Raw genomic sequence first — 56,047 nt, forward strand, 5'->3', positions numbered from 1 at the left:
CCGGAAGTGGGGCGAATTATAGACACCTGAGATCTGCCGTCAACCGTTAATTTCGTTTTTCTATCGAAACACCTGAAATGTCCCTTTCTATATAGATGCAGCCGAGGATCTCAATGAAATCCAATGACAAGCCGACAGGCATGGAGATCGCGCAAATGCAACGCGCAGCAAACACTCAGCAAACGCTTATCGATCTGAAGCGGGTGAGTAGTAAAAAAGAGGAACAAACAATAGATGGTGTCCCAGGGCAGGTTCGAACTGCCAACCTTCCCCTTAGGAGGGGGATGCTCTATCCAATTGAGCTACTGAGACACACGGTTGTCGCGGACAAGGAATGCCGTACGACGGACGGCGTGCATGTTAACGGGCGAGCCCTGATTTGTCATGTCATCCACCGGGCTTTTTAAGTGTAGGCAGGCATCCCACAGCACTGAAGGAAGTTTTACCGTGCATTTTGCACTCCTCCCAAAAAGCCATCATTGCAGATTGCAATTCAATCCACCCGAGATAACAACGCAAACGCTTGTTTTTAAAGAGTTTAACAGCGGATAGACTGTTGGCATGGGGACTGCTTTGCTTGCTCTTATAAAAGAACAACCGGAGCCTCAGCCCATGAACCGCATTCTCTTGCTCGCAAATGCGATTGCTCTAGCAGTTTTAGCGGGATCCCACCTCCTCCCCGAGGAAAGAGCTTCAGACACTGTTGCTCAGCGCATGCCGCACTACTTGCAGGTGCAGAGAACGCCTCAATGGGCAGTATTGAGCGATCAGAGCAATGTGACACGTCAAATGGTCAGCGAGCCCGAACAAGCTCAGGCACTGGCAACCGAACGCTTAGTTTTTTGAAATATCTTCAGGAGCACAACATGTCCAAGGCAGCTGCCGGATTTCTGATCCTCGCCCTACTGAGTGGCGTTATACATTTTTCACTGTTTGGCGAAACCGAAGTGACACTCCCCCTTGTTTCCTGCGGCGTATTTGCAGTTTTGTTCATGCTGGCGCTGGTAGCCGGACGCAGGATCAAGTTTGATCCGGTGCTGCGCTGAGTCGAACCAAACCCAGTAGATTGTTGACCGCATCGACGATCGCACCGGAATTGTCGATTACATGGACCGCTACATCACTTGAACGCCTGTCTCGGAACAACGCATTGCGAGCGATCCTATCCTCGATCTGCTCAAGCGTCTCTCTGCCCCGTACAAGCAGTCGCTTACGCAACACTTCGTCTTTAACGGTCAAAAGAACCGCTGTGAGCGTCGGATAGCGCTCAACCGCGTGACGCAGATTGGCGCGAGATCCGTTAACGAGTACATCTCGCCCATCTTCCAGCCACTGGTCAATTTGTACGGGTATTCCGTAGGACAAACCATTGGCTCGCCAAGCCAAGGCAAAATCACCAGCGCGCTCAAGTCGCTCGAACTCTTCAGGCGACACGCCCCTGGCGTCCTCCCCCACCGACTCTGCCGATCTTGTGATAACCCGGCGCACGATTTCGCAATTCATCGCCTGCAATGGAAGTCGCGCAGCCTCGATCAGACTGTCCTTTCCGGAGCCTGACGGCCCCATCAGATAAATAAGTCTGCCACCCATCCTGAAAACCTCTCTGGCGCGCGCCTGCCTCTAGCAAATCGGCAATTTGCCACTATCCTGTACAAGACAAGTAACGAGAATAGAAAGCCACATAGCATGCACGTTCTGATGCCCTCGGGCATCAACTGATATGGATTGGGAATGCGTAAGCCGATGCGTGCCTGGATGAAGTTTTCAAACCAGTCCGCATTTCTGACAATTGGTGCTGGCATTACGCCTTTACCCGGCTCAATATTTGTCACAGAATTGACGCCAATGATCTGGCAATTTTGAGGCATGATGCGCGCCTCTTAACAATTCAGGTTGAACCATTTGGCGCGGATGCTTGTCCTACCACACATCCTGCGGCCAATCCCGAGAACCGCTCCCCTGAACTAACCGGTTAAATATATGCGCCCATTGAAACAGGCAATTTATTCCAGCCGTACGGCTGACAAGTTCGTCGTACGTCTGCCAGACGGAATGCGTGAACGCATTGCCGAGGTGGCTCGCAATCATCATCGCAGCATGAACTCCGAGATCATTGCGCGCCTTGAGCAGAGTCTTATTCAGGAAGGTGCATTGGGCGAAGAGCTGAGCATGCGCCTGGACAGCCCCGAGCTGTCGCTGCACGAACGCGAGCTGTTGCAACGTTTCCGCCAACTGTCTCACCGCCAGCAGAACGCCTTGGTCTCCTTGATCGCCCACGATGCCGAAATGGCAGCAGACGCGTCCTGAGCCATACCGAACATCTCAAGCCAGCTTAACCGCTGGCTTTTTTTTGCCCGGATTCTGAGTTTTCAGAGCCATAAAAAAGCCCGCCGATTGGCGGGCTGTTTCGATACGGCAGTATCAGAGCAGGAAGATTGTCGCCAACCCCAGGAAAATGAAGAAGCCACCGCTGTCGGTCATTGCAGTAATCATCACACTCGCCCCCATCGCTGGGTCGCGGCCCATTTTCGCCAGGGTCATCGGAATCAACACCCCCATCAATGCCGCCAGCAGCAGATTAAGCGTCATTGCCGCGGTCATGACCACGCCCAGTGACCAACTGCCGTAAAGCAGATAGGCAACCACGCCAATCACACCGCCCCAGACCAAGCCATTGATCAGGCCCACCGCCAGCTCCTTGCGCATCAAGCGAGAGGTGTTGCCAGTGCTGACCTGGTCCAGCGCCATGGCGCGGACGATCATGGTGATCGTCTGGTTGCCAGAGTTACCACCGATACCCGCCACAATAGGCATCAGTGCCGCGAGTGCTACCAGCTTCTCGATCGAACCTTCGAACAGGCCGATTACCCGCGAAGCCACAAATGCGGTGATCAAGTTGATCGCCAGCCACGCCCAACGGTTGCGCAGCGACTTCCAGACCGAAGCAAAGATATCTTCCTCTTCACGCAGACCCGCCATGTTGAGGACTTCGGTCTCACTCTCTTCACGAATCAGGTCGACCATTTCGTCGATGGTCAAACGGCCAATCAGTTTGCCGTTCTTGTCGACTACCGGGGCGGAGATCAAGTCGTAACGCTCGAATGCCTGCGCGGCGTCGTAAGCGTCCTCGTCCGGATGGAAACTCACCGGATCGCTGGCCATCACCTCGGCAACCTGTTTGTCCGGATCATTGACCAGCAAACGCTTGATCGGCAACACACCCTTGAGCACGCCGTCATAATCGACCACGAACAGTTTGTCGGTGTGACCAGGAAGCTCTTTGAGCCGACGCAGGTAGCGCAGAACCACTTCGAGACTGACATCCTCACGAATGGTCACCATCTCGAAGTCCATCAGTGCGCCAACCTGCTCCTCGTCATAGGACAGGGCCGAACGCACGCGCTCACGCTGCTGATTATCCAGACTCTCCATCAACTCATGGACGACGTCTCGCGGCAGCTCGGAAGCCAGGTCAGCAAGCTCGTCGGCGTCCATGTCCTTGGCCGCAGCCAAGAGCTCGTGATCGTCCATGTCGGCGATCAGCGTTTCACGGACGGAGTCGGATACTTCGAGAAGAATGTCGCCGTCGCGATCGGCCTTGACCAATTGCCAGAGCGCCAGACGGTCGTCCAGCGGCAAGGCTTCAAGGATGTAGGCGACGTCGGCGGAGTGCAAATCATCGAGCTTGCGTTGCAGCTCGACAAGATTTTGCCGGTGGACCAGGTTTTCGACCCGGTCGTGATGCGCGCCTTCCTGGCGATGAGTGAGGTCTTCGACGACCCGTTGACGCTGCAGCAACTCGACGACTTGCGCCAGGCGATCCTGCAGGCTGTCCTGTGTTTTCTTTACTTCGATTTCAGACATAGGCGAACTCCACTCCCAGCAGCGGGGCACGCCGGAAGGATCAATCAGTCAATTCATGATTGGAAAAACGGGGTACTGAGTAACTACTGGGTAAGTCCATGGAGGTTTTCCATAAGCCCCGGCGGGGCTGACGGGCGCAATGATACACCGCCTGACGGTTTAAAACGTTAAAAAATCGCGGCGGAAACAAGCGCTTGCAGAACAAACCTGAGCGCCGTCCTGATCCGTGCAAATGCGACGACTCATCCTGAAAAGAAAACACACCGGCAGTGGAAAATGTAGCGACTATCCTTGAGCGTAGATCGTCATGGAGGACATCGAGTGCCATTGAAATCCAATCATTTACTACTCACCTGCCTGCTTTTTCTACCGCTTAGCGGTTTCGCGGCAAGCCTGCATCGCTGCGAAGCGGCGGACGGCAGCATCACATTCACTTCAATGAGTTGTGCCCACGGTGAAAGCTTTTCAGAGCAAGAGGTTCACCCCTACTTGCCCGGATCCGTCATAGCAGTGATGCCGGAGGCCCATCACGAAAAAACATCCGGTACACGCACTAAAGGTCGAGAGCCCGGCGTCGCCGGCGGTGCACAACATCTATGCGGTAACGTCATAGATGCGAGGCAGCGCCGCGAAGCCATCATCAATCGGCGAGTGATTGCCGGGATGAGTGCACAGGATGTCGAAAGCGCTTTAGGCAAACCGGACAAGATAAATATCAGAACGTCGACAACAACCTATCGCTATGACCTCAAGCGAGGCCGTTCTGCACAAGTCGATTTTGATCAGAGGGGATGCGTGAAGGAAAAAGCCAAAACCCGGACAGCAAAAAGCCCGCGTTAAACGCGGGCTTTTCGGTATATGGTGCACTCGACAGGATTCGAACCTGTGACCGCTCGGTTCGTAGCCGAGTACTCTATCCAGCTGAGCTACGAGTGCATTTTGTGTTTTTAGCCCAGACCACAACTGGATGAAGCCAAGTTATCTGCATTGCTGCAACTAACTCTTAAATGGTGCACTCGACAGGATTCGAACCTGTGACCGCTCGGTTCGTAGCCGAGTACTCTATCCAGCTGAGCTACGAGTGCATTTGTGTTTTTAGACCAGATCACATCTGGTTGAAGCCAAGTCATCTACATCGCTGTAACTGACTCTTAAATGGTGCACTCGACAGGATTCGAACCTGTGACCGCTCGGTTCGTAGCCGAGTACTCTATCCAGCTGAGCTACGAGTGCATTTGTTGCGCCGCATTATAGCCCGTCTAATCTCTATTCCAACCACTTTTTCTATTAATTTCAACAACTTACAGAAAAAGCCAGATTACGACGTACTAAGCAAATAATGGCGGAGAACGGGGGATTCGAACCCCCGACACCCTTTTGAGGTGTACTCCCTTAGCAGGGGAGCGCCTTCGGCCACTCGGCCAGCTCTCCGCAACACGGGGCGTATCTTAACCAACCTTTTCCCCGTTTGCAAACATAAAAATCGATAAAAATTAATGGCTTGGTTCTTCGTCCTTCTCTTTCTTTATACGCAGGTAAATTTCCTCACGGTGCACGGCAACCTCTTTCGGTGCGTTCACACCGATACGCACTTGGTTTCCTTTAACGCCGAGCACGGTTACGGTGATTTCGCCATCACCGATAATCAGGCTTTCTGCGCACCGACGAGTCAGAATCAGCATACCTTTCTCCTCACGCAATTCAGTTCAGGGACAACAGTCTGCAAAAAAAAGGCACCCGACCTACAACCGGAGCGATCGTAGCCCTACATGCCTGAGTATTGACCAGCGCGAGCAAAAGAACAGTTCAGGGGCTCGCGCCATTCAAAAAATAAAGGGCGCGGTCAGACCGCGCCCTTCAAGAAATGGAATTACTCGCCTTGACGGGCCGGAGCATCCAGTTCGAAAGCCGTGTGCAGGGCGCGCACGGCCAGTTCCAGGTACTTCTCTTCAATCACCACGGAAACCTTGATTTCCGAGGTCGAGATCATCTGGATGTTGATGCTTTCTTTCGCCAGGGATTCGAACATGCGGCTGGCCACGCCAGCGTGGGAACGCATGCCGACGCCAACGATCGAGACCTTGGCAATCTTGGTGTCGCCAACCACTTCACGGGCACCGATCTCGCGAGCGGTGTTTTCCAGCACGGTCTGTGCGCCCTGGTAGTCGTTGCGATGCACGGTGAACGTGAAGTCGGTGGTGTTATCGTGAGCGACGTTCTGCACGATCATGTCGACTTCGATGTTCGCGGCACTGATCGGGCCGAGAATCTTGAACGCCACGCCCGGGGTGTCTGGCACGCCACGGATGGTCAGCTTGGCTTCATCGCGGTTGAAAGCGATGCCGGAAATGATCGGCTGTTCCATGGTTTCCTCTTCATCAATAGTAATGAGGGTGCCCGGACCCTCCTTGAAGCTGTGCAGTACGCGCAGCGGAACGTTGTACTTGCCGGCGAATTCCACCGCACGGATCTGCAACACCTTGGAACCGAGGCTGGCCATTTCCAGCATCTCTTCAAAGGTAATCTTGTCCAGGCGCTGAGCGACCGACACCACACGCGGATCAGTGGTGTAGACACCATCGACGTCGGTGTAGATCTGGCACTCGTCAGCCTTCAACGCAGCAGCCAGTGCCACGCCGGTAGTGTCGGAACCGCCACGACCGAGGGTGGTGATGTTGCCGTGCTCGTCGACGCCCTGGAAACCGGCGACAACCACCACGCGACCTGCTTTCAGATCACCACGAATCTTCTGGTCATCAATCTGCAAGATACGCGCTTTGTTGTGCGCACTGTCCGTCAGGATCCGCACCTGATTACCGGTGTACGACACCGCCGGCACACCGCGCTTGATCAGCGCCATGGCCAGCAGGGCAATCGTCACCTGCTCACCGGTGGAAACGATCACGTCCAGTTCACGCGGAACCGGTTGGCCGTCGCCACTGATTTGCTTGGCCAGATCGATCAGACGGTTGGTTTCGCCGCTCATTGCAGACAGCACAACCACCAGGTCATCGCCGGCATCGCGGAATTTCTTAACCTTGTCGGCGACCTGCTCGATTCTCTCGACAGTACCGACCGAGGTGCCTCCAAATTTCTGTACGATCAAAGCCATTTCAAAGCCGCCTCTGCCCATGAAGGGCGCCCAATAATCACTCGAACAGCCGCCGGGCCCGCCACTAGACTGCGGGCCCGACGGGCCGTCTTATAAACCCTGCTCGACGAATGGAACGGTCAGCGCCAGTGCGCCATCCAGCGCGCCGGCGTCGACACCGCCGCCCTGCGCCATGTCCGGACGACCACCGCCCTTCCCGCCCACTGCCGCAGCAGCCTGTTTCATCAAATCACCGGCTTTGAGTTGGCCAGTCAGGTCTTTGGTTACGCCTGCAACCAGAACGACCTTTTCCTCATGGACACCGCCGAGCAGGATCACTGCGCGGCCGAGTTTGTTCTTCAACTGATCAACCAGCGCCAGCAGCGCCTTGCCGTCCTGACCATCCAGACGTGCGGCCAAAACCTTCACGCCTTTGACGTCCAGTGCCGAGCTCGACAGATCGTCGCCCGCCGCGCTCGCCGCCTTGGCTTGCAACTGCTCGAGTTGCTTCTCCAGTTGGCGATTGCGCTCGAGCACAGCCGACAGCTTGTCGATCAGGTTGTCGCGGCTGCCCTTGACCAGGCTGGCCGCTTCCTTGAGTTGTTCTTCTGCAGCATTCAAGTAAGCCAGTGCCGCAGCACCGGTGACTGCTTCGATACGACGCACACCTGAAGCCACACCGCCCTCGCTGATGATTTTCAGCAGGCCGATGTCGCCGGTACGGTTGGCGTGGATACCGCCGCACAGTTCGACGGAGAAATCGCCGCCCATGCTCAGCACGCGCACGTTGTCGCCGTACTTCTCGCCGAACAGCGCCATCGCGCCTTTGTTCTTCGCGGTTTCGATATCGGTTTCTTCGGTTTCAACGGCGGAGTTCTTGCGAATCTCGGCGTTGACGATGTCTTCCAGCGCTTTGATTTGCTCAGGCTTGATCGCTTCAAAGTGGCTGAAGTCGAAACGCAGGCGCTGACTATCGACCAACGAACCTTTCTGCTGAACGTGCTCTCCGAGCACCTGGCGCAGTGCAGCGTGCAGCAAGTGCGTGGCCGAGTGGTTCAACGAAGTGGCATGACGCACTTCGGCATCAACGTGAGTTTCAACTGGCGCGCCGATGGTCAGGCTGCCCGAGTCCAGCACACCGTGGTGCAGGAACGCGCCGCCGGTCTTGGTGGTGTCACGCACGTCGAAACGGCTGCTGCCGGCCTGCAGATAACCGCAGTCGCCGATCTGGCCGCCGGATTCAGCGTAGAACGGCGTCTGATTCAGAACAATCACCGCCTCTTCGCCTTCATTCAAGACGTCGACCGACTGGCCATCTTTATAGATAGCGACGATTTTTGCCGAACCGCTGGTGTCTTTGTAACCGGTGAACTCGGTGGCCACATCAACCTTGACCAAAGTGTTGTAGTCCAGGCCGAACGAGCTGGCCGAACGCGCACGAACACGCTGGGCTTCCATCTCGCGCTCGAAGCCAGCTTCGTCGACAGTCAGGCTGCGCTCACGGGCGATGTCGGCGGTCAGGTCCATCGGGAAACCGTAGGTGTCGTAGAGTTTGAACACTACGTCGCCCGGCACCACGGTGCCTTTGAGTTCCAGCAGATCCTGCTCAAGAATCTTCAGGCCGTGCTCCAAAGTCTTGGAGAACTGCTCTTCTTCGGCCTTGAGGACGCGCTCGATGTTGCTTTGCTGCTTCTTCAGTTCCGGGAAGGCTTCGCCCATCTCGGCAACCAGTGCGGCAACGATCTTGTAGAAGAAGCTGCCAGTGGCGCCCAGCTTGTTACCGTGACGGCAGGCGCGACGGATGATCCGGCGCAGCACATAACCGCGACCTTCGTTGGACGGCAGCACGCCGTCGGCGATCAGGAAACCGCAAGAACGAATGTGGTCGGAAACAACCTTGAGCGACGACTGGTCGCCGTTTTCGCAACCGATGGCTTCAGCCGAGGCCTTCAGCAGGTTTTTGAACAGGTCGATGTCGTAGTTGGAATTGACGTGCTGCATCACCGCACTGATCCGCTCCAGGCCCATGCCGGTGTCGACCGACGGCGCTGGCAGCGGATGCAACACGCCATCGGCGGTGCGGTTGAACTGCATGAACACGTTGTTCCAGATCTCGATGTAACGGTCGCCGTCTTCTTCCGGCGAGCCTGGCGGGCCGCCCCAGATGTGGTCGCCGTGATCGTAGAAAATCTCGGTGCATGGGCCGCACGGGCCGGTATCGCCCATGGTCCAGAAGTTGTCGGAGGCGTATGGCGCGCCTTTGTTGTCGCCGATGCGGATCATTCGCTCGACCGGCACACCGATTTCTTTGGTCCAGATGTCATACGCTTCGTCGTCGGAGGCGTAGACGGTGACCCAGAGTTTTTCCTTCGGCAGTTGCAGCACGCCGGTCAGGAAGGTCCACGCGTAGGTAATCGCGTCCTTCTTGAAATAGTCACCGAAGCTGAAGTTACCGAGCATTTCAAAGAACGTGTGGTGACGAGCGGTATAACCGACGTTTTCCAGGTCGCTGTTCTTGCCACCGGCACGCACGCATTTCTGGCTGCTGGTCGCACGGGTGTACGCACGTTTTTCTTGGCCCAGGAAGCAGTCTTTGAACTGGTTCATCCCCGCGTTAGTGAACAGCAGGGTTGGGTCGTTGCCCGGAATCAAAGAGCTGGAGGCTACACGGGTGTGGCCTTGCTCTTCGAAGAAGCGAAGGAAGGCTTCACGGATTTCTGCGCTTTTCATTAGGTTCTTCCACGGAGGCTGCGGCCAAAGGCCTGTTCGAAACGTCAACAGACGAAGCGACGGCAAAGGGCCGCATTATATCGGCCCTGCGCGCGGGGTACAGCGTGTTTATACGATAGAAACGGTCAATTGGACGGCTAACGCTGTCACTTGCGCGAAAACTCGACGAATGTCGCGATCACTTGCTCGATTTGCGAGCGATTGACGTCCATGTGCGTGACCATACGCAGACGCGCAGCGGCGCTCAACTTGATCCCGCGTTCGGCGGCAAACGCCTTGATCGCCTCGGCTTTGTCGCCCATTTGCACATAAACCATGTTGGTTTGCACCGGTTCGACGATGAAACCTGCTTCACGCAGACCATCGGCCAAAAAATCTGCGTTGGCGTGGTCGTCCGCCAGACGCTCGACGTTGTGATCCAGCGCATACAACCCCGCCGCCGCCAGCAGTCCGGCCTGACGCATCCCGCCACCGACCATTTTGCGCAAACGGCGGGCCTTGCCGATCAGTTGCTCGGAGCCGCACAACACCGAACCCACCGGCGCGCCGAGGCCTTTGGACAGGCACACCGACACCGAATCGAAATGCTGGGTGATTTCCCGCGCATCGACACCCAGCTTGACCGCCGCGTTGTAAAGGCGCGCGCCGTCGAGGTGCAATTGCAGGCCGTTGTCCTGGGTGAAGCGTCGAGCGCGCGCCAGATACTCCAGCGGCAGCACTTTGCCTTGCATGGTGTTTTCCAGCGCCAGCAAACGCGTACGGGCAAAATGAAAGTCGTCAGGTTTGATCGAAGCCGCGACCTGATCCAGATCCAGCGAACCGTCCGCCTGCACTTCCAGCGGCTGCGGCTGGATCGAACCGAGCACCGCCGCGCCGCCACCCTCGTACTTGTAGGTGTGCGCCTGCTGACCAACGATGTATTCGTCGCCGCGCTCGCAGTGCGCCATCAACCCCAGCAGATTACTCATGGTGCCAGTCGGCACGAACAGCGCGGCGGCGAATCCCAGGCGTTTGGCCAGCTCGGCCTCCAGACGATTGACCGTAGGATCTTCGCCGTAAACGTCATCACCGGTGTCTGCCGCAGTCATCGCGTCCAGCATGGCGGGAGTCGGTTGGGTGACGGTGTCGCTGCGAAGATCGATAACGCTCATGAACCTGGCCTCAAGTCAGCAGGGGAAATCCCTTTACGAAGTGAGATTACTGCGGTCATTGCGTGGATTAATCAACCCTTGCGCAAGGAAAAGTCGTTTCGAACCGCCAGAAAATTCGATGGCAATCATCAGAAAGGCGCAATGCACAGATACACAATCTGTGTTAAAAACGCTGCGCCGCCCGAGAAAGGGCGGCAAAAACGTTCTCAGGGCGGGGTGCAATTCCCCACCGGCGGTAATTGCGCGCAATGCGCATAGCCCGCGAGCGCTTGGCGGCGAACACGACTTCGGTTGTGATCGACGGCAAGGTCAGCAGACCCGGTGTGATTCCGGGGCCGACGGTCATAGTCCGGATGAAGAGAGAACGGGATTAACGCCAAAGGGCCGTCCGCGCAATGTTGTGCGTGTGCGCACCCTTGAATCCCTTTCGATTCATAACGCCCTGTTTTTCACACAAACAGGAGTCAGAACATGCAACCCACCGCTATCGACAGCAAAAGCAAACACCCACACGGCGAACGCGTTGCGTTCATCCAGGCCTGCTGGCACAAGGAAATCGTCGACCAGAGCCGTAAAGGCTTCGTCGCCGAAATGATTGCTTTGGGTTATCAGGAATCGGACATCGATATCTTCGAAGTCGGCGGCGCCTTTGAAATGCCTCTACACGCCAAATTGCTGGCCAAGACCGGTCGGTATGCCGGCATCGTTGCGGCTGCCCTGGTTGTCGACGGTGGCATCTACCGTCACGAATTCGTTGCCCAGTCGGTGGTCAGCGGCCTGATGCAGGTTCAGCTGGAAACCGAAGTGCCGGTGTTCTCGGTATCGCTGACCCCGCATCACTTCCATGCTGGCGACGAGCATCAGAAGTTCTTCTTCGAACACTTCGTGCATAAAGGTCAGGAAGCGGCGCGCACTTGCGCGGATACGCTGCAGAAGGTTCGTGCGTTGCGTCGTACAGAGCCGCGTGCGGTAGCCGTGTAAACACCGGACAAAACTGTGGGAGCCAGCCCTGCTGGCGATGGCGGTGTATCAGTCGACACTTAGGGTGACTGATACATGCCAATCGCTAGCAGGGCTAGCTCCCACAATGATTTTGTGTAGATTTTAAAGATCGCTATCAGGCGAGGTTTTCGTCAGTGGTCGGGACGATCAGGATGCCTGCGCGCAGGCCGTTTTTGACCTTGGGATTAGGGAAAATGATTCGCGCGCCCTCTTCCTCGATGACCCAGCGGGTATTGGCCAGATCTTCGGCCAGCACATAACCCATTTCCAATTCTGAAAAGTTTTCGATGTCCTGCGGCAGGTTCAGGCGGAACGCATCGCTGTGCTTGATGATTTCCCGGGCGACGCTGAACAGCTGCAAACCGTCCAGCTCTGGCTCAGCCATTTCCGGCTCGCTGCCTTCGATGATCTGTTGCAAGCGGGTTTCCAGCAGCGAGACGTTCACCCCGTCGTTCTGACCGAACGGTCGGGCCTTGCCCAGTTCCAGGGTGAAAGCTTCGGCACCCAATTTGTCGTAAGTGTACGAGCTGAACACGATCGACGGTTTGTTCTGCAACAGCACCGCTTCCATGCCCGCCGCGCGCAAACGCGCAAGCTCAACACGGGAATGCTGGCGACCTTCCTTCCACGGATACAGCGCAAACTGCTCGATCTTCGAACCGCGAATCGCCGTGTGCAGGTCGTAATGCAGACGCTGGCGATCCGGCAGGCTGAAGAAACTCGCCGCCAATCGCTCCAGCTCACAGGCTCGCAGCGCTTCCGAGCCACTGCTTTGTTCATGACGGCCATTGAACAGCCGATTGACGTCCTGCTCGACGAAACGTTCGCCTTTGCGAATCGCCTCGGGATTACCGAACAGGAACAGAATGCGTGCGCGCGGCTTCAGATCGCCGCGAGCGATGTCGTGCAGCAGCCGATCGAGCAATTCGATCGGCGCTGTTTCGTTGCCGTGGATGCCCGCCGACAGCAGCAGGTCCAAGCCATTGTCGCGTGCTTCCGGTGGCCGAACCTCCAGCGCACCTTCGCTCAACCAGCGCATACGCACGCCTTCGACAGTCAGTTGAGTCTTCTCCGCCGGTTCGCGGCCGGCGAGGGTCAGTTCAAGCAGTTTGCCGAGGGCGAGCATAGAGCGGTTTCCTTAGTGGTCGTGGTTGCAATCCGGGCCGTGCACGTGGTCTTCGTCGTCGCCGACGTCAGCCGGTTCCATTTCCAGTTGCAGACTTACCAGATTAGTCGCCAATGGGCGCAGCAGCAGGTTGGCGTATTCGGCATCACCTTCTTCAACGTCCACGCCGATCAGCAGCTGGCCACGGCCGTCCTGCTGGATCCACAGCTCTTTGCCTTGCCACATGACCGCGACGCGGGTGCAGGAAGTCTCCAGTTGCGTGCCGTCGGTGTCTTCAAGGATCAGCTGCAGGGAATCGCTCATGTTTTTACTCTCTTGGTGAGACAAGCCGCGCGCCGCGTTCAGGCGACGCGCCGGCCATCAATTGATCTGGAATGGATAAACCGCGCCCAGTTTAAGGATTTGCGTCAGTTCATCCAGTGCCGTCCGGCATTCAAGCAGCAATTGCGGATCCGCCAGATCGGTTTCGCTCAGGCGGTCGCGGTAGTGCTTTTCAACCCATGCGGTCAACGAACCGTACAACGGTGGCGTCATGATAACCCCTGGGTTGACGGCCGCCAGTTCGGTTTCGTTGAGGGCGACGCGCAGTCGCAGGCACGCCGGGCCACCACCGTTCTGCATGCTTTGCTTGAGATCGAAGACTTTCACTTCGCGGATCAGACCGCCAGAGCTGGTCAGGCTTTGCAGGTAAGCCCACACGCGCTCGTTGGCCTGGCACTCTTGCGGCACGATCAGCAGCATCGAGCCGTCAGGACGCGACAACAACTGGCTATTGAACAAGTAGGAACGCACCGCGTCATCCACGGTGACCGCCGAACGCGGCACACACACGGACTGGAAGTTGCCGCCGACCTTGGCCAGTTTGCCTTGCAGTTCGGCCAGCATCGACTCGGTGTCGAGGAACGCGTCCTCGTGATAGAACAGCACCTCGCCATTGCCCACGGCGATCACGTCGTTGTGGAACACGCCCTGATCGATCACGTTCGGGTTCTGCTGCGCGTAGACCACGCCTTCGTCACGCAGACCGTGCAGACGGGCAACGGCTTGCGAGGCTTCAAGGGTCTGGCGCGCCGGGTATTTCTGCGGCGCCGGGTAACGGTTGTCAAAGGCACTGCGGCCGAACACGAAGAACTCGACACCCGCCTCGCCATACTCACGGCAGAAACGCGTGTGGTTGGCCGCGCCTTCGTCGCCGAACTGCGCCACGGCCGGCAATGCGGCGTGATGGGCGAAGTGCTGCTGATTGGCGAACATCGCGCCGAGCACGCGGCTGGTGGTCGGGTGCTCGATGCTGCGGTGATATTTGCAGTTGAGGTTGGCGGCGGTGAAGTGCACGCGACCGTCAGCGGTGTCGGCACTCGGGCTGACCGTCGCGGCGTTGGCCACCCACATGCTCGACGCCGAGCAACTGGCAACCAGCAGCGGCATGGCTTCTTTGGCGGCGCGCTCGATTACTTGCGCGTCGGTGCCGCTGAAACCCAAACGGCGCAGAGCGGCCACGTCCGGACGTTCCTGCGGCGCGAGTACGCCTTGCTGAAAGCCCATTTCCATCAGCGCTTTCATCTTCGCCAGACCTTGCAGCGCCGCTTCCTTCGGGTTCGAAGACTGCTGGCTGTTGCTCTGGGAGGCAACGTTGCCGTAGGACAGACCACCGTAGTTATGGGTCGGCCCCACTAGACCGTCAAAATTGACTTCATAGGATTTCATCAGCGAGGCTCCACGAGAATCTGTTGTTATAGGCTTCAGTAACTATTCTTTAAGACCGCGGTGCGGCCATCGCTGGCAAGCCAGCTCCCACAGTGACCGCGTCGCACACAAAATGTGTGGACGCCTCCGCCCCTGTGGGAGCTGGCTTGCCAGCGATTGGGCATCACGCCATTTTCACGCCGGGCGTCAGGGCCGATGGCAACACCAGGCTCGGGGTTTCCAGCGACGCCACCGGGTACGCGCAATAATCCGCTGCGTAATAGGCGCTGGCGCGATGGTTGCCCGAGGCGCCGACGCCACCGAACGGCGCGCTGCTCGCAGCACCGGTCAGTTGTTTGTTCCAGTTGACGATGCCGGCGCGGCTTTCCAGCCAGAACTGCTGATAACGCGCTTCGGAATCCGACAGCAAACCAGCAGCAAGGCCATAAGCGGTGTTGTTGGCTTCAACGATCGCCGCTTCGAAATCAACGTAGCGGATCACTTGCAGCAGCGGGCCGAACAGTTCTTCGTCCGGACGCTCAACAACGGCAGTCACATCAACAATGCCCGGCGTCAGCAACGCGGCTTGCGCCTGCGGCTGAGTCATCGCCAGCAACGACACCGCGCCGTTGGCCAACAGATGTTCTTGAGCGTCCATCAGCGCTTTCGCCGCGCCGAGGGAAATCACCGAGCCCATAAACGGCGCCGGTTGTTGATCGAATGCGCCAACTTCAATGGTCGCGCTGACTTCAACCAGACGCTTGAGCAGGCTGTCGCCCCATGCGCCTTGCGGCACCAACAGACGACGCGCGCAAGTGCAGCGCTGACCGGCAGAAATGAAGGCCGACTGAATAATTGTGTAAACCGCCGCGTCAAGATCGGCGACTTGATCGACCACTAGCGGGTTGTTGCCGCCCATTTCCAACGCGAGGATCTTGTCCGGGCGCCCGGCGAACTGCTGGTGCAGATGATTGCCCGTGCGGCTCGAACCGGTGAAGAACAGGCCGTCGATGCCAGGATTCGCCGCCAGCGCGATGCCGGTTTCGCGAGCACCTTGCAGCAGGTTCAAAACCCCTGCCGGCAGACCGGCTTCGATCCAGCATTTGACCGTCAGCTCGGCGACTTTCGGGGTCAGCTCGCTTGGCTTGAACAGCACGCTGTTACCGGCCAGCAACGCCGGCACGATGTGGCCGTTCGGCAAGTGCCCAGGGAAGTTGTAAGGGCCGAACACCGCGACCACACCGTGCGGCTTGTGGCGCAACACAGCGGTGGCGTCGCCCAACGGGCCGCTCTTCTCGCCGGTACGCTCACGGTAGCTTTGCACCGAGATGGCGATCTTGTTGACCATGCTGGTCACTTCGGTCGCGGATTCCCACAGCGGTTTGCCAGTCTCTTCACCGATGGTGCGAGCCAGTTCGTCGGCGTGGTTTTTCAGCGACGCGGCAAAGGCCTCAAGCACGCTGATGCGCTCATCCAGCGTGCGACGTGCCCACTCCGGAAATGCCTGACGCGCCGCTTGCACAGCCGATTCAACCTGAGCAGTGGTGGCGCCCTCCCCCGACCACAGCACCTGCTGGGTCACCGGGTTCAGCGATTGAAAGGTTTCGCCCTGACCGGCCAGCCACTCACCTGCGATGTATAGCGAATTCATTATTTCGACTCCCGTGCAGCGGACAACGCCACGGCGCGCACTTGATCGCCAGCGTTGAGTTGAAGACGTTTGGCGGTCTGCGGATCAACCACCAGCGTGCCGGCAGCGAGACGCGCCGGCGCAGCGGTGATGCGGCAGTCTTCGCGCTTGCGGTTGTGGATGATGAACGGCGTGGCGTCATCGCCCGGCGTCCCCACGGCCAACACCAGCGCTTCACTGTCACGCACCGCGCGGATCTTGCCGGTCTCGCACTCGATGGCCGGGCCCGCATCGAAAATGTCGACGTAGCCCTGATAGCTGAAACCTTCACCCTTGAGCATCGACAGTGCCGGCTCGGTGTCCGGGTGAACCTGGCCGATCACACTGCGTGCGTCCGGCGACAGGAAGCAGGTGTACAGCGGGAATTTCGGCATCAGTTCGGCGATGAAGGCCTTGTTGCCGACACCGGTGAGGTAATCGGCCTGGCTGAATTCCATTTTGAAGAAGTGACGACCCAGGCTTTCCCAGAACGGCGAACGGCCGGCGTCATCGGAGACACCGCGCATTTCGGCGATGATCTTGTTGCCGAACAATTCAGGGAATTCAGCGATGAACAACATCCGCGCCTTCGACAGCATGCGGCCGTTGAGCCCGCTGCGATAATCGGCGTGCAGGAACAGCGAGCACAGCTCGGAATTACCGGTCAGGTCGTTGGCGAGGAACAGCGTCGGAATTTCGCGATAGATGTTCAGTTCTTGCGAAGCGCTGACCGTCAGGCCAACACGGAAGTTGTACCAGGGCTCACGCATGCCGACCGCACCTGCGATGGCGGAAATCCCCACCACGCGACCGTCGTCGTCTTCGAGCACGAACAGATAGTCCGCATCACCGCGACCGGCTTCGCCGCGAAAGGTCTTCTCGGCCCAGCCGACCCGATGGGCCAGACGTTCTTCGTTGGCCGGCAACGTGGTCAGGCCGGTGCCGGTGCTGCGGGCCAGGTCGATCAGAGCGGATAAATCGCTGCTGCGTACGGGACGAACAATCATGCTATCTCCTCAAACGGGCCGCCTTCGCCACCCGTGAAACTCGCTAAGGCGTTAAACCGCCACCAGGCGCACGCTGGCACCTTCACCGACGCCCAGGGCTTCGGCCGCTTCCAGATCCAGAGTCACCGGTTTACCCGGCGCGTAATCCAGTTCCAGCAGTACCGCGCGGTAATCCTGCAACTGCGCGTTGGCCACCAGATACTGGCGCCCGGCACCTTTCACCGTCTCGCCGATCTTCACCGGCACCACGCGGCTCTGGGCGATCGAACGGATCCCCGAAACGCGTGCATGCAGGGTCGGGCCACCGTCGAAAATGTCGATGTAGTGATCGGTCTCGAAGCCTTCGCGCATCAGGATGTCGAAGGTGATCTGCGCACGCGGGTGCACCTGGCCCATCGCCTCTTGGGCGGAGTCCGGCAGCAGCGGCACGTAGATCGGGTAATGCGGCATCAGCTCGGCGAGGAACGTACGGCTTTTCAGCCCGCACAGGCGCTCGGCTTCGGCGTAGTTGAGGTCGAAGAAATTGCGACCGATCGCATCCCAGAATGGCGAATCACCGTTTTCGTCGCTGTAACCAACGATCTCGGTCACCACCGAATCAGCGAAACGCTCCGGGTGGCTGGCAACGAACAACAGGCGACCACGGGAGTTGAGCTCGGACCATGGCGAACCGACCAACTCGCGCTGCACATAAAAACTGGTGAGCAAGCTGTTGCCGGTCAGGTCGTGGCACTGCGAGAGCACGTGGATCTTGTTGTGGATCTTCAGCTCGCGGGAGGCATGCACGAAGGTCTCGTTGCGGAAGCTGTAGAACGGCTCCGAGTAACCGGCCGAGGCGACAATTGCCGAGCAGCCGACCAATTTGCCGGTGGCGGAATCTTCGAGGACGAAGAAGTAACTCTCTTCACCGTTGAAGCTCACTTCGGCAGCAAACGAGGCTTCGCTCGCGGCAATCTTGTCGCTCAGACGTTCCACGTCATCCGGCAAGGAAGTGACACCAATCGGGCTGTCCGCAGCCAGACGCTGTACCTCGCCCAGATCAGCCATTTGCGCGGGGCGCATCACCAGCATGGTGTCACTCCTTTCTCTTATAAAATCACAGAAGTAAAAATATTCCGGGCCGTCTCTGATTCAACTCAGAGTCAACTGTGGGAGCTAGCCTGCTAGCGATGGCGTCCGATCAGACAACATTGATGTTGGCTGCCAGGCCCTCATCGCTAGCAGGGCTAGCTCCCACATTTTTAATCCAGCCCGAAACAAAAAATTGGGATCGACGCCTGAAAAACTCCAGGCGCCGAAGGGTCTATCAGGCTTGCGTCAATGCTGCAGCAGCGCGCTCGAAACGATCCAGACCGGCATCGATATCGGCGTCTTCCACCACCAGGCTCGGAGCGAAGCGGATCACGTCCGGGCCGGCTTGCAGAATCATCAGGCCTTCTTTTTCAGCGGCGTTGAAGATGTCTTTGGCCTTGCCTTTCCAGGCCTCATTCAGCACGCAACCAATCAGCAGACCGAGGCCGCGTACCTGAGTGAACAGGCCGTATTTCTCGCCGATCTGCTCAAGGCGCGCTTTGAACTTGTCATGCTTGCTGTTAACGCCGGCGAGCACTTCTGGCGTATTGATCACGTCGATCACCGCTTCTGCGACCGCGCACGCCAGCGGGTTGCCGCCGTACGTGGTGCCGTGAGTGCCGACGACCAGATGCTTGGCCAGCGCCTCGGTGGTCAACATCGCCGCGATCGGGAAACCGCCGCCCAGGCTCTTGGCGCTGGTGAGGATGTCCGGGGTCACGCCGTAATGCTGGTAGGCGAAGAGCTTGCCGCTGCGGCCCATGCCGGTTTGCACTTCGTCGAACACCAGCAGCGCGTTGTTCGCGTCGCACAGTTCACGGGCACCTTGCAGGTAAGCCAGTTCGGCCGGCAGCACGCCGCCCTCGCCCTGGATCGGTTCCAGCACGACCGCACAGGTCTTGTCGGAAACGGCGGCTTTCAGCGCCGCCAGGTCGTTGTAAGGCACGTGGGTAATGCCGGTGATTTTTGGGCCGAAACCGTCGGAGTACTTCGACTGGCCACCGACGTTAACGGTGAACAGGGTGCGGCCGTGGAAGCTGTTCAGCGCGGCGATGATTTCGTACTTCTCAGTGCCGAAACGGTCGAACGCCACACGGCGGGCCAGCTTGAACGCGGCCTCGTTGGCTTCGGCGCCGGAGTTGCAGAAGAACACGCGCTCGGCGAACGTGGCGTCGATCAGCTTGTGCGCCAGGCGCAGGGCCGGTTCATTGGTGAACACGTTGGACACGTGCCACAGCTTGTTCGCCTGTTCGGTCAATGCACCGACCAGCGCCGGGTGCGCGTGGCCCAATACGTTAACGGCAATCCCGCCGGCGAAGTCGATCAGCTCGCGGCCGGCCTGATCCCAGACGCGGGAACCGGCGCCACGCACCGGAATGAAAGCGGCAGGCGCGTAGTTGGGAACCATTACCTGGTCGAAATCGGCGCGTTGTACCGCAGCGTGCTCAACGGACATCGGAGTCTCCTGATGAGGAACGCTCGCCTGAAACTGGCGAGCGATGGGGGGATTGTAAGGACAGTTTTCAGCCCGGCCTTGCCGCCAAGCGACAACTTCTTATAGCGCAAACCCCGGATTTTCCCGGGTTTACGGCAATGCGACATATAGCGTCGCAAAGGCGCAGTTTAACTGGCCGCGCCCGTTTACGGCAGGCTTGCGGGTTTGTAGCCGATCAGGAATTTTCATGTGCGGTATATATGTATCGCACATCGTTCTGAATAACGGTTTTTACTGGGCGGACGTTTCCAGCGCAGATGACCGCTCATGGCCAAAAACACACCGGCGATTCAATGCAAGTACGAAGAGGAAGTCGTCGACTTTAGCGAGGGGCAAAGTCGACGCAGGACAACGCGCGGGTCAACCGCGCTCGGGCGGCACCGACGACAATTCGAACGGGCTGCTGCTGCGCCGCTGGTTGCGATCTTCTCGCGGCGTGGCACCGAAGAAGTTGCGATAGGCGCTGGAGAAATGCGGCCCCGAAGAGAAGCCACAGGACAAACCGATCTGGATGATCGACTTGCTGGTCTGCATCAACATTTGCCGGGCCTTGTTCAGGCGCAATTCCAGGTAGTACTGGCTCGGCACACGGTTGAGGTATTGCTTGAAGATCCGCTCCAGCTGACGACGGGATACGCAGACGTGCTGGGCGATTTCGTCGGTGGTCAGCGGTTCTTCGATGTTGGCTTCCATCAACAGCACCGCTTGGGTGAGTTTCGGATGACTGGAGCCGAGACGATTCTGCAACGGAATGCGCTGACGCTCGCCACCCTCACGAATGCGCTCTACCACCAATTCTTCCGAGACAGCACCGGCCAGCTCGGCACCGTGATCACGGGCCAGCACTGCCAGCAGCAGATCGAGAACCGACATGCCGCCGCACGCGGTCAGGCGATCGCGATCCCAGTCGAACAGATGGCTGGTGGCGATGACTTTCGGGAAACGTTCAGCGAAATCGTCCTGCCAACGCCAGTGCACGGCAGCGCGATAACCGTCGAGCAAACCGAGTTGCGCCAGCGGATACACGCCAGCCGAAAGACCGCCAATGACCGTACCGGCGCGCACCAATTGCTTGAGCGCACTGCTCAGAGCCGGCGCCAACGTGGTCGGTGGCTCGTCGGCCAGGAGGAACAGCTTCTGAAAGTTTTCGAGTTTGCCGGTCCAGGCCTCACCGGGCAGCTGCCAGGCACCTTCAACCGGCGGTTCGGCTTGCAGGAACGACAGTTCGTAGACCACGTCCGGGTGCACACGCTGAGCGACACGCAAGGCTTCCTCCGCCAGCGCCAGCGTCAACGCTTTAGTGCTGGGCCAAATCAGGAAACCAATTCGATGGGCAGTCATGGGCGGGCAATCCGAAGCGAAAAACAGTGATGAAGGCGTGGGCCAATGCTAGCCCGTAAATGAACACAAATCTTGAGACCAACATCAATCAACTGTGGGAGCTGGCTTGCCAGCGATTGCGATATGTCTGTGCCAGATATGCAATCTGTTTCACCGCTATCGCTGGCAACCCAGCTCCCACAGGGAATGGTGCCGGTTTTCAGGTCGCGAAGCATGACCTAATTTGGTGCATAACGGCAGCGATTACTTGAGGCTGCCCGAGAGGAATTGTTGCAAACGTTCTGATTGCGGATTGACCAGCACTTCACGCGGGTTGCCGCTCTCTTCAACCACGCCTTTGTGCAGGAACACCAGTTGATTCGACACTTCACGGGCAAAGCCCATTTCGTGCGTCACCACAACCATGGTGCGACCTTCCTGAGCCAGCGCTTGCATGACTTTCAGCACGTCGCCTACCAGTTCAGGGTCAAGCGCCGAGGTCGGCTCGTCGAACAGCATCACCTCAGGCTCCATCGCCAGCGCACGGGCGATCGCCACGCGCTGCTGCTCGCCACCGGACATGTGGCCCGGGAACGCATCTTTACGATGGGCCACGCCGACCTTGTTCAGGTAGTACTCGGCTTTTTCGCGCGCTTCGTATTTGGGTACGCCGAGCACGTGAACCGGCGCTTCCATGATGTTTTCAATCGCGGTCATGTGCGACCACAGATTGAAATGCTGGAACACCATCGACAGACGCGAACGCATGCGTTGCAGCTGCTTCGGATCAGCGGCTTTCAGCGCGCCGTCCTTGTTCGCCACCAGCTTCAGCTCTTCGTTGTTGAGCAGAATCTTGCCCGCGTGCGGCTGCTCGAGCAGGTTGATGCAGCGCAGGAAAGTACTTTTGCCGGAGCCACTGGAGCCGATGATGCTGATCACATCGCCGGCTGCCGCTTTCAGGGACACGCCCTTGAGCACTTCGTGACTGCCATAGCGTTTATGCAGGTCTTGGACTTCAAGTTTGTACATGCGGTCGGTTCTCACAAAAACAGTCAGTCAGTCGTTGAGCAAGCGCCCGTGACGCAGCGCTTCGCGCCCCGCCACCTTGGCCAGCCAGAAACCGGGTTGGGCATAGCGCAGCCGTTCAATGGCAAACAGCACCCCGGAGGTACCAGCACATACCGTGCTGACCCGATCGGACACAGGATCAATCACTTCAAAAATCTCGTCGCCCGCCTCGACCCACTCGCCGGGCTTGCGCAGAAAACTTACGACGCCCGGATGGGGTGCGAGCAGCAATTCGGTACCCTCGAACGGCATGCCTTCACAGGCTTCATGGGCCGGATTCGGCCACTCGCCGGTGATCAAACCTTGCTCGGCGAGGAATGCGAGAATGCCTTCAGCGTAGGCTTCGGCTTCAGCGCGGCCGGTGTCGGCCTGCCCGCCCAATTCGATGGTTGTGGCCAAGCATGCCAGCGGAATTTGCGCCTCGGGGAACTGCCGCGACAGACGCAACCAAGGCAGCGAGCACGCCTCGTCAAAAGAGCTGCCGCCGGAATCTTCCGCGAGCAAACCCACGCGCACATTCAGGTGCGCCGCCAGCGAACGCCACTGCGGCCAATGCTGCGGCAACGCGTACATGTGCAGCGCGGCCTCGGCATCGCAATGCAGATCAAGCACCACATCGGCGGTGCAAGCATGACTGAGCAATACGCGCTGCATGCCTTGCAACTGGCTGCTCGCTTCCGGCAATGCCGCCAGATGATCAGCCATCGCCTGACGAATCAAACGCACATTGGCGTGCGGGTCATCACCGAGGCTTTCAGCCAAAACGGTCGCAACCGGCGCGCTCAGCTCAACGAAATCACGGTTGAAATTCTTGCCGCTGCCCGCCTCGAAACGGCCCTGGTGATTGCCTTGCAGCAACTGCCCAAGACCCAGCGGGTTGGCGACGGGCACCAGCTCGATGACACCGTTGAGCAAACCTTTGGCTTCAAGTTCGCCGAGGCGCTTTTTCAGCTCCCAGGCGGTGCGCATGCCCGGCAATTCATCAGCGTGGAGGCTGGCCTGAATGTAGGCCTTGCGCTCGCCGTGGCCAAAGCGAAAGACCGAAATCTTGCGCTCGCTGCCCAGATGGCTCCACGGCAATACGTGATCGATGCGTTCCATATCAGTGTTTCCGCGGGGCCAGGTAGCTCAACCAGCGACGCTCGGCCAGTTTGAACAGTTTGACCAGAATGAACGTCAGGCACAGGTAGAACACGCCAGCAGTGATGTACGCCTCGAACGGCAGATAGAACTGCGCATTGACGGTGCGCGCCGCGCCAGTGATGTCGATCAGGGTCACGATGGAGGCCAGACTGGTGGTCTGCAGCATCATGATCACTTCGTTGCTGTACTGCGGCAGTGCGCGGCGCAGGGCCGATGGCAGCAGGATGCGTTTGTACAGTTTGAAGCGCGACATACCCATGGCCTTGGCCGCTTCGATCTCACCGTTCGGCGTGGCCTTGAGGCTACCGGCGATGATTTCCGCGGTGTAGGCGCTGGTGTTGACCGCAAAGGCCAGGCACGCACAGAACGTTGCGCTGGACAGCCACGGCCAGAAAATACTTTCGCGGACCGCTTCGAACTGGGCCAGACCGTAGTAGATCAGGAACAGTTGCACCAGCATCGGCGTACCGCGAATCACGTAGGTGTACAGCCACGCGGCGCCGTTGACGACCGGGTTCTTCGAGACGCGCATCAGCCCCAGCGGGAGTGCCGCGAGCAGACCGAAAAACAGCGACAGCGCGAGCAATTTGAGGGTGGTCAACAGCCCGCCGAGGTACAGCGGCATCGCCTCCCAAATGACGTTGTAGTCGAAGATCATAGATCAGCCGCCCTTACGCCTACCGAGTAGCGCTTCTCAAGTTGACGCAATGCCAGCAACGAGACGCTGGTGATCACCAGGTACATCGCCGCCACTGCGAGGAAGAAGGTGAAAGGCTCGCGAGTGGCATCTGCCGCCTGCTTGGCCTTGAACATCATGTCTTGCAGACCGACCACGGAAATCAGCGCGGTGGCCTTGGTCAGTACCAGCCAGTTGTTGGTGAAACCCGGAATCGCCAGACGAATCATCTGCGGCACCATCACCCGGAAGAACACCTGAAAACTGCTCATGCCATACGCCATGCCCGCTTCGGCCTGACCTTTCGGGATCGCCATGAACGCGCCACGGAAGGTTTCCGACAGGTACGCACCGAAAATGAAACCGAGGGTGCCGATACCGGCCGCCAATGGATTCAGATCGATGTAGTCGTCGTAACCAAGCATCGGCGCCACGCGGTTGAGCAAGTCCTGACCGCCGTAGAAAATCAGCAGGATCAGCACCAGATCGGGAATGCCGCGAATCACCGTGGAATACAGATCGCCCAGCCAGGCCAGCCAGCGCACCGGCGACAGGCGCAACGCGACACCGATCAGCCCGAGAACGATGGCCAGAGCCATGGACGACAAGGCGAGCTGAAGCGTCAGCCATGCGCCATCGAGGATGACAGCCCCGTAGCCTTTCAACATGATTCAGGTCCTCGAAAGTTGGGATGAAAAAATGGCGCAAACCGCAGAGATCCTGTTGCTTGCGCCATTTCGGACTTGTCGCAGAGACGTGTTACTTGCCGTAGATATCGAAGGCGAAGTACTTGTCCTGGATTGCTTTGTATTTGCCGTTTTCGCGGATGGCCGCGATCGCGGTGTTGATCTTGTCTTTCAGGGCATCGCCCTTACGGACTGCGATGCCTACGCCGTCGCCGAAGTATTTGACGTCGGTGAACGCAGGGCCTGCGAAGGCGAAACCTTTGCCAGCATCGGTGTTCAGGAAGCCGTCTTGCAGCAGGGTGGCGTCAGCCACGGTGCCGTCGAGGCGACCGGCGGCCACGTCGAGGTAGATTTCGTTCTGCGAGCCATACGGCTTGATCTCGGCACCCAGCGGGGCCAGGACTTCGCGGGCGAAGCGCTCGTGAATCGAACCACGTTGTACGCCGATGTTCTTGCCCTTCAGCTCAGCCAGACCTTCGCTGACCTGAGTACCGGCCTTCATGACCAGACGTGCCGGGGTGTTGTAGTACTTGTTGGTGAAGTCGACCGACTTCTTGCGATCTTCAGTGATCGACATGGACGACAGGATCGCGTCGATCTTGCGCACTTTCAGTGCCGGGATCAGACCGTCGAACTCTTGCTCGACCCACACACACTTGACCTGCATCTGCTCGCACAGAGCGTTGCCGATGTCGTAGTCGAAACCAACGATGCTGCCGTCCGGTGCTTTCGAAGCGAACGGAGGGTAAGCCGCTTCGATACCGATCTTCAGAGGTTTTTCGTCAGCGAAGGCATTCAGCGACAGCACGGACAGTGCCAGGGCGCCAAGCAGCACAAGTTTCTTCATCTCGGGACTCCATCGGTAAAGGGCAAAAACGGCAGAGTGAGCGACAGCCCAATATGCGAATGGGTGAATCGGGAAATCGGTTGCTGCATCGGTGGGAAATTTCCCATTGAAACCGGAGGAGGTTTCAACGTCAGCCACGATGAGCGAGTGATCGGCATTCTAACGACAGGCCCGAAGCCGATATTTCTTCAATGCGACAACTAATTACAGATGCACAGAGAAAGCGACTTGAGCTCATTGACAGCCCTGCAATTTCATGCAAGAGCGAAAGACAGTGAACCGATCCATGCTGCAAATTGCGGGCCTATTATTCGCAAACCCTTCTAATCCGGCAAGCGCAGCGTTAAGCCTTATTTTTTGGAGCGGGTTTAGAGGCTCTAAAACGGGGCAATGCGTTTCCCTTTGCCCCGTCGCAGGGCGAGCGGTTACACATTCGGTTACGTGGAAGGCGCGGGGTAACAGCGGGAAATGTCTTACAGCACAGATCGATAATTATTGGTTGGTCGGGTCTGCGTTCCGACAGCGGACTACACCAGCGTCTTACAAATGGCTATCGCTAGCAGGGCTAGCTCCCACAAGAATATGCGGTGAAGCTGAAATTTCCGACACACCACAAATCCTGTGGGAGCTAGTCCTGCTAGCGATGAGGCCAGCCCATCCAGCTCAAATTTTCGCTGAAACTCAAACCCCCAGCACACCACAAATCCTGTGGGAGCTAGCCCTGCTAGCGATGAGGCCAGCCCATCAGCTCAAATTTTCGCTGAAACTCAAACCCCCAGCACACCACAAAACCTGTGGGAGCTAGCCCTGCTAGCGATGAGGTCAGTCCATCCAGCTCAAATTTTCGCTGACACTCAAACCCCCAGCACACCACAAAACCTGTGAGAGCTAGCCCTGCAAGCGATGAGGTCAGTCCATCCAGCTCAAATTTTCGCTGAAACTCAAACCCCCAGCACACCACAAAACCTCTGAGAGCTAGCCCTGTTAGCGATGAGATCGGTCCATCCAGCTCAAATTTTCGCTGAAACTCATACTCCCAGCACACCACAAATCCTGTGGGAGCTAGCCCTGCTAGCGATGAGGCCAGTCCTACCAGCACAAAACCTGCAGACACAAAAAAGCCCCGCCCGGCATACACCGGACAGGGCTTTCTTCTTTTCAGACCTGCTACTTAAGCAACATTCATCGTCTTGTGCGTATCAATCAAATGCTGCACCACACCCGGATCCGCCAGCGTCGAGATATCCCCCAACCCGTCATATTCCGCCGTGGCAATCTTGCGCAGAATGCGGCGCATGATCTTGCCCGAGCGCGTCTTCGGCAGCCCAGGTGCCCACTGGATCACGTCCGGCGAAGCAATCGGTCCGATCTCTTTGCGCACCCAGTTCTTCAGTTCCAGACGCAATTGCTCGGTCGGCTCCTCGCCATTCTTCAACGTGACATAGACATAAATGCCCTGCCCCTTGATGTCATGCGGCACACCCACCACCGCCGCTTCAGCAACTTTCGGATGCGCAACCATCGCGCTCTCGATCTCGGCCGTGCCCATACGGTGACCAGACACGTTGAGCACGTCATCGACACGCCCGGTGATCCAGTAGTAACCATCGGCATCACGACGCGCGCCGTCACCGGTGAAGTACATGCCACGGAAAGTCTTAAAGTAGGTATCAACGAAACGATCGTGATCGCCATACAGCGTACGCGCCTGACCTGGCCACGAATCGAGAATCACCAGATTGCCTTCAGCCTCGCCCTCAATAATGTTACCGAGGTTGTCGACCAGTGCCGGCACCACACCGAAGAACGGACGCGCCGCCGATCCCGGCTTCAGCGCATGCGCACCCGGCAACGGGCTCATCATGTTGCCGCCGGTTTCGGTCTGCCACCAGGTATCAACGATCGGGCAACGCGACTTGCCGACATTCTTGTAGTACCAGTCCCAGGCTTCCGGGTTGATCGGCTCACCGACCGAACCAAGCAGACGCAGGCTGCTGCCGTCCGCACCTTCAACCGCGGCCTGACCCGAAGCCATCATCGCGCGGATCGCGGTCGGTGCGGTGTAGAGGATGTTGACCTTGTGCTTGTCGATGATCTTCGCCACCCGGGTGATGTCCGGATAGTTCGGCACGCCTTCGAACAGCAGCGTGGTCGCGCCATTGGCCAGCGGGCCGTAGACGATGTAGCTGTGGCCGGTGACCCAGCCGACGTCGGCGGTGCACCAGTAAACCTCGCCCGGACGGTAGTCGAACACGCGCTCGTGGGTCATTGCCGCGTACAGCAGATAACCGCCAGTGGTGTGCTGTACGCCCTTCGGCTTGCCGGTCGAGCCGGAGGTATAAAGGATGAACAGCGCTTCTTCGGCGCCCATTTCTTTCGGCGCGCAAACGGTGCCCGCCACTTTCATCAGGTCTTCGTACCAGATGTCGCGATGCTGGTTCCACTTGATGTCGCCACCGGTGCGCTTGCAGACGATGACTTTCTGGATGCTGCTGGTTTCCGGGTTGGTCAGCGCGTCGTCGACGTTGGCCTTGAGGGAAATCTTCTTGCCAGCGCGGATGCCTTCGTCAGCGGTGATCACCACTTTCGATTTGCAGTCGATGATGCGACCGGCCAGCGCTTCCGGCGAGAAACCGCCGAACACCACCGAGTGAATCGCGCCGATCCGGGTGCAGGCCAGCATGGCGACCACGGCTTCGGGAATCATCGGCATATAAATGGTCACCACGTCGCCGCGGTGTACGTCCTGACCACGCAGGGCGTTGGCCAGTTTGCACACTTGCTCGTGCAGTTCGCGGTAGGTGATGTTGCGGCTTTCGGAAGGATCGTCGCCTTCCCAGATGATCGCGACTTGATCGCCGCGCTCGGCCAGATGACGGTCGAGGCAGTTGTATGAAACGTTCAGGGTGCCGTCGGCAAACCACTTGATGTCGACATGGTGATCGTCGAAGGAAGTCTGTTTCACCGTGGTGAAAGGTTTGATCCAGTCGAGACGCTGAGCTTGCTCGCGCCAGAAACCGTCAGGGTTGACGACCGACTGCTGGTACATGGCTTTGTAGGTCGCCTCGTCAGTCAGCGTGTTAGCCAGAACCTCGGGACGAACGGGATACAGAGAAGCCGCACTCATCTTTCCTACCTCGGTGTAATAGTTGTTTTTGTATGACCCTGTTGTAACGGGGCGGGGGCCATAGAACCATTCGACGATGGTAGTAACAAGCCCCTACAAATCCTCCACCTTCCCCGTTTGCAAGCCGGACACCAACTCCCAAAACACCCCCGAACCCTGTGGGAGCTGGCTTGCCAGCGATTCAGACAACTCGGTCCCACAGACAAAACACCCGGTTATCAATCCAGCCCCTACCCCATCTCAAGCGATTGTTACCAAATCTGCCAAAGGTGTTTATCAAAACCCGCTCTGTTTACGCCCGCCCCATCTCCCTAAAATCCACCTCGCCAACAAGGCAACCGCGATTAACAACGATACAGCCCCCACGAAAGGCCGTTAATCCAGCTCTCAAGTAATAACTGCAAACGATGAAGTTCCACACGCAACCCTAAAAAGGTTGCGTGACCCCACTCGACCTCAAAAAGGTAAAATTGAAATGAAAGCTTTATTGGTTCTGGCCCTCAGCAGTCTGTGCGCAACCGCCATGGCAGATGAGGTCCCGACTGATGTCGCACAGCAACAACCGGTGATCGAGGAATACACTTACTCCACTCACCTGGACATCGCCAACGTTGTATCGATGAGTGAAATCCCCAACGTCTGCGAAGTAGTACCGGCAAAAATGGAGTACGACGACTCCAAAGGCCAGCGTCACATCCTGCGCTACAGCGTGATGGGCAACGGTTGCACCAATTAATGATTGCAGACTGCACCGAATTGGATCTCTCAGCGCTTCATTGAGGGTCGATTCCAGCCCGACTTCGGTCGGGCTCAGTTGTGTCTGGAGTGGTTCAAAAGGGTTGCAAAACACAAGATATAGTGAAAAACGCGGTTTTTTGCTCATTTCTTGAGCAACCAAAGCCCAGCGAAAAAATTAATCAAAAAAAATTCTCACGGGCCAACATCGGCGAAAGCCCTGTAAACCCTCGCTCCGACTGAAATACCCTTTCCGATCGACCGCCCTGTGCTGATTCGCCTCCCCCCACGCGCGTGTTTTTTCCCTATAATGCCGCCCTAATCGGGTCAGCAATATTCCCTTACAGGGACCAAAGCCATTCTGAAGCCCCGCAGTCGCGTTAAACGTGATCTGCGCCCGTCAGAGGCTCTCGGAAACCCGTACAAAATTCTGTTTTATTGCCTGCCTTAGCTGCTGCAAAAAACGATTCCTTAAGATCCAACGCGGTCTGTACGACCGTGTGAAAAACCAACCAATCAGGTTTCACACGGGCGACAGGCCCTCACGCAGGAGACGACACGTCATGCTGAGCTGGGACGAATTCGACAAAGAAGACAGTGAAGTAGCAACCGTGAAAGGCGCCAACGCCGGCCACGCTACTGAAGCCAACATGGACCGCCTCGACAACGCTGGCGGTGCCGCCGCGATCGAAGCCCGCGCCGTGACTGCCGACGACTCGGCCGCTGTCGCCCGCGCCAAGGCTGCACTGAACTCCCTCGACGTCGCCGAAGGCCTCGCCGAACTCGAAGGCGCCTCCGCCCGTGTCGCCGTTGACGAAAAGCGCATGATCAACTGCCGCGCCGACCTCAACCAACTCGTGCCATTCAAGTACGACTGGGCCTGGCAGAAGTATCTGGACGGTTGCGCAAACCACTGGATGCCGCAAGAAGTCAACATGACCGCCGACATCGCCCTCTGGAAAGACCCGGAAGGCCTGACCGACGACGAGCGCCGCATCGTCATGCGCAACCTCGGCTTCTTCTCCACCGCCGACTCCCTGGTTGCCAACAACCTGGTCCTGGCCGTGTACCGCCTGATCACCAACCCGGAATGCCGCCAGTACATCCTGCGCCAGGCTTTCGAAGAAGCGATCCACACCCACGCCTACCAGTACTGCATCGAATCGCTGGCCATGGATGAAGGCGAAATCTTCAACATGTACCACGAGATCCCATCGGTCGCGAAAAAAGCCGCCTGGGGCCTGAAATACACCCGTTCGATCTCCGATCCGAAGTTCGAAACCGGCACCCCGGACACCGACAAAGAGCTGCTGCGCAACCTGATCGCCTACTACTGCGTTCTGGAAGGCATCTTCTTCTACTGCGGCTTCACCCAAATCCTCTCCATGGGCCGCCGCAACAAAATGACCGGCGTCGCCGAGCAGTTCCAATACATCCTGCGCGACGAATCCATGCACCTGAACTTCGGCATCGACGTGATCAACCAGATCAAAATCGAAAACCCGCATTTGTGGGATGCTGAGATGAAGGAAGAAGCGACCCAGATGATTCTGCAGGGTACGCAGCTGGAGATCGAATACGCGCGTGACACCATGCCACGCGGGGTGTTGGGTATGAATGCGGCGATGATGGAGGACTACCTGAAGTTCATCGCTAACCGTCGTTTGTCGCAGATCGGTTTGAAGGAAGAGTATCCAGGGACGACTAACCCGTTCCCTTGGATGAGCGAGATTATGGACTTGAAGAAAGAGAAGAATTTCTTTGAGACTCGGGTTATTGAGTATCAGACTGGTGGTGCATTGAGCTGGGATTGATGATGGCGTTGAGCCATGCTATAACAGCAAAAGCCTAAAGGATGCTTAGCTGAATAAATTAAAGCCCCGCAAGTGCGGGGCTTTTTTATAGGAAATTAAAATGCATACGCCAATACTGCTGGATTATCACGCTATTCATGGCACCTCGAAAATCAGAAGCTTCTACATCGATGAAAACTTATACATCTCGTTAGAAGATGTTGTTTTGACTCTAGCAAAAACCAATACAGCTATAAACGAACAAGGAAAAACTGGTCTAGGACAGTTAGTAAAAGCTCAACGCGATGTACTGGACAGCGACGAATACAAACACTTCCCAGTCATCGACGATTTATCTGCGCAACCGAGAACAGAGGTTTTTATTACAGAACCCGGTTTATACCGAATAATCTCTCGCGACAGCACTCCAGCCAGTAAATCATTTCAAAGATGGATATTTCACGAAGTAATACCGGCAGTAAGGAAGTACGGGACATACCCCGCACCAGTTAAACAGGGCGGCTCAGAGATAATGTCTCTAGCCCAAACCCTCGCACAGCATACCAATCTACTTATAAAAGAAATCGAAGAGCGAGAAAAACTCGCTAACGAAACCCGTTTACGCTTTGAAGAAACCGAGCGACAACTCGAAGAAATAAATCAGAAAATCGAGACAATTACGCTTCCAAGTGATAACTCCGACCTTATAGATGTGCAAAACTACTGCTCGGACAGGTCTATAATTATTGACCTGCAACATCTGAGAGCCATGTGCGCAAAACTGTGCTTGGAACAGGGCATAACTTATAACAAGAAGAAAAACCCAGAATCCCACATGGATTATCTGTACCCTCCATTACTAATAAATGAAGCCATAAAACTTATTCGGAGCTGATGATGAGCGAGCTAATGCAGTCAGAACTACCGCTAGAATTGCCCTCGGCTTCTTTCGCGGAGATCGACGGGATACAAATGGGCGTTTTGAACGACACTACCCCTTATCTCACCGAAAGAGGCTTAGCTAGGCTCTGCGGAGTAAACCCTAAAACTATCAGTGACTTAGCCAACAATTGGCACGATGAAGTATTCAAGCCCAGAGGAAAAAGAATTAAACAGCTATTGATTCAGCAAAATTTCACAGCTGAACGGATAGTTATTAAAACAGAGCAAAACGGCCAAAAAATCAGCGCCTACCCAGACACAGTCTGCATGGCAATCCTAGAATATTACGCATTTGACTCAGATAATACCGACAACCAGATAGCGCAAAGAAACTTTAGGCTGCTAGCCCGCAGAACCCTGCGGGCCTTTATCTACGAAGGAGTTGGATTCTCACCCGAGTCACTTAAACTAGACTCATGGCGCCACTACCACGACAGAATCTTACTAAACAAACTGCCTGCAGGTTTCTTTAGTGTTTTCAGAGAAATTGCAGACATCGTTGTATCTGCAATTGAGTCAGGACTGATCATTGACACACATACTGTTCCAGACATCAGTGTTGGGCAGATGTGGGCCAGACACTGGGCTTCAGAAAATCTCGAAGCAGTCCATGGTGAGAGAAAAAAATTCCCTCATGAATACCCAGACTACTTCCCTCAATCAGCAGCAAAAACCGAAGCAAATATATATCCACTGAGCGCTCTGGGCGATTTCAGAATCTGGCTAGAAAAGATATATTTACCTCAAAAATTCCCTGCATATTTACAGAAAAAAATAGCACAAGGCCTTATTCCCCAGGGCACCGCTGGCGCACTTCTTTTGTCTCTAAAAAAATAAACTAAACCGAAAATAATCTAGGCGATATCAATACATCGCCTAGATTTACGGACAATTCCTACATAAAAAAGCACACAACCTTATTGACGCGAAAACCTATCGCACCTAAGGTACACATAGGTGCCTAAGAAACACCCAACGTAGAAGCTGAATCATTTACACATTACGATCTATATTCCATCAAGAATATATATGTTTAATGTGCAAACAATAATGCTTGTTGGGATATTCTTAATTCCTCTACGTCGGGTTACGGCTCTTTTAACTTAAACGTAGAGGTAAGGATATGTTTACAAAAAAATGGCTGCTGCCTCCCACTACCTCGGAGGACGACCTTGCCGAACCAATCATTCCCACGACTTTTAAACGCCACGGCCTCTATCTGCACGGCCTTTTGGTTGAAAACCAGCCATGGTTTTGCGCCCGCGACATCGGTCGTTTGATGGGTGTGCATCTCAGCGAACGCATGGTCAACAAGCTAGACAAGGATCAACGTCGCGTCCTGTCGATTGAGTATTTCCGGCAACCCGAAAAACAATTGATGCTCAGTGAATCCGGCGTCTATGCGCTGCTGGTTTATCACTACGTTCCGGGCAATCGGTTGCTGCGTGAGTGGCTGACTCATCAGGTAGTGCCGGCCTTACGCGATGCAGAACACTCGGGGCATTCAGATCGGCCGATGTTGAGTTTGTTGGATTGGCCGGAGATGTCTTTGAGTCTGCTGCATTGGCAGAACGAAGATTGGATTCGGCTGCGGGACATGCCTTATCTGTTGAGTGATCAGACACCACGAAAAGCGATGGCGACGAAGCCTTGGTGGCGAAGGGTCGCTCAGGCGTTTCGGGCGTCGAAGCATTCGATGGGTTGAGCGATGCTCTTGTAGGAATGCACGCGAGATCCGTCGCTATTTTTTGTAGGAGTTTTCGTAGACATCTGTGATGGCCACTCAGTATCGTCCGAAGGTTTTCAACCCTCGGCGATTTTATGGATACGGAAAAAGAAAATAGTGGCTGGACGGATGAGGAGCTTGAAGTTTCGGTTGATGGCTATCTCGATATTCAGGCTCGCTACCCAAATGATCAAAAATTTAATAAGTCCTTGGAGCACAAGCGTCTGCAGAGCGGCGTACTCGCCGGGCGAAACACCAAGTCGATTGACTATCGACTGCAGAACATTACCGCTCTGTTCGAAGATCTTGGGCTGAAAACGATCTCTAGCTACAAACCAAAAGTGAATCTCGGTTCAGGGATTACCGCGCGCCTGATCAAAATCCTAGAATCTAAAGGCCTCATTACGCTGGATTCGGGTACACCTTCCACGCAAGAAGAATCATCACTTCGAAATGTACAACGAGCGAAACAACGTGATTTTGTGAGTGAGCCAGAGGGTGTGCAGATACCTCAGCGAATCGTCAGGACAACCAAAACCTACGCCCGCATATCCAAAGTCAAAAATTGGATTCTGTTCAACGCCAAGGGTGTCTGTGAGGGATGTGGACAACCAGGTCCGTTTGAAATGAATGGAGAACCTTACCTTGAGGTTCACCACGTTAAGCATTTGTCGGACAACGGGACGGACTTCAAGACCAACACCGTAGCGCTATGCCCAAACTGTCATCGACGCTGCCACCATTCTGACGACAGAGAGGCTTTCACTGCTTGGCTGTATGACAACGTTGGAAGACTCGAAAAGGAATAGTCGCGGTTCATCTGACTAACCGTATTTGCTGTTCTTGGGACTGTTTCGCAGCCCAGCGGGAGCAAGCTCCCTCGCCACAGGGTGATGCGTGACCTGCAATGGAGGTGTGTGCATTGAAATCTAGTTGATGCCAAGAATCGCCAGCACGCTGACTCCCACAGATTCCGCATCATCCTGAAAACAATCAGTGCAACCCGCGCCGCCTCCCGCTATTAATACCCCTCCCCCACTCAAGGATCCGAGCCCCACCATGAAATTCGATCTCGCCTACTGCCTCAGCCTCGACGACAAGTTGTCGATCTATGATGTTCGCGATCTCAATTTCGATGAGACGGTGGCGTTTGACTCGGCGAAGGAACACTTCCAGTGCCCCAACGATGGCTGTCGTTCGGCGTTCGAGGCTTCCAACGAGTTGGGCACGTTCAACGCCAAGAACGTGAATTACGTTCGCACGCCGCACTTCAAGAATCTGCCCACTACGCAGCATGTGGCGGGTTGTCCGTATGTGAGTTTGAAGGCTTCAGCGTCTGGTGTTGAGACGGCAGATGGCGAGGTGGATGACGGGCGTGAGGAGCACTTCCCATCGGAGTTGTTGCTGACCCGGCGTGAGTATGTGCGCAAGCCTGTCGCGCCAGCGGGGGCGGCGGATGTGTTGCGCGATGATCCGGTGCGGGTGGTGGCGGACGGTGGTAAAGAGTCGGCGAGTCGTGAGTCGGCGCCGGACAAGACCAGTGTGTTTGCGCATCCGGTGGAGTGTTTTGTTTCGAACTTCGCCGACAAGGAGTTGCTTAAGCGGATGCCGTTGAAGGTCGGTGAGCATTCGGCGCCGTACAGTTCGTTCTTCAAGAAGATTGAGTATCTGACGGACAACAAGGGGCTGATTTACTGGGGGCGGATCAAGAAGATCGAGGACTTCCACAGTGGTGCCAGTTTTCGTATCGATTTCGAGGACAAGGTCTGGTTCAAGAAGCCCGAAGACAGCAAGAAGAAGCCGTATCCGGTCAGTGTTTATCTGAACAAGAAGTTGATCGACAACTACCGCAAGCGCAAGGCGTTTCTGGAGGAGATCAAGCACGCGGCGGATAGTGACAAGGCGTTGTTCTGTTTCTTCTATGGGGTGACGCCGGAGTTGAAGCAGGTGCCTGGCAAGAAGAACCCCGAAAAGCCTTTCGAGGTCTTCAATGCCAATATCGAGAACCTGGATCACTTCATTATTCGTGAAGCGCCGGGTCTGGAGTGATGGTTAGCCTTGTGGCAGTTGCAGTTTGACGGCGCCGGGGTGTTGTTTGATCAGCGAGTACGGCAGGATCGACCAGTCGGGTGAATCGCAGGCTCGCTCGACGCGGGCAAAGTACGCGCCCACATACAAACCTTTTTCGCTGAAGTGCCAGTTGGAATAGCTCCAGTTGTCTTCATTGGTGAAGTCGCAACTGTCTTCATCGCCTTCCTCCGGTTTCTTCATTTCATCCGGGTACAACGCGGTGAGTTGTTTGATCAGCCACGGCCCGAAGACTTCGCGTTGATACTTAAAGCGCGCTGCGTCTTCGGCCTCGGTCAACGGCTGGTCACCGCCTCGGTAACGATCGGCGTGAAGGATTGGCTGGCCCTCGCCCACCCAGAGCACGTCTTCGAGCGACAACGGATGGCCGGTTTTCACATCGATGTTGAGCGGGGAATCGCCGAAGTCCGGGTGCGCGCCGCCGCAGTCGTAGCTGGTGGAAATGTTCAGGCTGATGACACTGGGCGAGATAAACGTCGGAGTAACGTCCTGGAGGAATTCGGCATAGCCGCGACCTCGCAACTGGCAACCGTAGTAACTGATGGCCTCGTCCCACAAGCGCCCGAGCAATTGCTGGTTAACCCGTTGCAGATCTTCTTGTGGCATCCCGGATTCGATGCTGAATATGGACATCTTGGTGTCGGGCTCTTCCCACCATTGCAGGGAGTAACCCATGAAGTCCTGCTTTTTACCGGGTTTGAGTTTGAGTCCCTGAAGCCGCAGATATTCGTAGGGCTCGGTCTTGGGCAACTTGGCGATGTAGGGAAGAGCATTCGCCGGTACTTCGGGAAGTGGCGTATCGGTGACCAGTACAGGCAGTTTTTTGCCTTTAGCGTTTTGCCATTCGCCCTTCCAGCCGGCCTCAATCGGTTTTAGTTTGAGGGTCGGTAATGGCTTGTCCGGGTCCATCCGATTGCTGCCTTCTGTGAGCAGCAAAACGTCATTTTTATAGGTGCCGTTAAGCTCTAGATCGCGGTGAAACTTCTCGTAGAAGTAGCGACCGGTAACTTGCTCCGGGTCACTGGTATCGACTTCGAACACGATCGGCATTTTGCCCAACGTACCGGTAAACACCATTCGGTTATCTTCGGCATGCGCGGTGGACAGCATTGAGAACAGCAGAGCGGCGCACGGAGCCAGGCGCATCAGTCCCTTGAGCATTGATCGTTCCTTGAAAGAGGCAGAGGCCGCGCCGGCACTTGAGGGCCGGCGCGGATAAATTCGCGGAGGATTATGGCGAGGAGTTGTTGCGGAATCGAGCTTCATTGCACGATCAATCCATTTGCAGTCCGCCCACGAAAGCACGGATCTCTCGCTCAGCCTTCTTGCGTCGGACCATCGCAGCCTGAACTTCTACGTCATCGACAGCGCAATATCGGCGTAGCCAGTGGGCGACCATTTCTTCATCTGGCCTGAAGTAATCCTTGCGCCCCTTGCTGTTTCTAAGTTGACTGTTCATCTGCGCATCGAACCCGATAGCCGCACGTTCGCCCTGCGATAAACAGCCCCACTCGGCAGCGCAATCCTGGAAAAACCAGGCAATTTGTTCAATGTGTTTTTGGGCTCCGCGATGGCTGCGACGATAGAACTGTCGTTCAGCGCAGGCTTTTTCAAAACGATCCGACAGAATTCCCGCATCAACCCATTGCATGAAGTCATGGTTGATCGCATCGCGTATCAAACCTTCGTGCCAGCGTTCAACAAGTCCAGCGACGAACCCTTCAGCATCGGCCTTTTTGGCATCGGCCAGGATCATGCAATAACGGGTTTGCACATGAATGACGAGCAACACATGTTTGCGCTGGACGGAGATTGCGTGCACCAGCCACTGCTCGCTGGAGTTGCCCACTTCATCATTTTCGATCACTGCGGTCGGCGGCTTATCGTCCACTGGCGTGATCTTTTTACCCTTGTGAACACGACTGAAGAATTTGCTGGCAGCTTCGGAGCAATTGAAGATCAACATCCTGGTTCTCTAGTAAATTCTGGAGGACAACGCTCAGTCATCGTTTGTGATTTCTTCCGCCCATTCAATTTGGTAAGGCTGACGCACGGCTTCCGAAATCCTCTCACGCTGCGCTTCGCTGAGGCCGGACAATTCCTCGTCAGTCAGCAAGTCACGCGCGACCATCATAAACAATGGCAGCCACACGTTTGAACGGCTCATTCGCTGATCAAATACATCCGCCATGTCTTTATCTCGACTGCGAACAAGGCGATACAGTGTCAGGTAGCGCGCGTGAGCTGAGAGAGTCTTGTTTTTAGCGACGATTTGGGTCTCTGCCAGAACACCTTGGCAAAAACGATCCAGCGCCAACTTGCGCAGCTCCTTGTACTTTTTCCAATCACTCTCGGAAATCGACATATCCCCCTCCACTGCTTGATTACGAACGGAGCCGAGCCCCCACTCACTTGAGTGAAATGCTCAGCATCACAATGATCAACAAACCAATATAGACCCAAGCATGCACCCGATCCGGAATCCGCCCAATCCACGGCGTCGCAATTCTGATCCCCAACAACGACCCCAGCGTCAGCAGCGCAAACGCCAGCAAATCCACGTACCCGACAAACCAGGCGCCCAACTCAGCCTGACTGAATCCGGCCAGCGCCATGTACGTCAACGTTCCAGCCAATGCCACCGGCACGCTCAGCGGATTGGCCATGGACGTCGCTTGCGACATGCTCAGTCCGCAACGACGCAACAGCGGCACGGTCATGACGCTGCCTCCTACGCCGAGAAACGTCGCGATGGCGCCGATACCTACACCACCTGCGGAAGTTTCCGTATCACCGAGTCGGCGTGGGATGACGTTTGCGTTCTGAGTGAGGAAGCCGCGTCTGAGCAAGCAGTCGACAATGGTCACGCCGAGGTAGGCGATGAACGCGTAGCGAATCACCTCGCCACTGACCCCCACCGCTGCTATCGCGCCGATCACTGAGCCGATTGCAATAAACCCACCCAATGGCCACAGGTAATGGCAGATGAGGTTGCCGGCGCGACGGTGTTTGTCGGTGGCGATCAGGGCGTTGACGATCATCACGCAGGTCGAGGTAGCGACGGCAATGTGCATCGCCGATTGGCCGATCGGGTCGTCGGTGCCGTGGCTGGCGGTGAGCAGCCGGTAGAGCAGCGGCACGACGACGAAGCCGCCGCCGAAGCCGAACAGCACGGCGGTGATGCCGGTCATGCAACCGAAAAGTGTTAGCAGGAGGTAAAACATTTTGGGTCGTCCGCAGGTGGGAAGCGAGCGAAGATAGAGCGGCATGGGTTGGCCTGCCTCAGCAAGCCGGCCAATAATGTTTGCATTTACGCCAACCGTGGGAAGTCGCTTGATGCGCAATGTTTCGATCAACTCGCTGGATGACACACCGCGCGCGGTAGTGGCGATCGGCACGGATTATTCCCACGGATATCTGTTGCCGTTTCATACGCATCGTCGGGCGCAGTTGTTGTACGGCGCGACCGGGGTGATGCAGGTCAGCACCCATGACGGCAACTGGGTGGTGCCGCCGCAGCGAGCGGTATGGATTCCGCCGGGGGTGGCGCATCAGGTGTTGATGCTCGGGGTCAGCACGCGCAGCGTGTACATCGAACCGGGTGCGGTGGATCTGGGTGAGCATTGCCAAGTGATCAGTGTGTCGCCATTGCTAAGGCAGTTGTTGATGGAAGCGGTGGAGTTGCCGTTGGCTTATGACGAGGCGGGTCGCGATGGCGTGTTGATCGATTTGCTTCTGCATGAACTGGCGCGCAGTGCGCCCCTGCCCTTGCACATTCCGTTGCCGGCTGACGGAAAACTGCTCGTGCTGTGTCAGAGCTTTCTGCATCAACCCAATGCACATCAAACACCGCAGCAATGGGCGGATCAGTTGCACGTAAGCTTGCGCACCTTCAATCGGCTGTTCCGCCAACAGACCGGGCTGAGTTTCAGCCAGTGGCGCCAGCGTGCCTGTGTGGTGCTCGCGCTGGCCAGGCTGGCGGCGGGCGAGGCGGTGACGCGGATCGCTGTGGACTTCGGTTACGAGAGCCCGGCGGCGTTCTCAACGATGTTTCGGCGCGTGCTGGGTCTGGCACCGTCCGTCTGGTTGCAGGCGTCGAACTAGGGCAAATCGAAAATTGCATTTGATCCCGGTCGAAAACAACTGTACAAAAACACAGTACATTTTCAATCAGCACTCTTGAGCCCGGAGCACACCATGGCCTCTCTTGCGATGAACCACATCCTCGAACGCATTGCCCTTTTCCAGTTCACCCCGACGCACTGTGTCCAGGCCCGAGCAATGCTGGGCTGGAGCGTGGAACAGCTGTCGCGGGAGGCTGAGGTTTCGGTTGAAGACATTCAACGGTTTGAAGGTCAGCAGGACGTGGCGGATGCGGCGCGGCTAGCTTTGGCTTATCGGTTCGAAGCGCAGGGGTTGGTGTTCTTTCCCGGGTTTGCGCCGGGGCGTAGTGCGAGTGTGCAGGGCGCGTCGTCAGAAGCGATGGAGCGTGGGGATTTTGCGATGGCTGAATAAGAACATGAGCGAGATAGAAGAAAGCACTGGCAATGTTTATCAAGATTTAGAGCTTGAGCATGCAGACTAAATGCTGACCAAGTTCGAGTACGCGACAAAGTTGGCCTCGCACATCAAGTCCACCGACATCAGTGAATCTGAAGCCGCACAAAGACTGGGAATACCTCTGGAGAACCTGCAGCAATTACTTCGGGGAAAATTTCCAGAAGTGTCGGTTACTACTATGGCTGAATACAGTCGTAAGATTTCAGGGCTTGTTTCTGGAGCAACCGGTTCGCCCCCTTAGGCGCGAACCGCCTTCATCTGATCAAGCGCTCTGCACAACGCCCTCACTCTCCCCTTCAACCGCCAACCACCACGCCTCACCGCGTTGCGGTTGAGCGATGTTAAACGCCTCACCCATTTGCGGCGTGGTAATGGAAATGCTCCGCTCCCAAGCCAACGCGAGGATACGGTCGAACGGTTCGTGCCACGCATGCATCGCCAGATCGAACGTGCCGTTGTGGATCGGGAAAAGCCAGCGCCCTTTGAGGTCGATGTGCGCTTGCAGGGTTTGTTCCGGTTGCATGTGCACATGCGGCCATTCGACGTTGTAGGCGCCGGTTTCCATCAGGGTCAGGTCGAACGGGCCGTACTGTTCGCCGATGCGTTTGAAGCCGTCGAAATAACCACTGTCGCCGCTGAAGAAGATTCGCGTGTCAGCGTCGATCATCACCCACGACGCCCACAGCGTGCTGTTGCCGTCGAACAGGCCACGGCCGGAGAAGTGTTGCGATGGCGTGGCAACGAAACGGATGCCGGCGATTTCGGTACCTTGCCACCAGTCGTACTGGCGGACTTTGCTGGCGTCGACGCCCCATTTGATCAGGGTGTCGCCGACGCCCAGCGGGGTCAGGAAGTAAGTGGTCTTGGCCGCGAGTTTGAGCACAGCCGCGTAATCGAGGTGGTCGTAGTGGTTGTGTGAGAGGATCACCGCTTCAATTGGCGGCAACTGATTGATGCTGATCGGTGGCTGGTGGAAGCGTTTCGGCCCGGCCCATTGCACCGGCGAAGCACGCTCAGCGAAGACCGGGTCGGTGATGAAGAATTTGTCGCGCAACTTGAGCAGCAGCGTCGAGTGACCGAGGCGATAGACGCTGAAGTTTGGCGCCGCCAGCAGGTCTCCGCGAGTCAACGCTTGCACCGGGATTGCCGCCGCCGGGCGGGTGTTGCGCGGTTTGTGGAAGATCATGTTCCACATGATCCGCAGCATCTTGCGCAGGCCTTCGCGTTGCACTGGCGCGTGATTGCGGAACAGCCCTTGATCCTGTCGAGAGGCTTCAGGCGTGGAAGTGTTATCCGGAGAAGGGACTGGATTGGCCATGACTGAATGACTCCAGGAAAACCGGGGAATTCACGGCTTTCCGAGGTGGAACGATAAATGGCCAAAGCTGCACGCACAGGCCGAACTTCTGTTTTTTAGGTTGCGAGGATTAACGCAACATTACACTGGGCGGTGTAGTTTCTAGGTTGCATCAAAGCGGATGACAAGTAAACTGCCAAGTGTAATTTCACCCTTTCCCTGCCGAAGCGTACTTATGACAGCTCCACAGCGTCTCACCGACCGTAAACGCGAAGCCATCATCCAGGCGGCGATTGCCGAGTTCCGTGCCAACGGATTCGAGATCACCAGCATGGACAAGATCGCCGCGACGGCCGATGTGTCGAAGCGTACGGTGTACAACCATTTTCCCAGCAAGGAAGAGTTGTTCGCCGAAATTCTCAACCAGTTGTGGACACGGATCAGCGCCGAGCCGGCGGTCATCTACAACCGTGAACAACCCTTGCGCGAGCAATTGCGGCAGATGTTGCAGGCCAAGGTGCAGATGATGGCCGACGAAAACTTCCTGACCTTGGCGCGGGTGGCGATTGCCGCGACCATTCATTCGCCTGAGCGCGCGCAAAACATGGTCGAGCGTATGGGCGAGCGCGAAGAAGGCCTGACCGTGTGGATTCGCGCCGCGCAGGCCGACGGTCGACTGAAACCGGTTGATCCGGAATTCGCCGCGCATCAAGTGCAAGGCTTGCTCAAGACCTTTGGTTTCTGGCCGCAGATGTCGATGGGCCGCGCCGCTTTGGATGCGGAAATGCAGAACACCGTGGCCGAATCGGCGCTGGAGATGTTTTTGGCGCACTACCAGCTCTAAAACGCCTCTCTGCTGCGCGAGCCAGCGATTAAATGGCTCGGAAGGACACTGATTATTCCCGTTGGAATAAATGACAATGTCCGACAATCGACCGACGGACGGTCGACCTGAGAAAAATACCGCAAAGTATTTCAGGATGAATTTCGTGCAGGGCATCATGGAAAACCAACGCGGCAAAGGCTTGTCATTCGCCCGACGCATCTACCTGCCACGGGCCATCGGTCTGGGGATTGGTTTCTTCAGCGTCGGCGCCGCGTTGTATCCGCTGAACATGCCCGGTTGGGTGTGGGCGCTGTTGCTGTTCAACGGCTTTGCGTGGCCACATCTGGCTTATCAGATCTCGACCCGTTCGGCTTTCCCGTATCAGGCGGAACGCCGCAACCTCTTGTACGACTCGCTGTGCGGGGGTTTCTGGGCGGCGAGTTTTCAGTTCAATCCGCTGACCACCGTGACCATCCTGTCGATGATGACCATGAACAATGTCGCTGCCGGTGGCTATCGATTGTTCGTGTTCGGCGCCCTCGCCCAACTCGCCGGCGTGCTGCTGGGCTGGTCGATCTTCGGTTTCAACTTCAGCCTCAGCATGACGCAGACACAAGTCTGGGCCTGTCTGCCGATGCTCACCCTGTATCCATTGGCCTTGGGCATGGTCTGCTATCGCCTGGCGATCAAACTCTCGCAACACAAACGCGCCCTCAGTGCGCTGAGTCAAACCGACAGCCTGACAGGGCTGCTCAACCACGGCGCCTGGAAAGACCTGCTGCACTTGAAGTTTCAACAGTGCCGCCAGCACAACACCCAGGCCACGCTGGCGTTGATCGACATCGATCACTTCAAGGACATCAACGACAGCTTCGGGCACATCGTCGGCGATGAAGTGCTGCGGCAATTGAGTACAGACCTCAAACATCAACTTGATCAATACGAGTTGGCCGGCCGCTACGGCGGCGACGAGTTCTGCGTGATCCTGCCGACGCTGCCGCTGAACAAGGCCGAAGCCTTGATGGAGCAATTGCGCGAGGCATTGCTGCAATACCGTCATCCGCAGGTGCCAGCATTGCGAGTGAGCCTGAGTATCGGTCTGGCGCGGTATCAAACCTCGTACAAGGACGCGCTCGATTGGCTGGACGATGCCGACAAAGCGCTCTACACCGCCAAACACACGGGCCGCAACACCATCAGTGTCGCCTTGGGTCGGGCCGCGACGGACAACGCCGGCGCCTGAAAAGTTATACAAAATTACAAATATTTACTTTCTTGTACAAGTTTCTGAAGTTTTGTATAAGTAGCCATCTGCCACCCAAGGAATGATGGTATTGAGCAGTCATCGCCGAATGTCATCCGCACATTCGGTCTGTCAGCGCCGGAATAGGGACTGAATCCTCGATCTTCCCTACTTCCCGAGCACTGAACATGTTCTTCAATCGCCACAAGTCCGCCCTCGACGATCTCCAGCACACCATTACCGAGCAAAACGGCCTGCTAGATGCGATCAATCGCTCGATGGCGGTGATTGAGTTCAACCTCGATGGCGTGGTGTTGCGTGCCAACGACAACTTCCTCAAGACCATGGGTTACACCGCCGAACAAGCGATCGGCCAGCCCCATCGGCGCTTTTGCACGCCGGAATTCGGGCGCAGTGCTCAGTACACCGATTTGTGGTCGCGCCTGAAAAACGGCCAGTTTCAGTCCGGGACGTTTGAACGGGTCGACGGTAAGGGTCAGCCAATCTGGCTTGAAGCCAGTTACAACCCGATCAAGGATGCCTCGGGCCGCGTGGTGAAGGTGGTCAAGTACGCCATGGACGTGACTGCCAAGGTACAGCAGGAAAGTGAGGCCAACGCCAAGTTGCAGGCCATCGATCGGGCGATGGCGGTGATCGAGTTCAACCTCGACGGCAGTATTCTCACGGCGAATCAGAATTTTCTGACGCGCATGGGTTACACCCTCGCCGAGCTGAAAGGCAAACATCACCGCTTGTTCTGCACGCCAGCATTGGTCAACAGCAGTGCCTATGAGGATTTCTGGCGCCGCCTGAACCAGGGCGAGCTGTTCCAGGGTCAGTTCGAGCGCGTGGATAAACGCGGGCAAACGGTGTGGCTCGAAGCCAACTACAACCCGGTGTATGACGCCGCCGGACGCTTGTGCAAAGTGGTGAAGTTCGCCTCGGATGTCACCGCTCGTGTCGAGCAGCATGAGCAGGATGCGCGCAGTGCCAGCGCCGCTTATCACATCTCCGTGGCGACGCGAAAAGTCGCCGAACAAGGCACCCAGGTTATCCAGCAAGCCGCAAGCGAAATGCGCGACATCGCCGAAGACATTGCCGAGTCTTCAACATTGATTGCACAGCTTGGCGAACGCTCCGAACAGATCACTGCCATCGTCAATACCATCCGCGCGATTGCCGACCAGACCAATCTGCTCGCGCTCAACGCGGCCATTGAAGCTGCCCGCGCCGGCGAACAGGGTCGCGGCTTCGCCGTGGTCGCCGATGAAGTGCGGCAACTGGCGGCGCGCACCAGTGGTTCGACGGCGGAAATTTCCAGCATGATCGGCCTGATCCAGAGCGAGACTCGCCAGGCGATCAAGAGCATGGAAGGTACTCGGGGACGCGCTGCGGAAGGGGTCGAGTTGGCGAATCAGGCGGGGACGGTGATTTTGCAGATTCGGGATGGCGCCAGTGAAGCGGTGGATGCGGTGAGCATGTTTGCCAATGAGCGGACGCCGGGTTAAACACAGGTCGACCGCGTCGTTGCCTTCGCAAGCAGGCTCGCTGCCACTGGTTTATTTGTCGTACACAAAATGTGTATTCGACTCGATCTCTGTGGGAGCGGGCTTGCCCGCGAAGAGGCCAGCCGCCACAACGCCGATCACAGCAAGCGCAACGCCCGCCCCAATTCATCGAACAACGTCACCACCGAACGCAGCGCCCGGCAGTCCGGGCGGGTCAGCAGCCACAGCGCGGTGTCGTAGCCGTGCAAGGGTTCGCTCAAGGCTAGTAAACCATCCGTAATCAGAAAGTCCGGCAACGCCGCCACGCCGAGGCCGGCGCGCACCAATTCCGTGACCGATAACATGCTGTTGCAGCGATAACCTGGCGTTACGCCGGGCAAGTGTTGCCGGCGCCAGGCGATGGTCGGGTGATCGGGCAGAAAGTCGTCCGGGGCGATCCAGGTCAGTGCGCTCAGATCCGATGGATCAACGTTCTGTAGATAACGCGCACTGGCGCACACCCGGTAAGAGATCTTCGCCAGTTGCCGTCCGACCAAGTGCTCGGGCGGTGTACGCGTCAGACGCAAAGCGATGTCGGCATCGCGACGACTGAGGTTGGCGAAATCGTTGGAAGTGCTCAACTCGATGGTGAGTGCCGGGTACTTGGGCATGAACTGCGCCAATGCCGGCAGCAACAAACCTTGCAACACCGAATCGGTGCAGGTCAGCCGCACCGTGCCGCTGACCACTTCGCCGCCCTGCTCCACGCCAATCCGCGCCGCTTCCAATGCCTGTTCAGCGCGTTCGGCCTGCTCGGCCAGCGTTTGCGCCAGCGTCGTCGGCAAGTAGCCGGCGCGGCTCTTTTCGAACAGTTGCTGACCGACGGCGGCTTCGAGCCGGCGCACGGCGCGGAACACCGTGGAAACGTCGACCTTGAGCAGCTGCGAAGCCCGGGCCAGAGAGCCGCCGCGCACCAACGCGAGGATCAGGGCCAGGTCCGGGTAATCGAGCTGATAGTGCGTTGCTGCATTGATCACTTGGGCAAACGCCAATATTGAGTGCGTGAACGCCAATCTATAGTGAGCCCCTTCATTCAACAAGTGCAGGGAACCGCTATGAAAAATCGCAGCATTCGTATTGCCCTGATCGGCGATTACGACCCGCACGTCACTGCGCACCGGGCCATTCCTGTTGCCCTCGGGCTGGTCGCCGAACACCTCGGTCAAACGGTGCAATTCGAATGGCTGGCCACCGAGCAGATCCACGCGGAAACATCGCTGAAAGATTTCGACGGTTTCTGGTGTGTGCCCGCCAGTCCCTACAAAAGTGAAGACGGCGCCCTGCGCGCCATTCGTTTTGCCCGCGAACAACAGCGCCCTTTCCTCGGCACCTGCGGCGGTTTTCAACATGCGGTGCTGGAGTTTTCCCGCAACGTGTTGGGATGGGTGGATGCGGAACACGGTGAAACATCGCCCGACTCTGAACGCGCGGTACTCACGCCGCTGACGTGCTCACTGGTCGAGGCTGTGGACATTATTCATCTGCTGCCCGGCTCATTGATCGCCAAGGCGTACGAAACGTCGCAGATTAGTGAAGGCTATCGCTGCCGCTTCGGTGTGAATCCACAGTTCGAACGTGAGTTATTGAACGATCGGCTACAAGCGGTGGGGCATGATTCAGCGGGAGATTTACGAGCGATCGAACTCAAGGATCATCCATTTTTTGTCGCCACGTTGTTCCAGCCGGAACGCGCCGCGCTCAAAGGGCTGATGCCGCCGCTGGTTCGGGCGTTTGTCGAAGCTTGTGCGGAGCCACGTTGATGACGTCTTGCTATGCGGTGATTTTCACTTCGAGCCGGACCGAAGGTGATAACGGTTATGCCGAGGCGGCTGAGCGCATGGCTGCGTTGGTGAGTGAACAACCGGGGTTTCTTGGTGTGGAGTCGGTTCGCGGGGCCGATGGCGTCGGGATCACGGTGTCGTATTGGGAGAGCGAGGCGGCGATTCTGGCGTGGCGGCAGAACCCGGAGCATCGGTTGATTCAAGCGCGTGGGCGCTCGGAGTGGTATTCGGCGTTTCATACGCGGGTTTGCCGGGTTGAGCGTGAGTATCGGTTCGGGCAGTGATGTTGGTGATGAACTCACCGGCCCCATCGCTGGCAAGCCAGCTCCCACAGGTACGATGTGATCTTCAGAGCAACGCATAACCTGTGGGAGCTGCGGTGCGACGATTCGACTTGCCAGCGATGGGGCCGGTACAACCACAAAAAAATGTCAGCCCCGCACCAAACTCCGCACCGCCTCAATCTCCGGCACTTCAACTTTGCTCATATAAACGCGCAACGGCTCGGTGACGTTGATCCGGTCATCGATATTCTGGTCCAGCAACAACTGAATCAACGCGCGTTTAAGCGTCATCGTCTGTTCCGTGGCCGGGGCCCAGACGAATTCATTCACAGGAATAATGCCGTCATCGGCCACGTCCATGCCGAACGAATCTTCGCTGAAACGCACGATGTACTGGCCGGTTTTGCGGTTGAGACCGACAAAACCCTTGAGGTCGTCGGCTGCCTGGCAGATGAGTTGAGAGGTGATGCGCATGGTAAACCTCACGAAAAAATGATCGATGGTTTACACGCAGGGCAACGGAACGGCGCGCCCTCTGCCGGGGCGTCTGCCGAGGGCAAGCGTACTGCAAACGGCGCCACAAATGCGTAGGAAAATTCGCTTTTAATACGTTTATGTCGGTCTGGCGATAGCACGCAAGCGATTCAGTTGTTAAAAGGTACGTCTTTGAAAATGCCCTGCGAAAGGAACTCGAACATGCCCGCCACTTTCACCAAAAGCGCTCTGGTACTGAGTCTGCTGCTCGGCCTCGGTCAGGCGCACGCCGCCACTCAGACGGATCCCGAAGCCGTCGCCGCGGCGCATGGCATTCCGCACCCGGCGGTGATCGCCCACCGTGGCGCGTCGTTCGATGCCCCGGAATCCACCGCCGCCTCCTACAAACTGGCGCGTGATCTGGGTGCTGACTATCTGGAAATGGATTTGCAGCGCAGCAAGGACGGCGTGCTGTTCGCCCTGCACGACGACAACCTGCAACGCACCACGGACGTCGCCACCAAGTTCCCTGAGCGCAAGGACAGCCCGGCCACCGCTTTCACCATGGCCGAACTGAAAACCCTCGACGCCGGCAGTTGGTTCAACAGCAAGTACCCGGATCGCGCGCGTCCGTCCTACGCGGGGCTGAAAATTCTCACCCTCGATGAAATCATCGACATCGCCCAGGCCAACCCGCAACACAAGCCAGGCCTGTACATCGAGACCAAAGAGCCGCAACTGTTCCCGGGCATCGAACATGACCTGAAAGAAAAGCTGCAGGATCGCGGCTGGCTCAGCCCGGCCGGTTCGAAACTGGCAAAAAGTGCACTGGGCGTCGGTCAGGGCAAAGGCAAGGTGATCCTGCAGACCTTCGAGAAAAACAGCCTCGAACTGCTGCAAAAGGAAATGCCGCAAGTGCCGAAGATCCTGTTGCTGTGGGTCGGCGCCGGCAGCATCGAGCCGAAATCGAAAGTGACGTTTGCCGAGTCCGGCGAGAAGGACAAGAACGTTTTCTACGGTAAACAAGAGCCGAAATCCGAAGCTGAATTCAAGCAATGGGTGGATTACGCCAAAGCCAAGGGTGCAATTGGCACCGGCCCTTCGGCGAAGCTGACCCATGACGGCGATCAAAGCTATTCGGATCTGGTGCAACCGTGGATGAACAAGTACACCCACGATCAGGGCATGTTGGTTCATGTTTATACCGCCGACGAGCCGGTGGACTTCGAGAAAGTCATGGTCGCCGGTGTCGATGGCATCTTCACCAACCGCGCCAGCGAATTGTTGAAGTTCTATAAACGCCCGGCGTCCGCCAGTGTTGATCAGTTGTTGAAGAACAACGGTTTCTGATCTCAAATCGAGGCGCCTTCATCGCGGGCAAGCCACGCTCCCACAGGTTCTGTGCAGGTGCGGGGTTTGCCCGTTTTGTTTGGGTTTGGCGTTTTAAGGGTGAGTTAAGTTGCGCTGGTTAACCTGAGGCCACTTAAACGAATCAACCAAGGAATGAACCGATGAAAACTTTGACTGCCCTGTTTACCGCCGCTGCCCTGACTCTTACCGCTGGCCTGGCCCAGGCTGATGTTCGCGTTGACCAGATCCCGCAACTGGTCAAGGAAGGCAAGATCAAGTCGCTGGAATCGATGAACGCCGAAGCGCTGAAACTGCATCCCGGTACGACCATTACTGACACCGACCTGGATAACCACTTCAATGGTTATGAGTATGAAGTTGAACTGCGTATGGCCGATGGCACTGAATTCGATGTCGACTTCGACGCCACCACCGGCAAAGTGCTGAGCGACAAGCAAGACACTTGATTGACCGCACCCTCAAAAGCCGCACGATTGAAAGATCGTGCGGCTTTTTCATGTCTGAAGAACAACCTGAAACCCTGTGGGAGCGGGCTTGCCCGCGATTGCGATAGGCCTGACACATCCATGCTGGATGTGCCGACGCATTCGCTGGCAAGCCAGCTCCCACAGGTTTTTTTGCCAGTCGAAAATTTTGCAGCGTGGCCAATCTACTGGGGAGTTTCTTAGACCGAGGTGCTGACCAGCGAGCCGGAGGTGCTGCTGTCGGAATCCTGCAATGCCTGCAATAGCGAGGCGGTGGCGGTGGACAGGGAGGCCGAGGTGGCGGTGATCTGCGCTTGTGCCGCCGCTACTTCAGTCGCTTTGGCATCCGAGTTTTCCTGCTTCGCCTGCGCCGCTTGCAATGCCTGTTGCTCTTCCTGCAACTGCTTCTGCAGCTCGGCGATCTGCTTGCGCAGTTCCTTCACCGAATCCGATTCTTCACTGCTGGAATCGCTGTCACCGGCCGGCGCTGCGCCGCCACCTGCGGCAACTTTGCTGGTGTCGGCCGCTACACCCGTGCTGGCGGTTGCGCTGGTTGAGCTGTCGTCACCGACGTCGGTGATCGCGGTTTTGCTGGTGGGTGTGGTGACGGTCTGATTGATCGAAACAGACGTGATGCTGACCATGGAAAGGCTCCAATGCCGGTTATAGATAACCGGTCATCGACCACGGCCGCGGGTAATTGAGATCGACTGTGTACCGACTCGGTATCCGAACCGGTACATGCTCAATCGTGTCAGGCGCTCAGGCGCGCTGTGACTTCGTTCAGTTGCCCGGACAAACCGTGCAAATTCTGGCTGGCGCTTTCAGTGCGCTGCACATTGTCGAGGTTAGTGCTGGCAATCGAGGTGATTTCGGTCAGGTTGCGCGAGATGTCTTCGGCCACCGAGGTCTGCTCTTCGGCAGCGGTGGCGATCTGACGGTTCATGTCGCGAATCGCCTCTACCGCATGGGTAATGCGCTCCAGCATCGCGCCGGCCAGGGTCACTTGCTCGACGCTTTCATCACTGCGCGACTGACCGCTTTCGATGGCTTGCGCCGCATCGACCGCACCGGTCTGCACGTTCTGGATGATCTGGTTGATCTCGATGATCGACTCGGCGGTGCGCTGTGCGAGATTGCGCACCTCGTCAGCGACCACGGCAAAACCACGCCCGGCCTCACCGGCGCGCGCTGCTTCAATCGCGGCGTTGAGCGCCAGCAGATTGGTTTGTTCAGCGATTCCGCGAATCACTTCCAGCACTTTGCCGATACGGCCACTGTCGGCTTCGAGACGACGAATCACCGTCGCAGTGTTGGCGATTTCGCCACGCATCTGGGTGATCGAGTGGATGGTGCTCTGCATGACTTTCTCGCCCTGCTGGGCGGACTGATCGGCATCGTCCGCAGCTCGCGCGGCATCGGCGGCGTGACGCGCCACTTCCTGGGCGGTGGCGGACATTTCGTTCATCGCCGTGGCCACCTGATCGGTGCGGTTGAACTGCTCGTTAGTGCCGCCGGCCATGGTCGTGGCAATCGCGTTCAATTCGCAGCTGGCGCTGTCCAGATCACTGGCGCTGCGCTGCAATCGGGTGAAGGTTTCAGCGAGGAAATCGCGCAGGGTGTTGGCCGCTGCGGCGAGGTTGCCCAGCTCATCCTGACGCTCGCTGACCACACGCTCGGCCAGTTTGCCGCGACTCAACTGGGTCACGTAATCAATCAGTTTGCGGATCGGCTCGACCAAATTGCGATTGATCAGCCACAGGCTCAACAGCCCGATCAACAGACCCGACGCGAGCATCACCAGCAAGCCGAACAACACGGTGCGGTCGGCCTCGGCACTGATCAACAAAGACTGATCGTTACCCTGTTTGCGCAGTTCGGCGACCAGTTCACTCATCTGATCGCTGGCGGCGCGGTCGACACCTTTGACTGCCGCGTCGCCCGCCGTCGGATCGCCACCGGCGACCACATAGGCATCGCGGCCCTTCTGATAGGCGCTGCCCAATTGACGGTGTTCTTCGCGCAGGCGTTCGATGCGCGACTTCAGGCTCGGCTCAATGCCTTTCTGACCGGCCAGTTCACCGAGAATATTCTGCACATCGCGCTGGCGGTCTTCGAACTGCCCCCAGTATTTGCTCAGATCCGCTGGCTGCTTGCCGCGCAGCAGGACGTTTTTCCATTCCTGCACCTGCACTTTGAATTGCAGGTTGGCTTCGTCGATCAGTTGCGAAGTGTGCAAGGGACCGGCGATCAACTGGCTGTAGCTTTGCACGCCGTTGGAGAGGAAATGAAAACAGGCCAACGCGATCAATAGCATCGCCAGCAGACTGCCGCTCAGCAGGGCGAGAATTTGCGCTCTCAGGGATTTTTGCAGCATCGCACGTACTCAAGACAGGGATGAGGCACGCCCGAATCGAGCGTGAAAAATAGCCGGACTTCCCTGTCGGCGAACCTTGGCTCAAGGCCAATGGCGCGCAAGCTAACTCACCTGGGATCGGCGCGCCAGAGCGCTTCTTGAGAATCCGCCGACCGCCGGTAATGCGTTGATTTGACGTCATTTTGCTGTCACACAAGCGTCATGTGACATTGCGATGATGCCGCTCAGGTGAACCTGAAATTCCCGCGCCAGCCGCCCTCTTCGCAGCGAGCCTTCATGAACCACAGCCTCGATATCAGCCATCGCGATCCTGACCTGTTTGGCTTGCTCTACGGCTTTCGTTTTCTGCCCGGCGAGCGTGGCCGGGAAGTTGATTCGGCGACTGCGTTGCGCTGTTTGCAGGACGACAATGACAGCGGTGAATTTCTCTGGCTGCACCTCAATCTTGCGCACGCGGCGTGCGAGCGCTGGATGAAAAGTCATCTGCAATTGCCCGAAGAGTTTTTCGAGGCGCTGCACGAAGGCTCGCGGTCGACGCGTATCGAGCACGTCGACTCGGCGTTGCTGGCGGTGGTCAACGACGTGGTGTTCAACCTCAGCAGCATGGTCTCGTCGGACGTGTCGACGCTGTGGGTCTGCGTGCGCAGCAAGCTGATTGTCAGTGCACGCCTGCAACCGCTGCACTCGGTGGATAAATTGCGTTCGTCGGTGAAGGCCGGTGAGCGCTTTCGTTCGCCCTCGGAATTGCTCGTGCACCTGCTGCGCGATCAGGGCGAAGTACTCACGCAGATCGTGCGCAAAACCAGCCTGAGCGTTGACCAGGTCGAAGATGAATTGCTCTCCTCGCGGTTGTCGACCAACCGCGCCGAACTCGGTGCCAACCGCCGCGTGCTGGTGCGTTTGCAACGGTTGCTGGCGCTGGAGCCGGGGTCGCTGCTGCGCCTGCTCAATCGGCCGCCGCCGTGGTTGCAGAAGGAGGACGTCAAGGAGCTGCGCAAATCCACCGAGGAGTTTGCGCTGATCATCAACGACCTCACTGCCCTCGGTGAACGAATCAAGTTGTTGCAGGAAGAGATCGCCGCCAACCTCAACGAACAGAGCAACCGCACGCTGTTTACCCTGACCGTGGTCACGGTGCTGGCGCTGCCGATCAATATCATTGCCGGTTTTTTCGGGATGAATGTCGGCGGCGTGCCGTTGTCGCAGGATCCGGAAGGGTTTTGGATATTGGTCGCGCTGGTGGCGACGTTTACCGTGATTGCCGGGCGTTGGGCGTTTCGCAAGCGCGGCGATTACTGATCACGGATGCACTACCACCACAAATCCCTGTGGGAGCCAGCCCTGCTGGCGATAGCGTCAGATTAGCCGACATCAATGTTGACTGTCAGTCCGCCATCGCTGGCAAGCCAGCTCCCACATTGGATCTTTTTCAGTCTTCGGATCAGCGGTTGGGCTAATAAAGCAAACACTGATCTGCCGCAGTCTCTCTGTAACATTCTGCAATGATCATGGGCGACATTCCTTCCCTCGCTCAGGATTGTCCGCTCATGGCTACTCCCTCCCTGACCGCCAGCCCCGCCTCCGCCGCCAGCGGCAGGCCGGCGCTGGACAAGAAAACCGGCCCGTTCACCTACGTGATTTTTTTCGCCGTGCTGGCGATGGGAATGCTGTTCACCGCCTACAGCCTGATGCACGACATGCACGAACTCGGCACGGTGGTCACCACGTGGACGCCGTTCCTGCTGCTCGGCGTGGCGCTGTTGATTGCGCTGGGCTTTGAATTCGTCAACGGTTTCCACGACACCGCCAACGCCGTGGCGACGGTGATTTACACCCACTCGCTGCCGCCGAATGTCGCCGTGGTCTGGTCGGGTTTTTTCAACTTTCTCGGTGTGCTGCTTTCGAGCGGCGCAGTGGCGTTCGGCATCATCGCTCTGCTGCCGGTGGAGTTGATTTTGCAGGTCGGCTCGTCAGCCGGTTTCGCGATGATCTTCGCCCTGTTGATCGCGGCGATCCTGTGGAACCTCGGCACCTGGTGGCTGGGTTTGCCGGCCTCGTCCTCGCACACGTTGATCGGTTCGATCATCGGCGTCGGCGTCGCCAATGCCTTGATGCACGGTCGCGACGGCACCAGTGGTGTCGACTGGGCGCAAGCCACCAAGATCGGTTACGCCTTGCTGTTGTCGCCACTGGTGGGCTTCGGCTGCGCGGCGCTGTTGCTGCTGGCGCTGCGTGCCTTCGTGAAGAATCGTTCGCTGTACAAGGCGCCGGAAGGCAATACCCCGCCGCCATGGTGGATTCGCGGTTTGCTGATCGCCACATGCACTGGTGTGTCCTTCGCTCACGGCTCCAACGACGGGCAGAAAGGCATGGGCCTGATCATGTTGATTCTGGTCGGCACACTGCCGATGGCGTACGCCTTGAACCGCACCATGCCCGAAGAACAATCCCTGCAGTTCGCCGCAGTGGCGCAAGTCACCCAGCAAGCGTTGGTGAAAAGTGCACCGCAGCCGGCGCCGGCCGATCCGCGTCCGATCCTCTCCGATTACGTGCGCAGCAAGGAAGCCACGCCGCAACTGATCCCCGCCCTCGCCGCCCTTACCGGGCACATTGGTGAAGAAGTCCGTGGCTACGGTTCGCTGGCGAAAGTCCCGGCTGAGGCCATGGGCAACGTGCGTAACGACATGTACCTGGCCAGCGAAAGTATTCGCCTGATGGACAAGAACAAGGTCGGCAATTTCGACGCCGACACCAGCAGCAAGCTGCAACTGTTCAAACAACAGATCGACAACGCCACGCGGTTCATTCCGTTGTGGGTGAAGATCGCCGTGGCCATCGCGCTGGGGCTCGGCACCATGGTTGGCTGGAAGCGGATTGTGGTGACGGTGGGCGAGAAGATCGGCAAGACGCATCTCACTTATGCGCAAGGAGCCTCGGCGGAAACCGTGGCGATGCTGACCATTGGCGCGGCGGACATGTTTGGTTTGCCAGTGTCGACGACCCATGTGTTGTCGTCAGGTGTCGCCGGAACCATGGTCGCCAATGGCGGCGGGTTGCAGATGAAGACCATCCGCAATTTGCTGATGGCGTGGGTGCTGACATTGCCAGCGGCGATCCTGCTGTCGGGCAGCCTCTATTGGCTGTTCACCCAGATTTTCTGACCCTCCACAAATCCCCTGTGGGAGCTCGCCCTGCTAGTGATTGCAACCTGTCAGTTGACACTGTTAGTGCCTGACACACCGCAATCGCCAGCAGGGCTAGCTCCCACAGTTTTGACCGGTGTTCAGGTTCAGAGAGTGGATCGAATTACATCGCCAAGCCAATCCATGAACACGCGCACCCGCAATGGCAAATGCCGTTGCCGGGCATACAACAATGAAATCCCCATCGCCGGCGCCGTGAACTGCGGCAACACCGTTACCAGTTCGCCCGTCTCCAGATGCGGTTGCATGCCGGTGCGCGGCACCTGAGTAAGACCGAAGCCGCCGAGGCACGCCGACTCGTATGCGTCAGTGCTGTTGACAGTAATGCTGCCAGCCATGGGCAAGCGTTTCACCTGCCCGCCCTCCTCGTACACAAAGCCTTCCGATCGCGAACCCAATACGCCGACGTAATGCACCAACCGATGCTGCGCCAGATCCTCCAGCGTCTGCGGCACGCCGTAGCGTTCGAGGTACGCCGGGCTGGCGCAGTTGATCATCGGGAAGTCGCCCAAGTGACGCGCCACCACCGATTGATCCGGCTGCGCGCCGATGCGCACCACGCAATCGAAACCCTCGC

53 protein-coding genes, 5 tRNA genes, 3 pseudogenes and 1 riboswitch (1 of these 62 only partly in view) are annotated in these 56,047 nt (G+C 57.2%); of the genes and pseudogenes, 25 read left to right on the plus strand and 36 right to left on the minus strand.

Annotated features, from left to right (window positions below):
- Positions 1-235: 235 nt before the first annotated feature.
- A tRNA-Arg gene (locus AC3Y64_RS21100) sits at positions 236-312 on the minus strand.
- Between the two features lie 300 nt (positions 313-612).
- On the opposite strand from AC3Y64_RS21100, the gene AC3Y64_RS21105 reads away from it, so the two are divergent.
- Both AC3Y64_RS21105 and AC3Y64_RS21110 read left to right on the plus strand, forming a co-directional pair.
- The gene (locus tag AC3Y64_RS21105) at positions 613-846 is read left to right on the plus strand and encodes a hypothetical protein (protein ID WP_489985134.1); all 234 of its coding nucleotides are present in this window, start codon (positions 613-615) and stop codon (positions 844-846) included.
- A 20-nt stretch (positions 847-866) separates the two neighbouring features.
- A complete protein-coding gene (locus AC3Y64_RS21110) occupies positions 867-1,046 on the plus strand; it encodes a PA3371 family protein (protein WP_489985135.1) in 180 nt (59 codons plus the stop codon).
- Here AC3Y64_RS21110 and phnN read toward each other — a convergent pair.
- Positions 1,021-1,590: a phosphonate metabolism protein/1,5-bisphosphokinase (PRPP-forming) PhnN gene (phnN, locus tag AC3Y64_RS21115; RefSeq protein ID WP_489985136.1), complete on the minus strand. Its 570-nt coding sequence runs from the start codon at positions 1,588-1,590 to the stop codon at positions 1,021-1,023. The two genes, AC3Y64_RS21110 and phnN, sit on opposite strands and share 26 nt — an antisense overlap.
- A 390-nt stretch (positions 1,591-1,980) precedes the next feature.
- Between phnN and AC3Y64_RS21120 the strand changes: the two genes are divergently transcribed.
- Positions 1,981-2,307: an Arc family DNA-binding protein gene (locus tag AC3Y64_RS21120; protein WP_003178899.1), complete on the plus strand. Its 327-nt coding sequence runs from the start codon at positions 1,981-1,983 to the stop codon at positions 2,305-2,307.
- 114 nt (positions 2,308-2,421) lie between these two features.
- On the opposite strand, the gene mgtE is transcribed toward AC3Y64_RS21120, so the two are convergent.
- Positions 2,422-3,864 (minus strand): magnesium transporter, encoded by a 1,443-nt coding sequence (gene mgtE, locus AC3Y64_RS21125; protein WP_489985137.1) that lies wholly within the window; start codon positions 3,862-3,864, stop codon positions 2,422-2,424.
- Between the two features lie 321 nt (positions 3,865-4,185).
- Here mgtE and AC3Y64_RS21130 point away from each other — a divergent pair, with 321 nt between their 5' ends.
- Positions 4,186-4,704 carry a cell envelope protein SmpA gene (locus tag AC3Y64_RS21130; RefSeq protein ID WP_489985138.1) on the plus strand — a complete coding sequence of 173 codons (519 nt, stop codon included), beginning with the start codon at positions 4,186-4,188 and terminating at the stop codon, positions 4,702-4,704.
- Between the two features lie 19 nt (positions 4,705-4,723).
- Here the strand turns inward: AC3Y64_RS21130 and AC3Y64_RS21135 are convergent.
- The 8 genes from AC3Y64_RS21135 to ltaE form a co-directional block, all read right to left on the minus strand.
- Positions 4,724-4,800 (minus strand) — tRNA-Arg (locus AC3Y64_RS21135).
- A 72-nt stretch (positions 4,801-4,872) separates the two neighbouring features.
- Positions 4,873-4,949 (minus strand) — tRNA-Arg (locus AC3Y64_RS21140).
- 71 nt (positions 4,950-5,020) lie between these two features.
- Positions 5,021-5,097: transfer RNA gene (locus AC3Y64_RS21145), tRNA-Arg, on the minus strand.
- A gap of 107 nt (positions 5,098-5,204) precedes the next feature.
- A tRNA-Ser gene (locus AC3Y64_RS21150) sits at positions 5,205-5,295 on the minus strand.
- A 62-nt stretch (positions 5,296-5,357) separates the two neighbouring features.
- The gene (gene csrA / locus AC3Y64_RS21155) at positions 5,358-5,546 is read right to left on the minus strand and encodes a carbon storage regulator CsrA (RefSeq protein WP_002554426.1); all 189 of its coding nucleotides are present in this window, start codon (positions 5,544-5,546) and stop codon (positions 5,358-5,360) included.
- 188 nt (positions 5,547-5,734) lie between these two features.
- The gene (locus tag AC3Y64_RS21160; RefSeq protein WP_221734381.1) at positions 5,735-6,976 is read right to left on the minus strand and encodes an aspartate kinase; all 1,242 of its coding nucleotides are present in this window, start codon (positions 6,974-6,976) and stop codon (positions 5,735-5,737) included.
- Between the two features lie 90 nt (positions 6,977-7,066).
- Positions 7,067-9,685 (minus strand): alanine--tRNA ligase, encoded by a 2,619-nt coding sequence (gene alaS, locus AC3Y64_RS21165; RefSeq protein WP_489985139.1) that lies wholly within the window; start codon positions 9,683-9,685, stop codon positions 7,067-7,069.
- 146 nt (positions 9,686-9,831) lie between these two features.
- Positions 9,832-10,836, minus strand: coding sequence for a low-specificity L-threonine aldolase (gene ltaE / locus AC3Y64_RS21170; protein ID WP_489985140.1), 1,005 nt, complete (start codon positions 10,834-10,836; stop codon positions 9,832-9,834).
- A gap of 198 nt (positions 10,837-11,034) precedes the next feature.
- Positions 11,035-11,206: riboswitch (FMN riboswitch) on the plus strand.
- Positions 11,207-11,307: 101 nt separating this feature from the next.
- Here ltaE and AC3Y64_RS21175 point away from each other — a divergent pair.
- Complete coding sequence (locus AC3Y64_RS21175) at positions 11,308-11,817, plus strand: 6,7-dimethyl-8-ribityllumazine synthase (protein WP_016983960.1); 510 nt, start codon at positions 11,308-11,310, stop codon at positions 11,815-11,817.
- 136 nt (positions 11,818-11,953) lie between these two features.
- Here the strand turns inward: AC3Y64_RS21175 and astE are convergent, their stop codons facing one another.
- The 14 genes from astE to acs all read right to left on the minus strand — a co-directional run bounded on the left by astE (position 11,954) and on the right by acs (position 28,759).
- Entirely contained in the window at positions 11,954-12,964 is a 1,011-nt protein-coding gene (astE, locus tag AC3Y64_RS21180) for a succinylglutamate desuccinylase (RefSeq protein ID WP_489985141.1), read from the minus strand.
- Between the two features lie 12 nt (positions 12,965-12,976).
- Positions 12,977-13,267 carry a hypothetical protein gene (locus AC3Y64_RS21185; protein WP_007919345.1) on the minus strand — a complete coding sequence of 97 codons (291 nt, stop codon included), beginning with the start codon at positions 13,265-13,267 and terminating at the stop codon, positions 12,977-12,979.
- 57 nt (positions 13,268-13,324) lie between these two features.
- Positions 13,325-14,671: an N-succinylarginine dihydrolase gene (gene astB, locus AC3Y64_RS21190; protein WP_489985142.1), complete on the minus strand. Its 1,347-nt coding sequence runs from the start codon at positions 14,669-14,671 to the stop codon at positions 13,325-13,327.
- Positions 14,672-14,834: 163 nt separating this feature from the next.
- Complete coding sequence (gene astD, locus AC3Y64_RS21195) at positions 14,835-16,304, minus strand: succinylglutamate-semialdehyde dehydrogenase (protein WP_489988014.1); 1,470 nt, start codon at positions 16,302-16,304, stop codon at positions 14,835-14,837.
- The gene (gene astA, locus AC3Y64_RS21200; RefSeq protein ID WP_038366527.1) at positions 16,301-17,326 is read right to left on the minus strand and encodes an arginine N-succinyltransferase; all 1,026 of its coding nucleotides are present in this window, start codon (positions 17,324-17,326) and stop codon (positions 16,301-16,303) included. Before astA ends, astD begins: the two co-directional genes overlap by 4 nt.
- A 51-nt stretch (positions 17,327-17,377) precedes the next feature.
- Entirely contained in the window at positions 17,378-18,397 is a 1,020-nt protein-coding gene (gene aruF, locus AC3Y64_RS21205) for an arginine/ornithine succinyltransferase subunit alpha (protein ID WP_489985143.1), read from the minus strand.
- 235 nt (positions 18,398-18,632) lie between these two features.
- A complete protein-coding gene (locus AC3Y64_RS21210; protein WP_489985144.1) occupies positions 18,633-19,853 on the minus strand; it encodes an aspartate aminotransferase family protein in 1,221 nt (406 codons plus the stop codon).
- A gap of 399 nt (positions 19,854-20,252) precedes the next feature.
- Positions 20,253-21,233, minus strand: coding sequence for a transcriptional regulator ArgR (gene argR / locus AC3Y64_RS21215; protein WP_489985145.1), 981 nt, complete (start codon positions 21,231-21,233; stop codon positions 20,253-20,255).
- Positions 21,234-21,476: 243 nt separating this feature from the next.
- Positions 21,477-22,241 carry an ABC transporter ATP-binding protein gene (locus AC3Y64_RS21220; RefSeq protein WP_007912705.1) on the minus strand — a complete coding sequence of 255 codons (765 nt, stop codon included), beginning with the start codon at positions 22,239-22,241 and terminating at the stop codon, positions 21,477-21,479.
- A gap of 27 nt (positions 22,242-22,268) precedes the next feature.
- Positions 22,269-23,381 carry a M14 family metallopeptidase gene (locus AC3Y64_RS21225; RefSeq protein WP_489985146.1) on the minus strand — a complete coding sequence of 371 codons (1,113 nt, stop codon included), beginning with the start codon at positions 23,379-23,381 and terminating at the stop codon, positions 22,269-22,271.
- A 1-nt stretch (position 23,382) separates the two neighbouring features.
- Positions 23,383-24,081 carry an ABC transporter permease gene (locus AC3Y64_RS21230; protein ID WP_105706868.1) on the minus strand — a complete coding sequence of 233 codons (699 nt, stop codon included), beginning with the start codon at positions 24,079-24,081 and terminating at the stop codon, positions 23,383-23,385.
- Positions 24,078-24,767 carry an ABC transporter permease gene (locus AC3Y64_RS21235; protein WP_158957656.1) on the minus strand — a complete coding sequence of 230 codons (690 nt, stop codon included), beginning with the start codon at positions 24,765-24,767 and terminating at the stop codon, positions 24,078-24,080. The genes AC3Y64_RS21230 and AC3Y64_RS21235 overlap by 4 nt, the downstream gene beginning before the upstream one ends.
- Positions 24,768-24,858: 91 nt before the next feature.
- Positions 24,859-25,632: an ABC transporter substrate-binding protein gene (locus AC3Y64_RS21240; RefSeq protein WP_158957654.1), complete on the minus strand. Its 774-nt coding sequence runs from the start codon at positions 25,630-25,632 to the stop codon at positions 24,859-24,861.
- 1,171 nt (positions 25,633-26,803) lie between these two features.
- Entirely contained in the window at positions 26,804-28,759 is a 1,956-nt protein-coding gene (gene acs, locus AC3Y64_RS21245; protein ID WP_489985147.1) for an acetate--CoA ligase, read from the minus strand.
- A 475-nt stretch (positions 28,760-29,234) separates the two neighbouring features.
- On the opposite strand from acs, the gene AC3Y64_RS21250 reads away from it, so the two are divergent.
- The 7 genes from AC3Y64_RS21250 (at position 29,235) to AC3Y64_RS21280 (ending at position 36,004) form a co-directional block, all read left to right on the plus strand.
- The gene (locus AC3Y64_RS21250) at positions 29,235-29,495 is read left to right on the plus strand and encodes a DUF2790 domain-containing protein (protein ID WP_008084846.1); all 261 of its coding nucleotides are present in this window, start codon (positions 29,235-29,237) and stop codon (positions 29,493-29,495) included.
- Positions 29,496-30,057: 562 nt separating this feature from the next.
- Positions 30,058-31,308 (plus strand): ribonucleotide-diphosphate reductase subunit beta, encoded by a 1,251-nt coding sequence (locus AC3Y64_RS21255; protein ID WP_008084848.1) that lies wholly within the window; start codon positions 30,058-30,060, stop codon positions 31,306-31,308.
- Between the two features lie 100 nt (positions 31,309-31,408).
- Positions 31,409-32,182, plus strand: coding sequence for a BRO-N domain-containing protein (locus AC3Y64_RS21260; protein WP_489985148.1), 774 nt, complete (start codon positions 31,409-31,411; stop codon positions 32,180-32,182).
- A gap of 2 nt (positions 32,183-32,184) precedes the next feature.
- Complete coding sequence (locus AC3Y64_RS21265; protein WP_201228164.1) at positions 32,185-33,066, plus strand: BstA C-terminal domain-containing protein; 882 nt, start codon at positions 32,185-32,187, stop codon at positions 33,064-33,066.
- A gap of 286 nt (positions 33,067-33,352) precedes the next feature.
- Entirely contained in the window at positions 33,353-33,934 is a 582-nt protein-coding gene (locus tag AC3Y64_RS21270; protein WP_489985149.1) for a BRO-N domain-containing protein, read from the plus strand.
- Between the two features lie 116 nt (positions 33,935-34,050).
- Positions 34,051-34,764 (plus strand): HNH endonuclease, encoded by a 714-nt coding sequence (locus AC3Y64_RS21275; protein WP_489985150.1) that lies wholly within the window; start codon positions 34,051-34,053, stop codon positions 34,762-34,764.
- A 250-nt stretch (positions 34,765-35,014) separates the two neighbouring features.
- Positions 35,015-36,004 (plus strand): hypothetical protein, encoded by a 990-nt coding sequence (locus AC3Y64_RS21280; RefSeq protein ID WP_489985151.1) that lies wholly within the window; start codon positions 35,015-35,017, stop codon positions 36,002-36,004.
- 3 nt (positions 36,005-36,007) lie between these two features.
- On the opposite strand, the gene AC3Y64_RS21285 is transcribed toward AC3Y64_RS21280, so the two are convergent.
- The 4 genes from AC3Y64_RS21285 to AC3Y64_RS21300 form a co-directional block, all read right to left on the minus strand.
- Positions 36,008-37,204: a hypothetical protein gene (locus tag AC3Y64_RS21285; protein WP_489985152.1), complete on the minus strand. Its 1,197-nt coding sequence runs from the start codon at positions 37,202-37,204 to the stop codon at positions 36,008-36,010.
- A gap of 112 nt (positions 37,205-37,316) precedes the next feature.
- Positions 37,317-38,009, minus strand: coding sequence for a DUF6933 domain-containing protein (locus AC3Y64_RS21290; RefSeq protein WP_489985153.1), 693 nt, complete (start codon positions 38,007-38,009; stop codon positions 37,317-37,319).
- Positions 38,010-38,042: 33 nt separating this feature from the next.
- Positions 38,043-38,408 (minus strand): hypothetical protein, encoded by a 366-nt coding sequence (locus AC3Y64_RS21295; RefSeq protein ID WP_158957642.1) that lies wholly within the window; start codon positions 38,406-38,408, stop codon positions 38,043-38,045.
- 43 nt (positions 38,409-38,451) lie between these two features.
- A complete protein-coding gene (locus tag AC3Y64_RS21300) occupies positions 38,452-39,267 on the minus strand; it encodes a sulfite exporter TauE/SafE family protein (RefSeq protein WP_489985154.1) in 816 nt (271 codons plus the stop codon).
- Between the two features lie 112 nt (positions 39,268-39,379).
- Between AC3Y64_RS21300 and AC3Y64_RS21305 the strand changes: the two genes are divergently transcribed.
- From AC3Y64_RS21305 to AC3Y64_RS21315, 3 genes are all read left to right on the plus strand, one after another.
- Positions 39,380-40,147, plus strand: coding sequence for an AraC family transcriptional regulator (locus AC3Y64_RS21305; RefSeq protein ID WP_489985155.1), 768 nt, complete (start codon positions 39,380-39,382; stop codon positions 40,145-40,147).
- Between the two features lie 93 nt (positions 40,148-40,240).
- Positions 40,241-40,558: a helix-turn-helix domain-containing protein gene (locus AC3Y64_RS21310; protein ID WP_489985156.1), complete on the plus strand. Its 318-nt coding sequence runs from the start codon at positions 40,241-40,243 to the stop codon at positions 40,556-40,558.
- A gap of 70 nt (positions 40,559-40,628) precedes the next feature.
- On the plus strand, positions 40,629-40,844 hold the full coding sequence (locus AC3Y64_RS21315; protein WP_489985157.1) for an XRE family transcriptional regulator: 216 nt from the start codon (positions 40,629-40,631) through the stop codon (positions 40,842-40,844).
- 21 nt (positions 40,845-40,865) lie between these two features.
- On the opposite strand, the gene AC3Y64_RS21320 is transcribed toward AC3Y64_RS21315, so the two are convergent.
- Entirely contained in the window at positions 40,866-41,921 is a 1,056-nt protein-coding gene (locus AC3Y64_RS21320) for an MBL fold metallo-hydrolase (RefSeq protein ID WP_489985158.1), read from the minus strand.
- 214 nt (positions 41,922-42,135) lie between these two features.
- Between AC3Y64_RS21320 and AC3Y64_RS21325 the strand changes: the two genes are divergently transcribed.
- The 4 genes and pseudogenes from AC3Y64_RS21325 to AC3Y64_RS21340 all read left to right on the plus strand — a co-directional run.
- Positions 42,136-42,744 carry a TetR/AcrR family transcriptional regulator gene (locus tag AC3Y64_RS21325; RefSeq protein ID WP_489985159.1) on the plus strand — a complete coding sequence of 203 codons (609 nt, stop codon included), beginning with the start codon at positions 42,136-42,138 and terminating at the stop codon, positions 42,742-42,744.
- Positions 42,745-42,901: 157 nt separating this feature from the next.
- Entirely contained in the window at positions 42,902-43,969 is a 1,068-nt protein-coding gene (locus tag AC3Y64_RS21330) for a diguanylate cyclase (RefSeq protein WP_489988015.1), read from the plus strand.
- Between the two features lie 278 nt (positions 43,970-44,247).
- Positions 44,248-44,931 (plus strand): annotated as a pseudogene (locus tag AC3Y64_RS21335) (PAS domain-containing protein); the annotation flags it as partial.
- Between the two features lie 108 nt (positions 44,932-45,039).
- A pseudogene (locus AC3Y64_RS21340) lies at positions 45,040-45,477 on the plus strand (methyl-accepting chemotaxis protein); the annotation flags it as partial.
- Between the two features lie 137 nt (positions 45,478-45,614).
- Here the strand turns inward: AC3Y64_RS21340 and AC3Y64_RS21345 are convergent.
- Positions 45,615-46,556 carry a LysR family transcriptional regulator gene (locus tag AC3Y64_RS21345; protein WP_489985160.1) on the minus strand — a complete coding sequence of 314 codons (942 nt, stop codon included), beginning with the start codon at positions 46,554-46,556 and terminating at the stop codon, positions 45,615-45,617.
- A gap of 15 nt (positions 46,557-46,571) precedes the next feature.
- On the opposite strand from AC3Y64_RS21345, the gene AC3Y64_RS21350 reads away from it, so the two are divergent.
- Complete coding sequence (locus AC3Y64_RS21350) at positions 46,572-47,276, plus strand: CTP synthase C-terminal region-related (seleno)protein (RefSeq protein WP_489985161.1); 705 nt, start codon at positions 46,572-46,574, stop codon at positions 47,274-47,276.
- Positions 47,276-47,581: an antibiotic biosynthesis monooxygenase family protein gene (locus AC3Y64_RS21355; protein WP_489985162.1), complete on the plus strand. Its 306-nt coding sequence runs from the start codon at positions 47,276-47,278 to the stop codon at positions 47,579-47,581. The genes AC3Y64_RS21350 and AC3Y64_RS21355 overlap by 1 nt, the downstream gene beginning before the upstream one ends.
- Before the next feature lie 147 nt (positions 47,582-47,728).
- Here the strand turns inward: AC3Y64_RS21355 and AC3Y64_RS21360 are convergent, their stop codons facing one another.
- Positions 47,729-48,055, minus strand: a complete 327-nt coding sequence (locus AC3Y64_RS21360; RefSeq protein ID WP_489985163.1) for a DUF2025 family protein — start codon at positions 48,053-48,055, stop codon at positions 47,729-47,731.
- Positions 48,056-48,277: 222 nt separating this feature from the next.
- On the opposite strand from AC3Y64_RS21360, the gene AC3Y64_RS21365 reads away from it, so the two are divergent.
- Together AC3Y64_RS21365 and AC3Y64_RS21370 are read left to right on the plus strand one after the other, a co-directional pair.
- Entirely contained in the window at positions 48,278-49,405 is a 1,128-nt protein-coding gene (locus tag AC3Y64_RS21365) for a glycerophosphodiester phosphodiesterase (protein WP_489985164.1), read from the plus strand.
- A gap of 161 nt (positions 49,406-49,566) precedes the next feature.
- A complete protein-coding gene (locus AC3Y64_RS21370) occupies positions 49,567-49,872 on the plus strand; it encodes a PepSY domain-containing protein (protein WP_489985165.1) in 306 nt (101 codons plus the stop codon).
- A 218-nt stretch (positions 49,873-50,090) separates the two neighbouring features.
- Here the strand turns inward: AC3Y64_RS21370 and AC3Y64_RS21375 are convergent, their stop codons facing one another.
- The 3 genes and pseudogenes from AC3Y64_RS21375 to AC3Y64_RS21385 all read right to left on the minus strand — a co-directional run.
- The gene (locus tag AC3Y64_RS21375; protein WP_489985166.1) at positions 50,091-50,534 is read right to left on the minus strand and encodes a hypothetical protein; all 444 of its coding nucleotides are present in this window, start codon (positions 50,532-50,534) and stop codon (positions 50,091-50,093) included.
- A gap of 110 nt (positions 50,535-50,644) precedes the next feature.
- Entirely contained in the window at positions 50,645-51,412 is a 768-nt protein-coding gene (locus AC3Y64_RS21380; RefSeq protein ID WP_489988016.1) for a methyl-accepting chemotaxis protein, read from the minus strand.
- 165 nt (positions 51,413-51,577) lie between these two features.
- A pseudogene (locus AC3Y64_RS21385) lies at positions 51,578-52,267 on the minus strand (methyl-accepting chemotaxis protein); the annotation flags it as partial.
- Between the two features lie 276 nt (positions 52,268-52,543).
- On the opposite strand from AC3Y64_RS21385, the gene AC3Y64_RS21390 reads away from it, so the two are divergent.
- Both AC3Y64_RS21390 and AC3Y64_RS21395 read left to right on the plus strand, forming a co-directional pair.
- Positions 52,544-53,566 carry a transporter gene (locus AC3Y64_RS21390; RefSeq protein ID WP_008084903.1) on the plus strand — a complete coding sequence of 341 codons (1,023 nt, stop codon included), beginning with the start codon at positions 52,544-52,546 and terminating at the stop codon, positions 53,564-53,566.
- A 248-nt stretch (positions 53,567-53,814) separates the two neighbouring features.
- On the plus strand, positions 53,815-55,428 hold the full coding sequence (locus tag AC3Y64_RS21395; RefSeq protein WP_158957610.1) for an inorganic phosphate transporter: 1,614 nt from the start codon (positions 53,815-53,817) through the stop codon (positions 55,426-55,428).
- 128 nt (positions 55,429-55,556) lie between these two features.
- On the opposite strand, the gene AC3Y64_RS21400 is transcribed toward AC3Y64_RS21395, so the two are convergent.
- Positions 55,557-56,047 carry the 3' portion of a LysR family transcriptional regulator gene (locus AC3Y64_RS21400; protein ID WP_489985167.1) on the minus strand. Its footprint extends 406 nt past the window's final position, so the window shows 491 of its 897 coding nt (coding positions 407-897); the start codon falls outside the window, past its right edge; its stop codon occupies positions 55,557-55,559.

The organism is Pseudomonas sp. 4CAES_32.4 (assembly GCF_058136335.1).

Coding starts and splice junctions, on each gene's coding strand:
- AC3Y64_RS21105 (WP_489985134.1), top strand. CDS start 613: ATGAACCGCATTCTCTTGCTCGCAAATGCGATTGCTCTAGCAGTTTTA.
- AC3Y64_RS21110 (WP_489985135.1), top strand. CDS start 867: ATGTCCAAGGCAGCTGCCGGATTTCTGATCCTCGCCCTACTGAGTGGC.
- phnN (WP_489985136.1), bottom strand. CDS start 1,590: ATGGGTGGCAGACTTATTTATCTGATGGGGCCGTCAGGCTCCGGAAAG.
- AC3Y64_RS21120 (WP_003178899.1), top strand. CDS start 1,981: ATGCGCCCATTGAAACAGGCAATTTATTCCAGCCGTACGGCTGACAAG.
- mgtE (WP_489985137.1), bottom strand. CDS start 3,864: ATGTCTGAAATCGAAGTAAAGAAAACACAGGACAGCCTGCAGGATCGC.
- csrA (WP_002554426.1), bottom strand. CDS start 5,546: ATGCTGATTCTGACTCGTCGGTGCGCAGAAAGCCTGATTATCGGTGAT.
- AC3Y64_RS21160 (WP_221734381.1), bottom strand. CDS start 6,976: ATGGCTTTGATCGTACAGAAATTTGGAGGCACCTCGGTCGGTACTGTC.
- alaS (WP_489985139.1), bottom strand. CDS start 9,685: ATGAAAAGCGCAGAAATCCGTGAAGCCTTCCTTCGCTTCTTCGAAGAG.
- ltaE (WP_489985140.1), bottom strand. CDS start 10,836: ATGAGCGTTATCGATCTTCGCAGCGACACCGTCACCCAACCGACTCCC.
- AC3Y64_RS21175 (WP_016983960.1), top strand. CDS start 11,308: ATGCAACCCACCGCTATCGACAGCAAAAGCAAACACCCACACGGCGAA.
- astE (WP_489985141.1), bottom strand. CDS start 12,964: ATGCTCGCCCTCGGCAAACTGCTTGAACTGACCCTCGCCGGCCGCGAA.
- AC3Y64_RS21185 (WP_007919345.1), bottom strand. CDS start 13,267: ATGAGCGATTCCCTGCAGCTGATCCTTGAAGACACCGACGGCACGCAA.
- astB (WP_489985142.1), bottom strand. CDS start 14,671: ATGAAATCCTATGAAGTCAATTTTGACGGTCTAGTGGGGCCGACCCAT.
- astA (WP_038366527.1), bottom strand. CDS start 17,326: ATGATTGTTCGTCCCGTACGCAGCAGCGATTTATCCGCTCTGATCGAC.
- aruF (WP_489985143.1), bottom strand. CDS start 18,397: ATGCTGGTGATGCGCCCCGCGCAAATGGCTGATCTGGGCGAGGTACAG.
- AC3Y64_RS21210 (WP_489985144.1), bottom strand. CDS start 19,853: ATGTCCGTTGAGCACGCTGCGGTACAACGCGCCGATTTCGACCAGGTA.
- argR (WP_489985145.1), bottom strand. CDS start 21,233: ATGACTGCCCATCGAATTGGTTTCCTGATTTGGCCCAGCACTAAAGCG.
- AC3Y64_RS21220 (WP_007912705.1), bottom strand. CDS start 22,241: ATGTACAAACTTGAAGTCCAAGACCTGCATAAACGCTATGGCAGTCAC.
- AC3Y64_RS21225 (WP_489985146.1), bottom strand. CDS start 23,381: ATGGAACGCATCGATCACGTATTGCCGTGGAGCCATCTGGGCAGCGAG.
- AC3Y64_RS21230 (WP_105706868.1), bottom strand. CDS start 24,081: ATGATCTTCGACTACAACGTCATTTGGGAGGCGATGCCGCTGTACCTC.
- AC3Y64_RS21235 (WP_158957656.1), bottom strand. CDS start 24,767: ATGTTGAAAGGCTACGGGGCTGTCATCCTCGATGGCGCATGGCTGACG.
- AC3Y64_RS21240 (WP_158957654.1), bottom strand. CDS start 25,632: ATGAAGAAACTTGTGCTGCTTGGCGCCCTGGCACTGTCCGTGCTGTCG.
- acs (WP_489985147.1), bottom strand. CDS start 28,759: ATGAGTGCGGCTTCTCTGTATCCCGTTCGTCCCGAGGTTCTGGCTAAC.
- AC3Y64_RS21250 (WP_008084846.1), top strand. CDS start 29,235: ATGAAAGCTTTATTGGTTCTGGCCCTCAGCAGTCTGTGCGCAACCGCC.
- AC3Y64_RS21255 (WP_008084848.1), top strand. CDS start 30,058: ATGCTGAGCTGGGACGAATTCGACAAAGAAGACAGTGAAGTAGCAACC.
- AC3Y64_RS21260 (WP_489985148.1), top strand. CDS start 31,409: ATGCATACGCCAATACTGCTGGATTATCACGCTATTCATGGCACCTCG.
- AC3Y64_RS21265 (WP_201228164.1), top strand. CDS start 32,185: ATGAGCGAGCTAATGCAGTCAGAACTACCGCTAGAATTGCCCTCGGCT.
- AC3Y64_RS21270 (WP_489985149.1), top strand. CDS start 33,353: ATGTTTACAAAAAAATGGCTGCTGCCTCCCACTACCTCGGAGGACGAC.
- AC3Y64_RS21275 (WP_489985150.1), top strand. CDS start 34,051: ATGGATACGGAAAAAGAAAATAGTGGCTGGACGGATGAGGAGCTTGAA.
- AC3Y64_RS21280 (WP_489985151.1), top strand. CDS start 35,015: ATGAAATTCGATCTCGCCTACTGCCTCAGCCTCGACGACAAGTTGTCG.
- AC3Y64_RS21285 (WP_489985152.1), bottom strand. CDS start 37,204: ATGCTCAAGGGACTGATGCGCCTGGCTCCGTGCGCCGCTCTGCTGTTC.
- AC3Y64_RS21290 (WP_489985153.1), bottom strand. CDS start 38,009: ATGTTGATCTTCAATTGCTCCGAAGCTGCCAGCAAATTCTTCAGTCGT.
- AC3Y64_RS21295 (WP_158957642.1), bottom strand. CDS start 38,408: ATGTCGATTTCCGAGAGTGATTGGAAAAAGTACAAGGAGCTGCGCAAG.
- AC3Y64_RS21300 (WP_489985154.1), bottom strand. CDS start 39,267: ATGTTTTACCTCCTGCTAACACTTTTCGGTTGCATGACCGGCATCACC.
- AC3Y64_RS21305 (WP_489985155.1), top strand. CDS start 39,380: ATGCGCAATGTTTCGATCAACTCGCTGGATGACACACCGCGCGCGGTA.
- AC3Y64_RS21310 (WP_489985156.1), top strand. CDS start 40,241: ATGGCCTCTCTTGCGATGAACCACATCCTCGAACGCATTGCCCTTTTC.
- AC3Y64_RS21315 (WP_489985157.1), top strand. CDS start 40,629: ATGCTGACCAAGTTCGAGTACGCGACAAAGTTGGCCTCGCACATCAAG.
- AC3Y64_RS21320 (WP_489985158.1), bottom strand. CDS start 41,921: ATGGCCAATCCAGTCCCTTCTCCGGATAACACTTCCACGCCTGAAGCC.
- AC3Y64_RS21325 (WP_489985159.1), top strand. CDS start 42,136: ATGACAGCTCCACAGCGTCTCACCGACCGTAAACGCGAAGCCATCATC.
- AC3Y64_RS21330 (WP_489988015.1), top strand. CDS start 42,902: ATGGAAAACCAACGCGGCAAAGGCTTGTCATTCGCCCGACGCATCTAC.
- AC3Y64_RS21350 (WP_489985161.1), top strand. CDS start 46,572: ATGAAAAATCGCAGCATTCGTATTGCCCTGATCGGCGATTACGACCCG.
- AC3Y64_RS21355 (WP_489985162.1), top strand. CDS start 47,276: ATGACGTCTTGCTATGCGGTGATTTTCACTTCGAGCCGGACCGAAGGT.
- AC3Y64_RS21360 (WP_489985163.1), bottom strand. CDS start 48,055: ATGCGCATCACCTCTCAACTCATCTGCCAGGCAGCCGACGACCTCAAG.
- AC3Y64_RS21365 (WP_489985164.1), top strand. CDS start 48,278: ATGCCCGCCACTTTCACCAAAAGCGCTCTGGTACTGAGTCTGCTGCTC.
- AC3Y64_RS21370 (WP_489985165.1), top strand. CDS start 49,567: ATGAAAACTTTGACTGCCCTGTTTACCGCCGCTGCCCTGACTCTTACC.
- AC3Y64_RS21375 (WP_489985166.1), bottom strand. CDS start 50,534: ATGGTCAGCATCACGTCTGTTTCGATCAATCAGACCGTCACCACACCC.
- AC3Y64_RS21380 (WP_489988016.1), bottom strand. CDS start 51,412: ATGGCCGGCGGCACTAACGAGCAGTTCAACCGCACCGATCAGGTGGCC.
- AC3Y64_RS21390 (WP_008084903.1), top strand. CDS start 52,544: ATGAACCACAGCCTCGATATCAGCCATCGCGATCCTGACCTGTTTGGC.
- AC3Y64_RS21395 (WP_158957610.1), top strand. CDS start 53,815: ATGGCTACTCCCTCCCTGACCGCCAGCCCCGCCTCCGCCGCCAGCGGC.